The 50,520-nt window shown below is 67.1% G+C and carries 49 protein-coding genes; 26 read left to right on the forward strand and 23 right to left on the reverse strand.

The features are described 5' to 3' along the window. Nucleotides 1-129: 129 nt before the first annotated feature. The 4 genes from AWC08_RS08850 to AWC08_RS08865 all read right to left on the reverse strand — a co-directional run bounded on the left by AWC08_RS08850 (nt 130) and on the right by AWC08_RS08865 (nt 5,170). Nucleotides 130-903 (reverse strand): universal stress protein, encoded by a 774-nt coding sequence (locus tag AWC08_RS08850; RefSeq protein ID WP_065133941.1) that lies wholly within the window; start codon nt 901-903, stop codon nt 130-132. Nucleotides 904-944: 41 nt separating this feature from the next. Beyond that, nucleotides 945-1,970 carry a 1-phosphofructokinase family hexose kinase gene (locus tag AWC08_RS08855; RefSeq protein ID WP_142283482.1) on the reverse strand — a complete coding sequence of 342 codons (1,026 nt, stop codon included), beginning with the start codon at nt 1,968-1,970 and terminating at the stop codon, nt 945-947. Between the two features lie 35 nt (nt 1,971-2,005). Continuing rightward, nucleotides 2,006-4,036, reverse strand: coding sequence for an erythromycin esterase family protein (locus tag AWC08_RS08860; RefSeq protein ID WP_082986332.1), 2,031 nt, complete (start codon nt 4,034-4,036; stop codon nt 2,006-2,008). Between the two features lie 156 nt (nt 4,037-4,192). After that, nucleotides 4,193-5,170, reverse strand: a complete 978-nt coding sequence (locus AWC08_RS08865; protein WP_065133942.1) for an Acg family FMN-binding oxidoreductase — start codon at nt 5,168-5,170, stop codon at nt 4,193-4,195. Between the two features lie 195 nt (nt 5,171-5,365). On the opposite strand from AWC08_RS08865, the gene acsA reads away from it, so the two are divergent. From acsA to AWC08_RS08890, 5 genes are read left to right on the forward strand one after another with little or no spacing between them, the layout of a single operon-like run. Continuing rightward, the gene (acsA, locus tag AWC08_RS08870; protein WP_065133943.1) at nt 5,366-7,159 is read left to right on the forward strand and encodes an acetate--CoA ligase; all 1,794 of its coding nucleotides are present in this window, start codon (nt 5,366-5,368) and stop codon (nt 7,157-7,159) included. Further along, nucleotides 7,156-8,130 carry a pyruvate dehydrogenase (acetyl-transferring) E1 component subunit alpha gene (gene pdhA / locus AWC08_RS08875; RefSeq protein WP_082986333.1) on the forward strand — a complete coding sequence of 325 codons (975 nt, stop codon included), beginning with the start codon at nt 7,156-7,158 and terminating at the stop codon, nt 8,128-8,130. The genes acsA and pdhA overlap by 4 nt, the downstream gene beginning before the upstream one ends. Next, on the forward strand, nt 8,127-9,101 hold the full coding sequence (locus AWC08_RS08880; RefSeq protein ID WP_065133944.1) for an alpha-ketoacid dehydrogenase subunit beta: 975 nt from the start codon (nt 8,127-8,129) through the stop codon (nt 9,099-9,101). Before pdhA ends, AWC08_RS08880 begins: the two co-directional genes overlap by 4 nt. Continuing rightward, nucleotides 9,101-10,357 carry a dihydrolipoamide acetyltransferase family protein gene (locus AWC08_RS08885; RefSeq protein ID WP_065133945.1) on the forward strand — a complete coding sequence of 419 codons (1,257 nt, stop codon included), beginning with the start codon at nt 9,101-9,103 and terminating at the stop codon, nt 10,355-10,357. Before AWC08_RS08880 ends, AWC08_RS08885 begins: the two co-directional genes overlap by 1 nt. Nucleotides 10,358-10,361: 4 nt before the next feature. Next, the gene (locus AWC08_RS08890; protein WP_065133946.1) at nt 10,362-10,622 is read left to right on the forward strand and encodes a phosphopantetheine-binding protein; all 261 of its coding nucleotides are present in this window, start codon (nt 10,362-10,364) and stop codon (nt 10,620-10,622) included. On the opposite strand, the gene AWC08_RS08895 is transcribed toward AWC08_RS08890, so the two are convergent. Next, nucleotides 10,598-12,028 carry a bifunctional lysylphosphatidylglycerol flippase/synthetase MprF gene (locus tag AWC08_RS08895; protein WP_069434699.1) on the reverse strand — a complete coding sequence of 477 codons (1,431 nt, stop codon included), beginning with the start codon at nt 12,026-12,028 and terminating at the stop codon, nt 10,598-10,600. The two genes, AWC08_RS08890 and AWC08_RS08895, sit on opposite strands and share 25 nt — an antisense overlap. 189 nt (nt 12,029-12,217) lie before the next feature. Here AWC08_RS08895 and AWC08_RS08900 point away from each other — a divergent pair, with 189 nt between their 5' ends. Next, nucleotides 12,218-12,682: a hypothetical protein gene (locus AWC08_RS08900; protein ID WP_065134379.1), complete on the forward strand. Its 465-nt coding sequence runs from the start codon at nt 12,218-12,220 to the stop codon at nt 12,680-12,682. A 4-nt stretch (nt 12,683-12,686) separates the two neighbouring features. On the opposite strand, the gene AWC08_RS08905 is transcribed toward AWC08_RS08900, so the two are convergent. Beyond that, nucleotides 12,687-15,032: a heavy metal translocating P-type ATPase gene (locus AWC08_RS08905; RefSeq protein ID WP_065134378.1), complete on the reverse strand. Its 2,346-nt coding sequence runs from the start codon at nt 15,030-15,032 to the stop codon at nt 12,687-12,689. Nucleotides 15,033-15,129: 97 nt separating this feature from the next. Between AWC08_RS08905 and AWC08_RS08910 the strand changes: the two genes are divergently transcribed. Continuing rightward, a complete protein-coding gene (locus AWC08_RS08910; protein ID WP_065134377.1) occupies nt 15,130-15,996 on the forward strand; it encodes an alpha/beta fold hydrolase in 867 nt (288 codons plus the stop codon). Here the strand turns inward: AWC08_RS08910 and AWC08_RS08915 are convergent. From AWC08_RS08915 to AWC08_RS08925, 3 genes are read right to left on the reverse strand one after another with little or no spacing between them, the layout of a single operon-like run. Next, nucleotides 15,993-16,457 carry a nuclear transport factor 2 family protein gene (locus AWC08_RS08915; RefSeq protein ID WP_069434698.1) on the reverse strand — a complete coding sequence of 155 codons (465 nt, stop codon included), beginning with the start codon at nt 16,455-16,457 and terminating at the stop codon, nt 15,993-15,995. The two genes, AWC08_RS08910 and AWC08_RS08915, sit on opposite strands and share 4 nt — an antisense overlap. 5 nt (nt 16,458-16,462) lie before the next feature. Beyond that, a complete protein-coding gene (locus tag AWC08_RS08920) occupies nt 16,463-17,254 on the reverse strand; it encodes an SDR family NAD(P)-dependent oxidoreductase (RefSeq protein WP_069434697.1) in 792 nt (263 codons plus the stop codon). Next, a complete protein-coding gene (locus tag AWC08_RS08925; RefSeq protein ID WP_069434696.1) occupies nt 17,251-18,867 on the reverse strand; it encodes a flavin-containing monooxygenase in 1,617 nt (538 codons plus the stop codon). Before AWC08_RS08925 ends, AWC08_RS08920 begins: the two co-directional genes overlap by 4 nt. A 128-nt stretch (nt 18,868-18,995) precedes the next feature. Between AWC08_RS08925 and AWC08_RS08930 the strand changes: the two genes are divergently transcribed. The 6 genes from AWC08_RS08930 to AWC08_RS08955 all read left to right on the forward strand — a co-directional run bounded on the left by AWC08_RS08930 (nt 18,996) and on the right by AWC08_RS08955 (nt 23,930). After that, on the forward strand, nt 18,996-20,180 hold the full coding sequence (locus AWC08_RS08930) for an acyl-CoA dehydrogenase family protein (protein ID WP_085087698.1): 1,185 nt from the start codon (nt 18,996-18,998) through the stop codon (nt 20,178-20,180). Nucleotides 20,181-20,189: 9 nt separating this feature from the next. Then, nucleotides 20,190-21,092: a VOC family protein gene (locus AWC08_RS08935; RefSeq protein ID WP_065134858.1), complete on the forward strand. Its 903-nt coding sequence runs from the start codon at nt 20,190-20,192 to the stop codon at nt 21,090-21,092. 155 nt (nt 21,093-21,247) lie between these two features. Continuing rightward, nucleotides 21,248-22,039: an IclR family transcriptional regulator gene (locus AWC08_RS08940; protein WP_065134857.1), complete on the forward strand. Its 792-nt coding sequence runs from the start codon at nt 21,248-21,250 to the stop codon at nt 22,037-22,039. Then, on the forward strand, nt 22,036-22,956 hold the full coding sequence (locus tag AWC08_RS08945) for an alpha/beta hydrolase (RefSeq protein WP_065134856.1): 921 nt from the start codon (nt 22,036-22,038) through the stop codon (nt 22,954-22,956). Before AWC08_RS08940 ends, AWC08_RS08945 begins: the two co-directional genes overlap by 4 nt. Beyond that, nucleotides 22,949-23,296 (forward strand): hypothetical protein, encoded by a 348-nt coding sequence (locus AWC08_RS08950; RefSeq protein WP_065134855.1) that lies wholly within the window; start codon nt 22,949-22,951, stop codon nt 23,294-23,296. Before AWC08_RS08945 ends, AWC08_RS08950 begins: the two co-directional genes overlap by 8 nt. Then, nucleotides 23,289-23,930 carry a Dabb family protein gene (locus tag AWC08_RS08955; RefSeq protein WP_069434983.1) on the forward strand — a complete coding sequence of 214 codons (642 nt, stop codon included), beginning with the start codon at nt 23,289-23,291 and terminating at the stop codon, nt 23,928-23,930. Before AWC08_RS08950 ends, AWC08_RS08955 begins: the two co-directional genes overlap by 8 nt. A 20-nt stretch (nt 23,931-23,950) precedes the next feature. Here AWC08_RS08955 and AWC08_RS08960 read toward each other — a convergent pair whose 3' ends face one another. Then, on the reverse strand, nt 23,951-24,838 hold the full coding sequence (locus tag AWC08_RS08960; protein WP_069434984.1) for an SDR family NAD(P)-dependent oxidoreductase: 888 nt from the start codon (nt 24,836-24,838) through the stop codon (nt 23,951-23,953). Then, nucleotides 24,835-26,727: a flavin-containing monooxygenase gene (locus tag AWC08_RS08965; protein ID WP_069434985.1), complete on the reverse strand. Its 1,893-nt coding sequence runs from the start codon at nt 26,725-26,727 to the stop codon at nt 24,835-24,837. Before AWC08_RS08965 ends, AWC08_RS08960 begins: the two co-directional genes overlap by 4 nt. 127 nt (nt 26,728-26,854) lie before the next feature. Here AWC08_RS08965 and AWC08_RS08970 point away from each other — a divergent pair, with 127 nt between their 5' ends. From AWC08_RS08970 to AWC08_RS09000, 7 genes are all read left to right on the forward strand, one after another. After that, complete coding sequence (locus tag AWC08_RS08970) at nt 26,855-27,640, forward strand: crotonase/enoyl-CoA hydratase family protein (protein WP_069434986.1); 786 nt, start codon at nt 26,855-26,857, stop codon at nt 27,638-27,640. Further along, on the forward strand, nt 27,640-28,779 hold the full coding sequence (locus AWC08_RS08975) for an acyl-CoA dehydrogenase family protein (RefSeq protein WP_069434990.1): 1,140 nt from the start codon (nt 27,640-27,642) through the stop codon (nt 28,777-28,779). Before AWC08_RS08970 ends, AWC08_RS08975 begins: the two co-directional genes overlap by 1 nt. Beyond that, nucleotides 28,776-29,783 (forward strand): acyl-CoA dehydrogenase family protein, encoded by a 1,008-nt coding sequence (locus AWC08_RS08980; RefSeq protein ID WP_065134850.1) that lies wholly within the window; start codon nt 28,776-28,778, stop codon nt 29,781-29,783. Before AWC08_RS08975 ends, AWC08_RS08980 begins: the two co-directional genes overlap by 4 nt. A gap of 66 nt (nt 29,784-29,849) precedes the next feature. Then, nucleotides 29,850-30,329 carry a nuclear transport factor 2 family protein gene (locus tag AWC08_RS08985; protein WP_069434987.1) on the forward strand — a complete coding sequence of 160 codons (480 nt, stop codon included), beginning with the start codon at nt 29,850-29,852 and terminating at the stop codon, nt 30,327-30,329. Then, nucleotides 30,326-31,147, forward strand: coding sequence for an SDR family NAD(P)-dependent oxidoreductase (locus tag AWC08_RS08990; RefSeq protein ID WP_069434988.1), 822 nt, complete (start codon nt 30,326-30,328; stop codon nt 31,145-31,147). The genes AWC08_RS08985 and AWC08_RS08990 overlap by 4 nt, the downstream gene beginning before the upstream one ends. Then, on the forward strand, nt 31,144-32,058 hold the full coding sequence (locus tag AWC08_RS08995; protein ID WP_142283483.1) for an alpha/beta hydrolase: 915 nt from the start codon (nt 31,144-31,146) through the stop codon (nt 32,056-32,058). The genes AWC08_RS08990 and AWC08_RS08995 overlap by 4 nt, the downstream gene beginning before the upstream one ends. 85 nt (nt 32,059-32,143) lie before the next feature. Then, a complete protein-coding gene (locus tag AWC08_RS09000) occupies nt 32,144-33,217 on the forward strand; it encodes a hypothetical protein (RefSeq protein WP_069434991.1) in 1,074 nt (357 codons plus the stop codon). A gap of 11 nt (nt 33,218-33,228) precedes the next feature. Here the strand turns inward: AWC08_RS09000 and AWC08_RS09005 are convergent, their stop codons facing one another. The 4 genes from AWC08_RS09005 to AWC08_RS09020 are packed head-to-tail and all read right to left on the reverse strand — an operon-like array spanning nt 33,229 to nt 36,437. Beyond that, entirely contained in the window at nt 33,229-34,026 is a 798-nt protein-coding gene (locus AWC08_RS09005; RefSeq protein WP_069434989.1) for an SDR family NAD(P)-dependent oxidoreductase, read from the reverse strand. A 4-nt stretch (nt 34,027-34,030) separates the two neighbouring features. After that, on the reverse strand, nt 34,031-35,014 hold the full coding sequence (locus AWC08_RS09010; protein WP_085087704.1) for an NAD-dependent epimerase/dehydratase family protein: 984 nt from the start codon (nt 35,012-35,014) through the stop codon (nt 34,031-34,033). 11 nt (nt 35,015-35,025) lie between these two features. After that, nucleotides 35,026-35,304: a ferredoxin gene (locus AWC08_RS09015; RefSeq protein ID WP_065134846.1), complete on the reverse strand. Its 279-nt coding sequence runs from the start codon at nt 35,302-35,304 to the stop codon at nt 35,026-35,028. Further along, the gene (locus tag AWC08_RS09020) at nt 35,301-36,437 is read right to left on the reverse strand and encodes a 3-ketosteroid-9-alpha-monooxygenase, oxygenase component (RefSeq protein ID WP_069435271.1); all 1,137 of its coding nucleotides are present in this window, start codon (nt 36,435-36,437) and stop codon (nt 35,301-35,303) included. Before AWC08_RS09020 ends, AWC08_RS09015 begins: the two co-directional genes overlap by 4 nt. On the opposite strand from AWC08_RS09020, the gene AWC08_RS38995 reads away from it, so the two are divergent. Continuing rightward, nucleotides 36,354-37,097, forward strand: coding sequence for an FAD-binding protein (locus AWC08_RS38995; protein WP_264074153.1), 744 nt, complete (start codon nt 36,354-36,356; stop codon nt 37,095-37,097). The genes AWC08_RS09020 and AWC08_RS38995 overlap by 84 nt on opposite strands. On the opposite strand, the gene AWC08_RS09030 is transcribed toward AWC08_RS38995, so the two are convergent. Then, a complete protein-coding gene (locus tag AWC08_RS09030) occupies nt 37,094-37,705 on the reverse strand; it encodes a PadR family transcriptional regulator (protein WP_082986451.1) in 612 nt (203 codons plus the stop codon). The genes AWC08_RS38995 and AWC08_RS09030 overlap by 4 nt on opposite strands. Nucleotides 37,706-37,854: 149 nt before the next feature. On the opposite strand from AWC08_RS09030, the gene AWC08_RS09035 reads away from it, so the two are divergent. Further along, the gene (locus AWC08_RS09035) at nt 37,855-38,463 is read left to right on the forward strand and encodes a PaaI family thioesterase (protein WP_065134842.1); all 609 of its coding nucleotides are present in this window, start codon (nt 37,855-37,857) and stop codon (nt 38,461-38,463) included. Between the two features lie 151 nt (nt 38,464-38,614). On the opposite strand, the gene AWC08_RS38045 is transcribed toward AWC08_RS09035, so the two are convergent. Continuing rightward, entirely contained in the window at nt 38,615-38,764 is a 150-nt protein-coding gene (locus AWC08_RS38045; RefSeq protein ID WP_232008125.1) for a hypothetical protein, read from the reverse strand. Between AWC08_RS38045 and AWC08_RS09040 the strand changes: the two genes are divergently transcribed. Then, on the forward strand, nt 38,763-39,176 hold the full coding sequence (locus AWC08_RS09040; protein ID WP_232008124.1) for a hypothetical protein: 414 nt from the start codon (nt 38,763-38,765) through the stop codon (nt 39,174-39,176). The genes AWC08_RS38045 and AWC08_RS09040 overlap by 2 nt on opposite strands. On the opposite strand, the gene AWC08_RS09045 is transcribed toward AWC08_RS09040, so the two are convergent. Beyond that, a complete protein-coding gene (locus tag AWC08_RS09045) occupies nt 39,173-39,946 on the reverse strand; it encodes an SDR family oxidoreductase (RefSeq protein ID WP_065134840.1) in 774 nt (257 codons plus the stop codon). The two genes, AWC08_RS09040 and AWC08_RS09045, sit on opposite strands and share 4 nt — an antisense overlap. A gap of 231 nt (nt 39,947-40,177) precedes the next feature. Between AWC08_RS09045 and AWC08_RS09050 the strand changes: the two genes are divergently transcribed. Beyond that, nucleotides 40,178-40,486, forward strand: a complete 309-nt coding sequence (locus AWC08_RS09050; RefSeq protein ID WP_372511577.1) for a hypothetical protein — start codon at nt 40,178-40,180, stop codon at nt 40,484-40,486. 1 nt (nt 40,487) lies between these two features. Here the strand turns inward: AWC08_RS09050 and AWC08_RS09055 are convergent, their stop codons facing one another. From AWC08_RS09055 to AWC08_RS39850, 3 genes are read right to left on the reverse strand one after another with little or no spacing between them, the layout of a single operon-like run. Further along, the gene (locus AWC08_RS09055) at nt 40,488-41,270 is read right to left on the reverse strand and encodes an MBL fold metallo-hydrolase (protein ID WP_069435268.1); all 783 of its coding nucleotides are present in this window, start codon (nt 41,268-41,270) and stop codon (nt 40,488-40,490) included. Between the two features lie 47 nt (nt 41,271-41,317). Then, nucleotides 41,318-44,278 carry a PE family protein gene (locus AWC08_RS09060; protein WP_069435267.1) on the reverse strand — a complete coding sequence of 987 codons (2,961 nt, stop codon included), beginning with the start codon at nt 44,276-44,278 and terminating at the stop codon, nt 41,318-41,320. A gap of 50 nt (nt 44,279-44,328) precedes the next feature. Continuing rightward, complete coding sequence (locus AWC08_RS39850) at nt 44,329-45,990, reverse strand: PE family protein (protein ID WP_085087701.1); 1,662 nt, start codon at nt 45,988-45,990, stop codon at nt 44,329-44,331. A gap of 514 nt (nt 45,991-46,504) precedes the next feature. On the opposite strand from AWC08_RS39850, the gene AWC08_RS09070 reads away from it, so the two are divergent. Further along, entirely contained in the window at nt 46,505-47,473 is a 969-nt protein-coding gene (locus AWC08_RS09070) for an aldo/keto reductase (RefSeq protein WP_065134835.1), read from the forward strand. Here the strand turns inward: AWC08_RS09070 and AWC08_RS38050 are convergent. Next, on the reverse strand, nt 47,439-47,690 hold the full coding sequence (locus AWC08_RS38050; RefSeq protein ID WP_082986448.1) for a hypothetical protein: 252 nt from the start codon (nt 47,688-47,690) through the stop codon (nt 47,439-47,441). The genes AWC08_RS09070 and AWC08_RS38050 overlap by 35 nt on opposite strands. A 138-nt stretch (nt 47,691-47,828) precedes the next feature. Beyond that, a complete protein-coding gene (htpG, locus tag AWC08_RS09080; protein WP_069432647.1) occupies nt 47,829-49,754 on the reverse strand; it encodes a molecular chaperone HtpG in 1,926 nt (641 codons plus the stop codon). Nucleotides 49,755-49,956: 202 nt separating this feature from the next. Between htpG and AWC08_RS09085 the strand changes: the two genes are divergently transcribed. After that, on the forward strand, nt 49,957-50,520 hold a 564-nt coding region (locus AWC08_RS09085), incomplete at its 3' end, for a PE family protein (RefSeq protein WP_142283484.1).

Raw genomic sequence — 50,520 nt, forward strand, 5'->3', positions numbered from 1 at the left:
GACACCCCCGCCCAACGCTTAGCAGCCCTGCTCGATCAAGCCGCCTAACCGCGTTGCACTAACCACTTGACATTGAGGGCCGAATTTTCGCCGTGAGTGCACGCTCGGCCCGGTATTTCGGGCGACCACTCAGTGCCGGACCAGCAGTACCGAACAGTCAGGGTAGCCGAGGATCGGATGACAATTCGGCGTCGCCAAGCCCGGCAGATCCGCGGCCTCCGACTCGCCCACCACGGCCAGATCGATTGCCCGACTGTGGTTCTCGTCGGCCCTCGCGCCGGTTCCGGACGCCACGACTTGGACCGGCACGTCGGGGTAACGGCGGACCCAGCTGTCCAGGCGGCGGTCGATCTGCCGCACGATCGCTTGCCGGCGCCGCCCTTCCTCCATGGCCAGACGGACCACTTCGTCGTTGTCGGGGTCGTCGTTGAGGACGACGGCGATCACCCCGACCTGGGTGGGCGAGCCGTCCGGGTTGGTGCGGATCACCGCGACCGGGCAGTGCGCGTGGGTCACGAGCGCGGCAGCCGTGGGGCCTAGCAGTCCGTCAGCGGCCCACCCGCGCCGGGAGGTGCCCACGCAGATCAGGGCCGCGTCCTGGGAGGTGTTTATCAGCGCCTGCGCCGGGTCGCCGGAGAGGATGGCGGTCTCGATCTCGACCGGCTTGCCCTGGGCCCGCGCCTCGCTGAGAACAGCGCTTTCGGCCTGCGACAACACCATTTCGGCGCGTTCGAGCTCCCAGTCCGAAGCATGCGCAGACTCACCGGAGCCGGTGATGACGTAGACGAGCCGAAGGGGCATCTGCCGGCTCAGCGCCTCGTCGATCGCCCACTTGGCCGCGTTGACCGCGGCCGGCGAACCGTTGACACCCACTACCACCGACTTTGCGTCCAGCTGGCTCATGTCGGCTCCTGACTTTCGCTCACCATCAATCTATTGCGCGGTCAGCTGCTTCCGCTGGGGTCGTTGGGCCTGAGTTTGCCATGTCCTTCGTCCCCGGCGTCGCCCACCTCGGCCGGCTCGCCGGTCAACTCGAAGAGCCTTTCCACATCGGCGCGCTCACACACCGCGGTGCCCGGCGTCAGCAGCATCGCCGCGCCCGCTGCGATTCCCAGCCGCACGGACTTCCCCAGCGGCCACCCGCGGGTCAGTCCGACGGCGATGGCGGCGACCATCGCGTCACCGGCACCCACCCCGCTGCCCCCCTCCATCGGAACCGCCGCGAAACGCTGGCAGGTGTGCTCGGTGGCCAGCAGCGCGCCGGCTGAACCTAAGGACACCACCACCACCCCGGCGCGACCGGTGTCCACGATTTCGCTTGCGGCGGCGATCTGTTCCTCCTCGGTGGCCAATTCACGACCCACGCATTCGCGCAACTCACGGACGCTTGCCTTGAGCAAGTAGATTCCCGACGAGACGCCCCGCAGGGCGCCGCCGGAGGTGTCGAGGATGAGGCGCGCACCCACCTCGCGCGCGACGTCGGCCACGCGTTGATAGAAGTCGGCGGGCACGCCCGGCGGGAGGCTGCCGCTGGCCACCACGAAGTCGGCGGAACGCGCGGCCATCCGCAGTTCCTGCAGGCACCTGTCCTGCTCTGCGGAGGTCAGCACCGGCCCTGGCAGGACGAACCGGTACTGCCGACCGGTGCTGACCTCGTTAACGGTGAAGCTTTCCCGCGTCGCGCCGGCGATGGGGATTTCCCCGAAGGGCACCCCTGCCTCGCTGAGCAACCTGGTCAGCAGGCCGCCGTGTGACCCGCCCGCCGGCAACACCGCGAAAACCGACCCACCGAGAACGTGGGCAATCCGCGCGACATTGACGCCTCCGCCACCCGGGTCGTAACGCGTTGCGCTGCAACGCAACTTACTTGTCGGCCGCACCACGTCCACGCTGGTGGTGATGTCGAGCGCGGGATTCATCGTCAACGTGACGATCCGCGGTAACCCCGGTGTGAAACCGGCGTGCATCATTGGACTCCGCTCGTCAGTGTGACTTTGGTCGGGGCCTAGAGACCGCTGGGATAGGTCTCCGGCGTTTCGCCGGCAATCCACACGCTCGTGGTCTCCAGGGGCTCCAGCGCACGGGTGGTGTCGATGTGGATCATCGCGTCGAACTGATCGGCAGGCCGGACATGGAAGTAATGGCTCTGGCGCTCGGTCGCCGGCTGATAAATCACGCCGATGGCCCGGCCCAGCCTAACGGCGGACAAGGGCTCGGCTGCCTTGTCGTCGACGCGCGCCGACACCAGGAAGGCGTCCCGGCCGCTCTGGTGGAACAGGTCCTCGACGCTGCCGGGAAGGGCCGGGCGGACCGCCTTGCGTTCGGCGATGCCGCCCCACTCGCTGGCTGCCGTGACCGTACCCGAATAGGTGCTCAGGCCGATCAGGCGCGCCTCGTGGCCGTAGCGCTGCCGGGCGAGCTGCCCGAGCGTGAGCTGGCCGTCGGCCCACACCTCCGTCGCGGTCGCATCCCCGACATGAGAGTTGTGTGCCCACACCACAATCCGCGCGGGAGGGCCATCGCTATGCCGGTCCAGGTGCTTCACCAGTGCTTCCAGGGTCTGCGCCATGTGCTTGTCCCGCAGATTCCACGACGAGACCCGGCCGCTGAACATCGAGCGGTAGTACACCTCGGCGTCGCGGACGGTCTGCGCGTTCTGCTGGGCGTAGAACAGTTCGTCTTCGGCGAGCAGGCCGTCGGCACGCAGGTAGTCCAGCGCGTTGCGCTGCAACTCGACCAACTGCTCGATCGCCTGGCGCTCACATTTGGGACCCGCGCCGAACGCGGCCTTGTACCCGTAGGCCTGCCCGTCGTCGCCCGCGGGGTGGTCGAAGCACGCATACCGGACGCGGGCCCGGGCCGCCGCCGCGGAATCCACCGTGTCGAGGTAGGTGATCACTTCGTGCATCGACCGGTGCAGGCTGTACAGGTCGAGCCCGTAGAACCCGGCCTGGCGCGGGCCGCGCTGATTGTGTTCGCGTAGCCATTCGGTGAAGTCGCGAACGACGGTGTTGCGCCACATCCACGCCGGGAAGCGTTCGAAACCGCTCAATGCCTGCTGCGCCGACGTGTCCTTGCCCAGGCCGCGCACGTAGCGGTTCACCCGGTAGGCGTCGGGCCAGTCCGCCTCCGCCGCAACGGCGCAGAAGCCCTTCTCCTGGATCAGCCACTTGGTGATTTCCGAGCGCGCCTCATAGAACTCGTGGGTGCCGTGCGAGCTCTCGCCGATCAGCACGATGCGCGCGTCACCGATGACCTCCTCGAGCACATCGCGTGACGGAATCCCTTGAGGCGCATCGACTGCCACGGCGGCGATCATCTCGGCCGCGGTCGGGACCGCGGGCTTGATCAGCGCGAGCCCCGTGGTGGGCTTGGCCAGCAGTTCACGCACCTCTTCGTCGCTGACTTGCCGGAAATCCCAGAACGACTCTCCCACAGCAAGAAACGGCGTCGGCATCGACGCGCAGACCACTTCATCGACCAAACCCTCGAATTCCCGGCAGGTGGATTCGGGCGCGGCGGGCACGGCGATCACGATGTGCGCCGGCTCGGCGTCACGCAATGCCTGAACGGCCGCGAACATGCTTGCGCCGGTGGCTAATCCGTCATCGACCAGGATCACGGTCCGGCCGGCCACCTCGACCGGTGGGCGACCACCGCGATAGGCGGCCTCGCGCCGGACCAGCTCGCGGCCTTCGCGCTCGACGATGTCGCGCAGCTGCGCCGAGGTGACCCGCAACCCGCGCAACACATCGTCGTTCACGACGACACGACCGCCGCTGGCCAGGGCGCCGACGGCGAACTCTTCGTGGCCCGGGGCGCCGAGCTTGCGCACGATGAACGCGTCCAGCGGGGCGCGCAGCGCGGCCGCCACCTCCCACGCCACCGGCAATCCCCCGCGCGCCAGACCCAGCACGATCACGTTCCGGTTATCGCGGTAAGCGCTCAACAGATTCGCCAACACCTGGCCGGCCTCCCGCCGGTCGCGGAACACCCGCCTCGGTGCGGGCCTGGCGGCCTCGGCTGCACTGCTCATTTCGCACTCCTCAATCTCCGATTGCCCCCATAGCAATGCTTAATTCGACCAATCCCCGGGCATCGTGGGTAGGGACCGAAGTCCCAGCATGGGGTGGACCTAGGCCATTAGCTAGGCCCATTAGCTAGGCCCATTAGCTAGGCCCATTTCCGCCGGTTAGCCGACAACCTCCAGCACCTCACCCAGCGGTCGCCGCGGGGTCGCCGCCGGGATCGGTCCCGAGGGTGAGATGCCGACCCGGATCAGCACCTGCGGAACGGCCGCTCGCCCGTCGGTGAGCTCGCGCAGGATGTCGCGACCTTGCGCCAGTTCCGTCGCATGCGTGATCGGGCAGGTCGCCAGCCCCGCGGCGGTGCATTCCAGCAGGACGCTGGAGAGCGCTTGCCCGCAGTTGAGCGCGTCGGCGCGGGTGTTCTCGGCCGTCGACAGCAACACGATCTTCGCCTGGTCATGTCGGCTCGCGTGCTCGGCTTCGGCGCCGCCGGGGAACTCGCGGTTCACCCCGACTCCCCGGGCTTCGGCGCCGGACACCAGCGCAGCCTGTGGGATACCGTCATGCTCTCTTGATGGCGCTGTCCACCAACTTAATTCGTGGTGGTAGCTGTCGTCGTAGCGACGCAACGCCTCGCTGAGCCGCGTCGCCTCCGCCAGCCGGGGCCGCGCGTCGTCGCTCAGTACCTCGAGCCCCACCAGGTCCGGTTCCACACAGTTGCGCAGCAGCGGCTGCAGCGACGGCCAGTCATTGGGGGCACGGAACGGGCGCCGGTCGGTGCGGCGAACCGTGATCGCCTCAGCACGGTCGCGCCGGGCCCGTCCGACGTACGCCATCGGCGTGAAGTCGGCCGACGCCAGGTGATCGAGGTTGTTCGGGTTGGGAAACGGGTCCACGTGGGTGTCCCAGCCGACGGCGGCCATCGCGACCACAAGGTGGTCGAGAGCGGCGCCACAGCTGAGGACAGCCTCCCGCCCCGAGCTGTCGGTCGAGCTCACGATGCGGGTCGGGTCGAGAAACAGGTCGACGGTCGAGCCGGTGACCACCCACCGCCACGGCTGGGTGTTGTGTAGTGACGGAGCATGGCACGCCAACTCCACCGCGTTCGTGATCACCGCGGTTTCGACCAGCGTTCGGGTCATCGCACTCACCTTTCTGTTTCAGTACGACCGTCCGCCACCCGGCACCCCGATGCCAGGGTCCTTGGTCACCTTCGTCGCGTCATAAGACACGGGCGTGCGACGTCCGGCCGGCTGATCGGTGACCTTGTTCCCTATTGCGCCCAGCGCCGGCGGAACACGCTTGAGGAGCCAGCACCCTGGGGATGAGGACTGCACATGGATGTGATTCACAAGACCTCGCGCGATTTTCGCGTCCAGCCCAATCTTGCCGATTACGAGCAAGCCCGGTCGCACTTCGACTGGTCGGAAGTGCCGAAACTGTGCGCCGGCATGGGCGAGGGCAAATGCAACATCGCCTACGCCGCCGTCGACCGCCACGCAAGCGGGCCCGAGAGCAGCCACACCGCGCTGCGCTTCCTCACCGAGGACGGGGCGCACGAGCTGACCTATGCCGAGCTGAGTGATCGGGTGACCCGATTCACCGGCGTGCTGCGCGCACTGGGAATCGGCAAGGGCGACCGCGTCTTCGCCATCATGGGCCGCATCCCCGAGCTGTACATCACGATGCTGGGCGCCCTGCGCAATGGCAGCGTGGTCTCACCGCTGTTTTCCGCCTTCGGGCCGGAACCGATCGCAACCCGGGTGGATATCGGGCAGGCCGATGTGCTGGTCACCACCAAGGCGATCTATCAGCGCAAGATCGCCAAGATCCACAGCGGCCTGGCGTCGGTGCAACACGTCATCGTGGTCGACGACGGCACGCACGGCGAGCCGCCGTCGGGAACGCTCGACTTCTGGCAGTGCATGAACATGGCCGACCAGGATGCACCGGTCGAACCCACCACGGCTGACGATCCGGCGCTGCTGCACTTCACCAGCGGGACCACCGGCACCCCGAAAGGCGCCATCCACGTCCATGGCGCCGTCGCCATGCACTACGTCACGGGTTTGTACGCACTCGACCTTCATCCTGACGACATTTACTGGTGCACAGCGGATCCCGGCTGGGTAACCGGCACCTCGTACGGGATCATCAGCCCGCTGCTGCACGGCGTGACATTGATCGTCGACCAGGCCGAATTCGACGCGGAACGGTGGTACCGGATCCTGCAGGACGAACAGGTGTCGGTCTGGTACACCGCGCCGACCGGCATCAGGATGCTGATCAAAGCCGGGCCGGAACTGCCTGCGCGCTTCACTTTTCCGCACCTGCGTTTCATCGCCAGCGTCGGCGAGCCGCTCAACCCCGAAGCCGTGTGGTGGGGCAAACGGACCCTGGGCTTGCCGATTCACGACAACTGGTGGCAGACCGAGACGGGCGGCATCATGATCGCCAACACACCCGCATTCGACATCAAGCCGGGCTCGATGGGACGACCGCTGCCCGGGGTCGACGCCTGCATCGTGCGCGACAACGACGACGGCAGCGTCACCGTCATCGACGAACCCGATGTCGAGGGCGAGCTTGCGCTCAAACCCGGTTGGCCGTCGATGTTCCGCGGCTACCTACACGCCGACGAGAGATACCGAAAGTGCTTCAGCGACGGGCTTTATCTCACCGGCGATTTGGCCACACGGGATGCCGACGGCTACTTCTGGTTCGTCGGACGCAAAGACGACGTGATTAAGTCGGCCGGGCACCTGATCGGCCCGTTCGAGGTGGAAAGCGCGCTGACCGACCATCCGGCGGTGGCCGAGGCGGCCGTCATCGGTAAGCCGGACCCCACCGTCGGTTCTGTCATCAAAGCCTTCGTCACCCTCAAGGACGGGTATGTGCCCAGCGAGGAACTCCGGTTGCAGCTGCTCGGGCATGCGCGCAAGCGACTCGGACCGGCCGTGGCGCCCAAGGAGATTGAGTTCGCCGACTCGTTGCCGCACACGAGCAGCGGCAAGATCATGCGCCGCCTGCTCAAGGCCCGTGAACTCGGACTGCCCGAGGGGGATACCTCCACGATCGAGCAACCGCACACCTCTCAATCCCAATCTCAACCCCAAGGAGCGTCGCTGTGACGGAAAAGGACCTGACGCACGCGCTGTTGTCAGACATGGTGCGGGTGCGCCGGATGGAAGAGAAATGCGCGGAACTCTACAGCGCGGCCAAAATTCGCGGCTTCCTGCACCTCTACGTCGGCGAGGAAGCCGTTGCCGCGGGATCGCTGCGCGCGTTGACCGACGACGACGCGGTGGTGGCGACATACCGCGAGCACGCGCATGCACTGCTGCGCGGCATCCCGATGACCCGGATCATGGCCGAAATGTTCGGCAAGCAGGAAGGCTGCTCCCGCGGTCGCGGCGGGTCCATGCACCTCTTTGACGCCTCCCGGCACTTCTACGGCGGCAACGCGATTGTCGCGGGCGGGCTGCCACTGGCGGTCGGCATCGCGCTCGCCGACTCCATGTTGAACCGAAACCGGGTGACCGCGTGTTACTTCGGCGACGGAGCGGTGGCCGAGGGCGCCTTCCACGAGTCGCTGAACATGGCCGTGTTGTGGAACCTGCCGGTGTTGTTCCTGTGCGAGAACAATCTCTACGCCATGGGCACCGCGCTGGATCGGGCGCAGTCGCAAACCGACCTGACCGCCAAGGCGGCCGCATACCGGGTGGACGCGCTTGCCGTCGACGGGATGGACGTCGAAGCGTGTTACGAGGCCACCCGCAAAGGCGTCGAGCACGTACGCAGCTCCGGTGGCCCGTTCTTCATCGAGTTCCGCACCTATCGGTTCCGCCCCCATTCGATGTTCGACCCCGACTTATACCGGACCAAGGCCGAAGTCGAACAATGGCGCGAGCGAGACCCGATCGACTTGTTCGTCCGGCGGCGGCAGGCCGACGGCCTGCTCACCGACCAAGACGTCCGCGACATCGAAGACGCGGCCGCCGCCGAGATCGCCGACGCGGTCGCTTACGCCGACGCGGGAACCCGGGAAGACGTGGCCGATCTGGCCCGGGACGTGCTGACCCCGCTGGAGGCGGCGCGATGAAAACGACCTACCGCACCGCCGTTCACGACGCGATCCGCGACGCGCTGCGCGACGACTCACGGGTGGTCCTGATGGGCGAGGACGTAGGGCGCTACGGCGGCACCTACGCGGCGTCCAAGGGGCTGCTGGAGGAGTTCGGCGAGCAGCGCGTCCGGGACACCCCGTTGTCTGAACTCGGCTTCGTCGGAATCGGTATTGGCGCCGCGCTCAACGGATTACGCCCGATCGTCGAAGTCATGACCGTGAACTTCAGCCTGCTGGCGCTCGACCAGATCGTCAATACCGCTGCGGCACTGCGTCATATGTCCGGGGGGCAGTTCTCGGTGCCGATCGTCGTGCGGATGGCCACCGGGGCCGGGCGGCAACTCGCCGCCCAACATTCGCACAGCCTCGAACCCTGGTATGCCCACATCCCCGGCATCAAGGTCTTGGCGCCGGCGACGGTCGAGGACGCCTACGGCATGCTCGGCCCGGCACTGGCCGATCCGGACCCGGTGATCATCTTCGAACACGTGCAGCTCTACAACACCTCGACCGATATCGATACCTTGGAGCCGACCGACATCAGCAAGGCGGCGGTGCGTCGGGAAGGCAGCGATGTCACGCTGATCGCCTACGGCGGTTGTGTTGGCAAAGCGCTGGACGCCGCGAACGAGCTGTCCCTGGCCGGGATCGACTGCGAGGTGGTGGATCTGCGGGTGCTGAGACCTCTGGACACCGAGACCATTCTGGACTCGGTGCGCAAGACTCACCGCGCCGTCGCCATCGACGAGGCCTGGCGCAGCGGCAGTCTGGCGGCCGAGATCTCCGCGGTGATCATGGAAGGGGCTTTCTACGACCTGGACGCGCCGGTGGGCCGGGTCTGCAGTGAAGAGGTCCCCATCCCATACGCGAAACACCTTGAGGAGGCCGCCCTTCCGCAACCGCACAAGATCGTCGCGGCCGTACACGAACTGTTCGGGGACCGGTGATGATCGAGTTCAAGATGCCCGCTCTGGGCTCCGACATGGACGAAGGCACACTCAACGAGTGGCTGGTCAAGCCCGGCGACAAGGTGAGCCGCGGCCAGGTCGTCGCCGTCATAGAAACCACCAAGGCCGCGGTGGAGATCGAGTGCTGGCAGGAAGGCACCATCGACGAGCTGGTGGTCCCGGTCGGCGAAACCGTGGAAGTGGGAACGGTATTGGCCACCCTGCGGGAGGCGGGTGAAACCGTGGCGGCGACCGCACCCGTGACCGCCGAGCAACCGCAGAAGAAGGCAGCCCGCAAACGCGCCCCGAAAGCGCCGGGCAAAGCCCCCCAGGCTGCTCCCCAGCCGGCCACCGCCGCGCCCGCTCCGGCGCGGCCGACCGGGCCACAACATCGCCGTTGGGTCTCCCCCGCCGCGCGCCGGCTGGCGGCCAACCTCAGCGTCGACCTGGACGGGGTCAGCGGCACCGGGCCCGGCGGTGCGGTGACTATCGTCGACGTCGAGCACGCCGCAGCCACGCGGCAGCCGGTCAAGAAGCCCGCACTCGCGCCCAAGCCTGCCGGCGAACGCATGTCCATGGCCGAGCGAGGCGCCGCGATGCGGCAGTCGATTGCGGCCGCCATGAGCCGGTCCAAGCGCGAGATCCCGCACTACTACCTGGCCGACGAGATATTGATGGACACCGCGCTGACCTGGCTCACCGCCCGAAATGCGCAGCGGCCCATCACCGAACGCGTACTGCCGGCCGTGCTGCAACTCAAAGCGGTGGCCCTGGCCGCGCAGCGCTTCAAAGAGTTCAGCGGCTTTTGGCGGGAAGACGGCTATCAGCCCGCGCCCGCCGTGCACGTCGGCGTCGCCATCTCGTTGCGCGGCGGCGGTCTGGTGGCACCCGCCATTCACGACGTGGCAGAGAAGAAACTCGACGAGCTGATGAACGACCTCACTGACCTGGTGGCACGGGCGCGCGCCGGTTCACTGCGCAGCTCGGAGATGTCCGATCCGACCATCACCGTCACCAACCTGGGCGACCAGGGTGTGGACACCGTGTTCGGGGTGATCTATCCGCCGCAGGTCGCGCTGGTCGGCTTCGGCAAGACGACCCAGCGGGTGTGCGTCATCGACGGCGGAATTCGCGTCGTCAACGCCGTGCAGGGCACCCTGGCCGCCGACCACCGGGCCAGTGACGGACACCGCGGCGCGCTGTTTCTGGCCGCGATCAACGAACTGCTGCAACAACCCGACGTCCTGGAGAAGTGAAACTATGACAATCAACGAAGACACTCGTGATGTGGTCCTGTCGGTCCTGACGACCATCGCCCCGGAAGTGGACGCCGACGACATCACCGATGACGACTTGCTGCGCGACCAGGTCGACCTGGATTCGATGGACTGGCTGAACTTCCTGCTCGGCATCCACAAGCGATTCAATGTCGACATCCCGGAGTCCGACTACGCGTCGCTGCGCACGCTGTCAGACGTGGTCGGCTACGTCGAGACTCACGCCCCGGCCGCAACCCGGTGATGAGCCGGCCTTAGCCGGCGGCGCCGGGGTAGGAACTCCAGCGACAGCAACACCACCAGTGCGCTCGGTATGTGGTGCGTGCACAACACCACATACCGCCGCTCGCCCAGCGCGTGGAACTTCCGCAGGTAACGGTAGAGCGATTCCAGCCGGATCAACGGATCCAGCAGATGGATCAATCGATAGGCCACGCGCTGCAACAAACCCGGCTCGGTGGCGTCGAAGACTTCCGGGAACGCCGCGAACGCCAGCGAAAGGCGTTGTGCATGATGGTTTTTCGCTTCGGCGATCATGTCGACACTGAGCCGCTCGTCGATCCCGTTCGGAGCGTCGGGCCGACGATAGGGCGCATCCAGGGTGATCTCCGACCCGCCGCCGGCGCTCGCGTAGCGGTGGAAAGCCACTGCCCGCCCGTCGCTGTCGCGCGCAATGGCCAGCTTGACGCCGGGGCAACGGCCTTGCAGCGCACCGTCGAGGTTCATGCAGAACCCGCGCTCGGTGCGCACTCCGCCGTGGGAGGCGTAGAGCACCTCACTGAGCTCGGTGACCAGGCCGGCGTCCAGATCGCGTTCGTCGACGATGCCGGTGGTGACACCGCGGTTGCGGGTGCGCTGTACGGCCTGACGTACGTTGCGGTAGCGGCGACCGGCCAGGCTGAAGCGCGGGACATCGACCACCACGTCGCGCCCGATCGGCACCGCGAGCATCGCCTGCCCGATCAACTCTCTGGTCCACAATCCCAGATTCCGTTGCGCGGCCGCCAGCACCACGATGCGCCAACCGCGCGACCGGCACATCACAGCGAACTGGGTTGCCAGTTGCTCGAATTGCGCGCTGTCACCGATCGGGTCGCCACTGACGACGGCGAACCCCAGCCGGGTCCGGTAGGCGATCGCGGCCGTGCCGGCGGCATTGAAGAAGTAGCTCTTGAGCGAGTGCATGGCGAAGGGGGCCAACGGATCTGCCGGTGTGGCGTCGACCAGCGCCCACACCCGCTGCAGCAACTCCGGTTGCGGCTCAGCCGAAGTTGGCCACATCAGTGCCAGGCCGCTGCCCGCCACCAGAACATTGCCCCAGGCCCCGAAGTCCAGGAAGTGAGCGAAGAGGCCGGCCGCCAGCAGCGCCGCGGAGCCGACGGCGTGCCGCGGGGTGACCGGCCGGCCCAGGAACACCCCGCGCGCGATGAGCACCACAGCCGCCAGTAGGGCGACCGACCATCCGAACCGGCCTGCCGCATACCAATTCGCGGCCGGGCGTTCGTGCACGGTCAACACCGTCAACCAGGTCAGCACGCCGATCAGCAGCAGTGAACTGGCCAGCCTGGCCGCGCGGCGGTCGGTCCGCAGGATGATGCGCTCAGACGCGAGCGCGGCGGTGGCACGACGACCGCGCTGACTGACTTTCATGCCGCACTCCCTTACCTGTCTGGAAACGCTATCCGCCCGGGCGGTCCCGGTCGTGAGGCTTTAGTCCCCAAAGCCCTGGACCGGCGACGAATGTCCCGTTCGGTTGGGGACTTCGGTCCCTCCCGTCGACCCGAGGACGGTGCTCAGATGGTGGTATGGAGACGACGATCTCCAATCGGAGGTATGGCAATGAGCACGTCACAATTGCAGCCACGCACGCGCGAGTTCGCCCGCGTGCTCGGCCCCTACTTCGCCATCATCGGCATCACGACGGTGGCGCGCGGATCCGAGATGCGCACGCTGCTCACCGGTTTCGAGTCCAGCCCGGTGTGGTTCTGGGTGACGGGCGCCCTGGTACTCCTCATCGGCTTGGTCATCGTCGGACTGCACCCGTACTGGCGGGGTGCGGCGGCAATCACCGTATCGGTGATGGGCTGGGCGATCACCCTGCGCGGGGTGATGCTGCTCGCGTTTCCGAAGGCCTTCATGGCGGCGGCCAATGCCACCATCGGCATGGACGGCATGTGGATCACGGCGAGCGCTCTGCTCGCGGTGGCCGGCCTGTACCTGACCTACGTGGGCTGGCGCCCTGCACCGGCGTCGCCCACAGCGAAAGCACAAGGCGCGCAACAGGACCTGCCGCGCGCGGCCTAGCCGTTCATTCCTCAGGCACGTTGTCGTCCTCGGCAAGGGTGAAGTAGTTCTCCTCCTCCTGGACGAAATGCAGCCGCAGTAGGGCATACAGGCCGTAGAGACACGCCAGCAGGTCATCGACCTGATCGGGCTGGATTGCCCCCGCTGCCTGCGCCTCGGCCAGGTGCGTGCCGATGCGATCGGCGAGCCGCCTGATCTCGGCGTGGGTCCGGCTCATCGTGGCGGTCGCCTCACTACTGCCCAGCGGGCGGGCCAGCGCCGGATACAGCAAGGTTTCCTCGGCCTCTTCGTGGGGCAAAATCCGGTCGACCAACAATGTGTGCACGGCGGCCAACGACTCCAGTGGCAGCGCGTCGGTTCCGGTCGCCAGGCGATTGGCGCACTCGCGCAACCGCCCGATGGTGTCGCGCAACGCGTCGTGTTCGGCGGCGAAGCGCAGCAACATGCGTTCGGTGTTCGCGTCCACCTGCACGTCGTTGCCCGGATTGCCGCGCAGCGCCCGCAGCGCATTGAGGATGACCGCGACGTCGATGCCCTCCTGCAGCAGCGCGCCCGCCGCGGGCGGCAGCCAGCCCAGCGCGGCAACCACCATGGCGACCAGCGACAGGCCCATGCCGACCGCTGCGCTCTGCACGGCGATCCGCCGCGACCAGCGGGCGATGTCCATCGCGTCGGCGAGCCGGTCCAGGCGGTCCGTGGTGAGCACGATGTCGGCAGCCTCGGACGACGCGGTGGCGCCCCGTGCGCCCATCGCGACTCCAACGGTCGCCGCGGCCAGCGCGGGAGCGTCGTTGATACCGTCACCGACCATCACCGTCACCGCGCGTTCGCTCTCCGCGCGCACGGCTTCGAACTTGTCCTCGGGAGTCTGATCGGCTCGGACCTCGTCCAGCCCCAGGATGCTGGCGACTTCGCGGGTGGGTTCGGCGCGGTCGCCGGTGAGCATGAGCAGCCGCTGGAGGCCGGCTTCGCGTAACCGTCGCACCGTGCGTGGTGCGTGGCGTCGCAACGGGTCGCGCAGCAGTATCGCTCCCGCGGGGGCGTCGTCGACGCTGACCCACGCGATCCCCGCCCCGTCCAGCCGGGCGCGACTGACCACCGCTGTGCTCCAGGCGCCCGTCAGTTCGCCGGCGGGCACCTTGCCGACCATGACCCGATGCCCGTCGACGGTCGCGGTCACGCCACTGCCGGGCAGTTCGACCACATCCGTCGGCAAGGAGAGCTCGAGCTTGCGGCTGAGCGCCTCGGTGACGATGGCTTCGGCAAGTACGTGCGGAGAGAACTGATCGACCGAGGCACCCAGCCGCAACACGTCGACGGCCTCACGACCCGGCGCGGCCACCACGTCGACCACGGTCGGCCTGCCCATTGTGAGGGTGCCGGTCTTGTCCATTACCAGCGTTCGCGCGTGACCCAGGTTTTCCAGCGCTCCCCCGCCGCGAATCACCACCCCGGTCCGCGATGCACGCGACAAACCGGAGACGATCGCCACCGGAGCGGCCAGCAGCAACGGGCACGGCGTGGCCACCACCAGCACCGCGACGGCGCGCACCGCCGATCCGCTGGCGAGCCACGCGGCACCGGCGACCAGCAAGGTCAGCGGCAGGAACCAGACCGCGAAACGGTCGGCCAGCCGGACGATCGGGGCGTTGAGCGCACCCGCCTGCTGCGCCAGCCGGACTATGCCGGCATAGGTGCTGTCGGCGGCGGTGGCGTGGGCCTTGAACTCAAAAGCGTTGCCCGCGTTGACCACACCGCTGCGTACCGTGTCACCGGTGACACGTTCGACGAGCAGCGGCTCCCCGGTGAGGGCGGACTCGTCGAGTACGGCGATGTCGTCGGTGACCCGCCCGTCCACCGGCACCACCTCGCCGGGTCCGACCACCAGGGTGTCGCCGGCCGCCACCTCGGACAGGTCGATCATGCTGATCTGTGTTCCGACCCGTCGCCGCGCGAAGCGGGGCGCGCGGTCCAGCAATGCCCTCAAGTCGCGCGATGCGCGACGCTCGGCCGCGGAGTCCAGCGCCCTGCCCCCGGCGAACATCACCGCGATCAGCGCACCTGCCAGATATTCGCCTACCAGGAGCGTGCCGACCAGTGACAGCACCGCGATGACGTCCACGCCGACCCGCCCCCGGCGCAACGCCAACAACACCCACACCAATGCCGGCCCAGTCGCGCTGACGGTACCGGCGATCCAGCACGCGTCGGCGACGGCACGCCAGCCCGCCAGCCAGGCGGCGCCGCCGACAACCAACGCGCCGACGGCGAACACCGTCAGGACCGGTCCGATCAGCTGACGCAGCCGCGCGAGCAGACGGTCACGCGACGATCCTGTTGCGCCTGGCACTGAAATGCTTCCTGTCGGGGTGTCGGTTTCGAAGGTTAGTCGTCGTCTACCCACGATGCGCGCTGCGCTCGTCGCGACATCGTGGCATGGTAGACACGTGTCTGACAGTGCTGAACGCCCCGGGCTTGACCTGCGTGAAATCGATACTCCGGTGGGCACTTTGCGGTACTACGAGCACGGCGAGGACGGGCCAGTGGTGCTGTTCCTGCACGGGTCCGGCCCCGGGGTCAGCGGCTGGCGCAACTTTCGCGGGTTGCTGCCCACGTTCGGCAGGCACTTTCGGTGCCTTGTCCTGGAATTCCCCGGCTTCGGGGTCACCGACGACTTCGGCGGGCACCCGATGATCACCGCTCAGGGTGTGGTGGCCCCGTTCCTGGACGCACTCGACGTACACCGCGCGCATATCGTCGGCAACTCGATGGGCGGCGGCGTCGGCATCAATTTCGCCATCCGGTACCCCGACCGCATCGACCGGTTAGTGACCATCGGAGGAATCGGCACCAATACGTTCAGCCCGGGCCCGAGCGAGGGCATCCGGCTTCTGCAGGAGTTCACCGAGGATCCCACCCGGCAGCGACTGGTGGACTGGCTCAAATCGATGGTCTACGACCAGTCGCTGATCACCGACGAACTCATCGAGGAGCGCTGGCAGTTGGCCAGCGACCCGGACACGTTGGCTTCCGCTCGCCGGATGTACGGCAAGGCGGCATACGCCGCGATGATGGCCGCGATGGGCGCCACCGACCGGCCGATGCCGTGGGCGGTCATGCACAAGGTGGCCGCCCCCACCCTGTTGACCTGGGGACGCGACGACCGGGTGAGCCCGCTGGACATGGCGATCATCCCGATGCGCACCATCCCCAACGCGGAACTGCACGTGTTTCCCAACTGTGGGCACTGGGCGATGATCGAGGCCAAGGCGGCGTTCGAGAGCGTCGTGCTGGCGTTTCTTTCGCGCCTTTAGAGGTCCCGGATCAGCACGGCTCGGGCCTCGGGGCTGCCGTCCAGCACCCGACTGGTCCGCACGCTGATCTGCCACCGTCCGTCGATGCGCCGCAACGCGAAATGGTTTGCGGTGGCGCGCCATACACGGTAGCCGTCGCCGTCGCGCACCAGCACCAGGGATTCGCACACTGCCACCGCGGCATCGCCGTCCACCGTCACGACTGCCGGTCCGAGGAAGTGGCTGCATCCGTTCTTCACCATTTTCTGGTGTGCTGTGGAGTCGACCATCGCGCGGACTTCCTCGCGGCCCTCCATGCGCATCAGGTCGATGTCATAGACACCGTCCTGCGCCCACAGGCGAGCGGTGGCGTCGGGGTCACCGGCGTCGACGGCCGGGCCGTAAGAGGCGATCAACCGGGCAATGTCGCGCTCGTCCTCCAGTCGTTGCAACCGGGCGAGCACATTCTCGATGTCGGTCATGGTTCCTATTTCTGTCCCAGCAGGGCCTGGACTCGGTCATGTGCGCCGAGGACGATCGCGGCCCGGTCGGGACCACTGCCCCACCGGGCCGCCGCGGCGTTGTCGCCCGCGACGAGCACCGGGCCGTTCGGCAGATTCTGTAATCCCTCCCGGGCCACGTCGGCGGGCTCGGAGACCACCAAGCCGGGCACCGTGAAGTTCAAGCCGGCGCGCTCCATGGCCGGCGTGCGGGTCACGCCCAGGATCAGCTCCAGCACGTCGACGCCGTAGTCGCGAAGTTCCAGCCACAGGCTCTCGGCGAACACCCGGCCGAACGCTTTTACTCCGGCATAGGCCGACTGCTGCATCGAGCCGTACGTGCCCGCCAGTGAGCCGACCAGGATGATGCCGCCGCGGCGGCGTTCGCGCATCGGCCGGCCGAAATGCTGGACCAGTTCCAGCATCCGGGTCACGTTGAGGTCGATCACCTTCTGGATCGCTGCGAGGTCGGCGTCCAGGAACTGCTCGCGGCAGGTGTTGGCGCCGGCATTGTAGATCAACAAGCCTGCCTCGAGGTCGGCGGTCTCGGCGACGATGTGCGTAATCGCTTGTGTGTCAAGCAGATCCGCGGCGATCGTGCGGATCTGTGCCCCCATGTCGCGGCAGCGTCGCGCAGTCTCGTTCAGCGGGGCCGGCTTGCGGGCGATCAGCACCAGATTGAACCCGTCGCTGGCTAGCTGCGCGGCGAACTCCGCCCCGACGCCTTCCGAGCCGCCGGCGATCACGGCCCACGGCCCGTAGCGGCCCGGATCGGTCATGTCGTGCCCGGCTTCTTGACGAGCTCGAACCCCTTATAGCCGGCGTCGGCAACCTCGGCACAGATCTGGTTGTAGGTGGCGAAGCCGCCGATGAACAACATGAACCCCCTTGGCTTTCCCGGCACATTGGCACCCATGTACCACGAGTTGGCCTTGGTGAACAGCGTCGCTTCGGCTAGCCGTGCGCATTCGGCACCCCAGTCGTCTACCGCGTCGGCGGCGGCCTCGATTGCGGCATAACCGTGGCTGTCCAGGTATTCGATGGTATCGGCGATCCAGTTCACCTGCGCTTCAGCGTGCAACACCATGTTGGCCAGGACAGCCGGCGCCCCGGGCCCGGAGATCACGAACAGATTGGGAAATCCGTCGATACCCAACCCGAGGTAGCTGCGTGGCCCGTGAGCCCACTGGTCGCGCAGCGTTGTGCCGTCGCGCCCGACGATGTCGATCTTGGCCAGCGCCCCGGTAAGCGCGTCGAAACCTGTTGCCAGGACGATCATGTCGAGGTCGTAGCGCTGCTCGGTGGTGTTGATACCGCCGCTGTCCACCGATTCGATCGGGGTGTTTCGCACACTGACCAAAGTCACATTGGGTCTGTTGAAGGTCTGAAAGTAGTTGCTGTCGGTGCAGATCCGCTTGGTCCCGATCGGGTGATCGTTCGGGATCAGCAGGTCGGCGACCGCTGGGTCGTTGATCACCGCGCGGACCATTTCCTCGTAGAACTCGCGGGCCGCTTGGTTGGCGGCCGGGTCGGTCGTCTGGTCGGGAAACGTCTTGGAGTACAGCACTCCGCCCAACTGCCAACGCTTTTGGAAAGCGGCGCGCCGTTCTTCAGCGCTATGTTCCATGGCCGGTCTGGCCGCGGTGAGGTGCGGCGATCCCCCACCGCTGCGCCACGACAGCCGGCGCCGTTCGGCGTAATTGCTCTTGATCTCGTCGAGTTCCTGTGCTGACAACGGTTTGTTGCCGGCGGGGACGCTGAAATTGGGGGTTCTTTGAAACACGGTGAGGTGCGCCGCCTGCTCGGCGATGATCGGAATCGACTGGATGCCTGAGGATCCGGTGCCTATGACGGCCACCCGCTTACCGGTGAAGTCGACGGGGTCGTGCGGCCAGTGGGCGGTGTGGTAGATCTCGCCCGCGAAGGTGTCCAGTCCGGGGAACTCGGGTCTCAGCGCATCCGACAGCGGGCCGGTCGCCATCACCACGAACCGCGCTGTCAAGGGCCGGCCGGTGTCGGTGGTGATCGTCCAGATCAGCTCGTGCTCGTCGAACACCGCCGACACGACGCGGGTGTTGAACGCGATATCGCGGCGCAGATCGAGTTTGTCGGCGACCCAGTTGAGGTAGCGCAGAATTTCGGCCTGGGTCGCGTACTTCTCGGTCCAGTCCCACTCCTGCTGCAACTCTTCGGAGAACGAATAGCAGTAGTCGACGCTTTCGACGTCACAGCGCGCGCCGGGGTACCGGTTGTAGTACCAGGTGCCGCCGATCTCCGGGGCGGCCTCGGCCACCCGCACTCTTAGGCCCTGGGCGCGGAGCTTGTGCAGGGCGTACAAGCCGGCGAACCCAGCTCCCACCACCAACGCGTCTAAAGGCTGCTCACCGTTCACAAGGACCCACGGTAGGGCGTCTGGCGCGTCGTCGATAGCGGGTTCCCGGTCATCGGGCCGTGGGGGCGATTTTGAGCCGCGGCTGCGGTAGACCAGAAGACAGCCCCACACAACGTTAGGACGACAGCATGAGCGAGCGGGTACTGGACCGAGTCGTGGAGATGGCGGACCAACTGCGCGAGCAGGCGCCGGAGGCCGAGCGCATCGGCCGGCTCACCGACGACACGGTCAAGATGATGAAGGCGGCCGGGTTGATCCGGTTGCTGCAGACCAAGCAGTACCAGGGGTTCGAGGTGCACCCCCGGGAGTTCGCCGAGACGACGATGGCGACGGCGGCGCTGGATCCGGCCGCCGGCTGGATCGTCGGCGTGGTGGGCGTGCACCCCTACCAGCTCGCATATGCGGACCCGAAGGTCGCCGCCGAGATCTGGGCCGAGGACGTCGACACCTGGATGGCCTCGCCCTACGCACCCCAGGGCGTTGCACGACCAGTGGACGGCGGCTACGTGTTCAACGGACGCTGGCAGTTCAGCTCGGGGACGGACCATTGCGACTGGATCATCCTGGGCGCCATGCTCGCTGACCCGCAGGGCGTGCCGTTGATGCCGCCCCGGATGCTGCACATGATCCTGCCGCGCAAGGACTACGAGATCGTCGAGGATTCGTGGAATGTGGTAGGCCTGCGCGGCACCGGCTCCAAGGACGTCATCGTCAAGGACGCGTTCGTGCCGGCCTACCGGACCATGGATGCGACCAAGGTGATGGACGGCACCGCCCAGCGCGAGGCCGGCATGACCGAGCCGCTGTACCTGATGCCCTGGTCGACGATGTTCCCGTTGGGCATCTCGGCGGCGACCATCGGCATCGCCGAGGGCGCGCTCGCCGCGCACTTGGACTACCAACGTGAGCGCGTCGGGGCCACCGGAACGGCGATCAAGGACGACCCCTACGTCATGTACGCGATCGGGGAAGCCGCCGCCGACATCAACGCCGCCCGCCAGGAACTACTGGCCAACGCCGACCGCATCTACGACATGGTCGCCGCCGGCCAGGAAGTGTCGTTCGCCGACCGTGCGGCCGGACGTCGCACCCAGGTCCGCGCGGTATGGCGCGCGGTGTCGGCCGTCGACGAGATCTTCGCCCGCTCCGGCGGCAACGCCGCGCGGATGGACAAGCCATTGCAGCGTTACTGGCGCGATGTCCATGTCGGACAGATGCACGCGATCCATGTGCCGGGCTCCACCTACCACGCCGCCGCGCTGAGCTCGTTCGGCGTGGAACCACCGATGGGTCCACTGCGGGCACTGATCTAGGAGGGACCGGTGTTCAAAAGCCTTGGCTACTTGACAATTTCGACTCATGACATCGAGCGCTGGCGACATTTCGCGTTCGGTGTGCTGGGCTTTGCCGAGGGCTCCGGCCCGGATCCCTCCGCACTCTATCTGCGCATGGACGAACGCGCGGCCCGCATCGTCCTGGTACCGGGCGAGAGCGAACGGGTGCTCAGCGTCGGCTGGGAAGTCCGCGACGGCGCGGCGTTGCGGCGGTTGAAGGCAGTCCTGGACGGTGCCGGTATCGCGTTCAAGGAACTGTCGGGACGCGAGGCCGACGCACGCCGTGTCGAAGAGGTGATCACCTTCGAAGATCCCGCCGGTGTCACCCTCGAGGTGTTCCATGGCGCGGTGCTCGACCACAGTCCGGTGATCACGCCCTTCGGCGCGCGGTTCGTGACCGGCGATCAGGGACTGGGTCACGTCGTGCTGCCGGCCACCGACCCGGGCGGGCTGTTCGACTTCTACACCGAGATCTTGGGTTTCCGGTCTCGCGGGGCATTTCGGATTCCGGCGCCGCCGGAGTTCGGCCCGATTCGGGTGCGCTTCCTCGGCATCAACGCACGCCACCACAGCCTGGCCATCGCCCCGGCCATGCATCAGCGCGATCCGGGTGTCGTGCACGTCATGGTGGAGGTCGACACCCTCGACGCCGTCGGGCAGGCGCTGGACCGGGTGAATGCCGAGGGCATTCAGGTGTCGTCCACCCTCGGCCGCCACACCAACGACAAGATGGTGTCGTTTTATGTCCGTACGCCCGGCGACTGGGACATCGAATTCGGCACCGACGGCGTGCGAGTCGACGAAACCTATTACACCGCAGAGGAGATCACTGCCGACAGCTACTGGGGACACCAGTGGGTGAGCGATCTCCCCGCCGCCATGCGGCCCTGAGCTCCCTGGCGCGAGCAGACGCAAAGTCCCCTTGGAACGCGCGTTCCAAGGGGACTTTGCGTCTGCTCGGCATTGGAGGTGAGTGACACGGCTCACCTGGTGTGATACAAGTAGGCATATTCCTATTAGGAATATGCCTACTGTCGGGAGGACCCATGCCAGCCAGCGTTGACACCGCCACCCCCAGCGCCGTCATCGACCGCATCTCCCTTGTCCTCGACGCGTTCGACGGGCCGGGACGGCTCACTCTCGCGCAGGTCGTGCGACGCACCGGCCTGCCTCGCTCCTCGGCACACCGGATGCTGGAGCGGCTGGTGCAGGTGCGCTGGCTGCGTCGCAGCGGTCACGATTACGAACTCGGCATGCGGCTGGTCGAACTGGGATCCCTCGCGGTCCACCAGGACCGCCTGGTGCGCGCAGCCAAGCCGCTGCTGGGCGAATTGCATGGCGCCACTGGTCTTGTCGTGCATCTCGCCGTACTGGACGGCTCCGACGTCGTCTATTTGGACAAAATCGGCGACCGTGTGTGCGGCGGGCTTCCCACTCGCGTCGGCGGTCGCCAGCCCGCACACTGCACTGCCGTCGGCAAGGCGATACTGGCCTATTGCGACGCCGGCGCCGAGATCGATTTCCGCGCTCGCAAGACCAGATACTCGCTCTCCTCGGGTTCGCAATTGGCCGCCGAACTGGCCAAGGTGCGAGCACATGGCGTCGCCTTCGAGCGCGAAGAGTCGCTGCTCGGATTCGGTTGCGTCGCAGCACCTATCGGTGCGATCGGCGAGGCCGTCGCCGCGGTGTCGGTATGCGGCGCGATGAATCGCATGAGATTCGACCAGCGGCTGACCGCGCCGGTGCGAAAGGCAGCGATGGGCATCTGGCGCAACGTCGACGGCAACCAGGTGGCGCCTACGCTGCAGCCGCCGCGAGCGCTGCTCCGCTACGCGTGAAGCTCGATCCCCAGATCGCCGGGATCATCGCGGAGCTGGACAGCGGTTTTCCACCGGTGCACACCATGACCGGCGCGCAAGCCAGGGCCACGATCCGCGACCGATTCGTGCCGCCTGACATGCCCGAACCTGTACGCGAGGTCCGCGACGCGCTTGTCGCGGGTCCGGGGTGGGACATCCCGGTGCGCGTGTACCGGCCCGACGGAGACGACCTGCCGGTGCTGGTGTACGCCCACGGCGGTGGGTTCGTGTTCTGTGATCTCGACAGTCACGACGGTCTGTGCCGCAGCCTCGCCAATCATATTCCCGCCGTGGTGGTTTCGGTTGCTTACCGGTTAGCGCCGGAGCACCGATGGCCCGCGGCGGCAGACGACGTCTACGCCGTCACCGAGGCGGCCGCAGCCGGGGCGTTCGGCGGCGACGGTCGCCTTGCCGTCGGCGGTGACAGTGCCGGCGGGAATCTAGCCACCGTGGCTACATTGATGGCCCGTGACCGGGGCGGCCCGGCGCTCGCGGCGCAGTTGCTGATCTACCCGGTGATCGCGGCGGATTTCAGCACCGAGTCGTATCGCCTGTTCGGCCACGGCTACTACAACCCGAAGCCTGCGATGCAGTGGTATTGGGATCAATACGTTCCCTCCCTGGAAGACCGCACCCACCCGTACGCCGGACCACTGCATGCCGACCTGCAGGGGCTACCACCCGCTGTTTTGGTTGTCGCGGGCCACGACCCGCTGCGCGACGAGGCCCTCGCTTACGCCTCCGGCCTGCGGTCAGCCGGGGTTCCCGTGACACTGCTGCAATTTGACGGCGGTGTCCACGGGTTCATGAGCATGCCCATGCTGGACCTCGCCCGGGAAGCACGGCAGCGGGCGGGTGTGATGCTCGGCGCGGCCCTCGGGCCAGCCGATGGCTGACGGGCAGGTCTTCGTCGTCGATCGCGTGGTGACCCGGCCGGGCTGCGCGCGACAGTTCGTCGAGACCTATCTCGCCGAGTATGCCCCGGGTGCGCGAGAGCGCGGGATGACACTGCGCGACGTCCTGGTGAGTCCGCCGATCTGGTTCGACGACAGGGTCAACACCATCTCGATCACCTGGACGCTGCCCAGCGTGCAGGCCTGGTGGGAAATGACGTGGCAGGGCCGGAGGGATCCCGGTTTGGCCGAATGGTGGTCGCGGATCGGCGAGTTGGTGGTGGAACGGTCGCGCTCGTTCGCGGCGGAAGCACACGACGTCGACGGTCTCTGCGATGTATAGCGTGACCAGGTTGCTCGACGTACCGGAACCGGAGCGCGAGCGCATCATCGCCAACCTGCGTGCCATCGCGGTCCGCGCGCCTCACTCAATCGTGCAACCGACCATGCCCGGCTCGCGCAACGGCGGCGACATCCTGGTTCACCTGCGGTTCGCATCCGAACGCCAATGGCGTTGTTCGGAAACGGAATTCGCCGCTGTGGCCGCCGACGACGCGGTGACACGGATCAATGGCGCCAACTACTCGGGTACCCCGATCCGCACCCACCCGACCGGCGGCACGGTCTACCGAACCCTGCTCCTGCGTGTTTCTCCCGACACCGCTACCGAGACCACAGCGCGCTTCGAAGACGAGCTCCGCTCGATGCGGCGCTACGTGAAGACGATCACCGGCTGGCAGCTGAGTCGGGTCGAGGAGGCGGTGGGGGCATCGGCGTGGACGCATGTCTTCGAGCAGACGTTCACCGGCGTCGACGGACTGATGGGCCCTTATCTGATGCACCCCATTCATTGGGCTGTCGTGGATCGCTGGTTCGACCCCGAATGCCCCGACGTGATCGTCCGCGACGGGATCTGCCACAGTTTCTGCGCGCTGCCCCGCACCGCGAACTGGGGTGATCTCTTGTCGGCTCAGTAGTCGGCCCCCTAGTAGGAAGCTCAGACACCCGCGGGCCGGATGTTGGGGTTCGCCGTCTCCGGCGGCGCCAGCGGCCGCATCGTCGAGGTGCCGTCCAAGCTGCGCACCGGCAGGCCTTGCGTCAAGGGATAGTGCAGGCTGAACGCCACCAACCCGGTGCAATCGGCCGCGGGCCGATGACACATGGCCAGCACGGTCTCGGCCAGATACTCGACCGGCTCGGTCGGAAACGAATCGGGAATCAGTTGCGCGGCGCCGGGCGTACGGACAGCGGTCGACGGGCCGACGCAGTTGACCGCGATGTTGTCGTCCACGAGTTCGGCGGCCGCCCCCTGGGTGAAGCGGTGCAGCGCGGCCTTGCAGGATGCGTAGACAACGTCGCCGGCCGTCTTGTTGTAATCCCGATAGGGCCGCACCGGCGCCAACCCGGTGACGGAGCCGATGTTCACGATCCACCCGCCTCCCTGTTTACGCATATGCGGGACAACGGCTTTCGTCAGTGCGAACGGTATCCGCAGGTAGTGGTCGATCGTCCGGTCGAAGGTCTCCTCGGACATGTGCTCGACCATGGCGTAGTCGGCGAACCCGGCATTGTTGACCAGGATGTCCAGTTGCCCCGTGCGGCCGAGGACTTCGGTGATCAAATGCTCGCGCTGTGCAGCATCTTCCAGGTCTGCCGCCACAGCGATCGCCCGTCCCCCGGCGGCCTCGATGAGAGTGACGGTTTCACCGATGGTGCCCGGCAACGCCGCGGCTAAGCCGCCCCGTACCGACGTTGACGGCTGATTCGAACGCGCCGTCACAATGACGGTGGCACCCTCGGCGGCGAGCCGTTGCGCGACTGCGCGCCCGATACCTCGGCTGCTACCGGTCACCAAGGCCGTTCTGCCGCAGAGCAATCCGGTCATCGCAGCTCGAAGTGCTCTTCGATGGGCGCCCGGTGTTCGTGCCAGAGATCGACGAGCCGGTAGGGGGTGGCCACCACCACCCGGCCGGAACTGGAGCGATAGTAGGTGTGCGCGTTGGGCGTGTGGCACCACACCGTGCCGGCCATTGCCCGGTCGATGCCGGCCACGTACTCGTGGTAGGCCCGCCGCGTCACTTCCATGGTGGTGGCACCGCGCAGCGCCATCAGTTGCAGACATTCGATGATGTAGTGCGCCATCACCTCCATGGAGAAGTTGGCCCCCGCGCCGTGCCCGGGACTGTAATTGGGTGCCGAGTTGATGAACAGGTTCGGGAATCCGGGAACGGTGCCGCCCCGGTAGGCGGCGGGGTTGTCGCCCCACTCGTCGCTGAGTTTCCGTCCGTCGCGTCCCCGGATGTCGATCGTCGAGAGGAAATCCAGGTGATAACCGGTGGCGTAGACGATGACGTCGAGGTCGATCTGCCTGCCCGCCTGTGTGACAATGCCGTTCGCGTTGACCTCCCGCGGCTCGGCGGCCTCAACGTCGACGTGGTCGCGCGTCAGCGCCGCATAGTAACCGCCGGGGTCGCGAATGATCCGCTTGCCGTAGGGCGCGAAGTCGGGGGTCACCTTCTTCGCCAAAGCTGTTCCCGCGCCGAAGGTTCTGTCGATGTAGTCCAGGCACATCTGCAACAACACGTCGTTGGCGGGCGAGATGGACAGATGGGTCGCCGCCCAGTCCGGGTCCCGCAGGATGACGGGGTAATTGTTGTCGGCCGTGCCCCAGAATGACTTGAGCCGGTTCCAGTTCGCGTAATACGGCAGGTGGCGGCCCAGGTATCGGCGGTAGTCGGGCACGTCGTCGGTCAACCGCTTGCGCGGCGCCACCCAGTGTGGTTGCCGCTGAAACACCGTTAGGTGTTCGACCTCGTCGACGCAGGCGTCCACGATCTGTACCGCGGTACAGCCGGCACCGATCACCGCGACCCGCCGGCCGGCCAGGTCCACCGATGGATCCCATTGGGCGGAGTGAATACTGGTGCCCGCGAATAGTTCCCGGCCCGGTAGCTCCGGCCAGCGGGGCCGGTTGAGATAGCCGGCGGCGGTGATGACCACGCGCGCAACGCTGATGTCACGGTTGCCGACGCGGTCCACGGAGTGGATCTGCCACTGCGCGCGATCCTCGTCCCACCACAGCGCCTCGACCTCGGTGCCGAACCGGGTGTGCGCACGCAGCCCGTACTTGTCGGCCAGCTTCACCAGGTAGGCCTGGTACTCGGCGCCTTGCGGATAGTAGCTCGTCCATTCCGGATTCACCTCGCGCGACAACGAGTAGTAGGCCGACGGCGTGTCCACGCCGATACCCGGGTACGTCGTGGTCAGCCAGGTACCACCGACCTCGTCGTTGCGGTCGAATATCTGGTAGGCCACTCCGGCGTCGGCGGCCGCCAGCGCGGCGATGAGGCCGGCGATGCCCGCCCCAATGATGGCCACTGTCGTCGTTTCGGGAATCGGCACCGAACGCGGCAATGTCGGCTGGGAGAGCTGAAACCCGCCCTGCTCGAGCAGCAGCGGGACGAATTCGTCGTCGACCGGGGAGCCGAGCGCCAGCGGCAGCAACCGCCTGAACAGATCCGGGTTATCGGCTGCCCCGGCCCTGGCTGCCCCGGCGCTACCCAGGGCTTGGATCACCGCGTCCACCAACGCCTCGGCGGTGGCCGGATCGGTGAACCCCGCACGTTCCGGCGGGTCCGGAACGTGCGAAATCCGCGGTCCGAAGGTGTCGACGACCGCGGGATCGCCGGTCAGTTGGGCCAGTACCGCGACCAGCACACCCGGGTCCGCCCGACGCAGGTTGTCCCGCAACTCATCGGGATCCGGCGGGGTCATGCCTGTCAGTATCGAAGCCGCCAGGGACGGGGGCGACCGCCCTTTCCTCTGAGCGGGACAGCATTCCGAACACAGCTCCTTGCCCCGCGCGTCCAGCAGCTGAAACCGGGTCCTTACAGTTGCCAGCATGAGCAATCCCCCGCAGCCACTCGTCGTCGCCACTGATGGGCCGATCCGGACTTGGACCATCAACCTACCGGCCGTCGGAAACGCCATCACCGGGCGCGACGTCATCTCCGGGTTCGAGCGGGCGGTCGACGACGCCAACGCCGACACCGAGGTTCGCGCCGTCATCCTCACCGGCGAGGGCAAGATCTTCTCCGCGGGCGGCAACGTCAAGGAGATGGCCGACCAGTCGGGCATGTTCGGCCTGAGCGCCCTTGACCAGCGGTACGCCTATATCGACGGTATCCAGCGGATCCCGCGGGCTCTGTCACGCCTGGAAGTCCCGTTGATCGCCGCCGTCAACGGCGCCGCGATCGGCGCCGGCTGTGACCTTGCCATGATGTGTGACATCCGAATCGCTTCTGAGCGTGCGTCTTTCGCTGAAAGCTTCGTGCAGCTGGGCCTGATCCCCGGCGATGGGGGCACCTGGTTCCTGCAACGCATCGTCGGCTACGAGCGGGCCGCCGAGATGACCCTCACCGGCGACCGGGTCGACGCCGCGACAGCGCTGGAGTGGGGTTTGGTCAGCAAAGTGGTGCCGCACGACGAGCTGCTCACAGCGGCCCGGGAACTCGCCGAGCGCATCGCCAAGAATCCGTCGCACGCACTGAGGATGGCCAAACGGCTGCTGCAGGAGTCGCGCACCGGTTCACTCGAGTCGACGCTGGGCATGGCCGCGGCCATGCAACCGCTGGCCCACCGCGACCCCGAGCACGAGCAGCGCATCGCCAAATGGCGGACAAGCTGATGGTTGCGCCCAGGCTGATGCCGCCCGCCGGCATCGAGGACGAAGCAACCCAGGCGCTGCGCTCCGAAGTGCGCATGTTCATTGCCGAGCAGCTGGGCGCGCGAAACTTCACCCCATCCGTCGACGCGTGGTTGTCGCGATGGGACGAGAAGTTCACCGCCGCGCTGGCGGCAAAAGGGTGGCTGGGCATGACGGTGCCGGTCGAGTACGGCGGGCACGGACGCACATTCCTGGAGCGCTTCGTCGTCACCGAGGAACTGTTGGCCGCCGGTGCGCCGGTCGCCGCGCACTGGATCGCCGACCGCCAGATTGTGCCGTCCTTGCTGAAGTACGGCACCGAAGCACAGAAACAGCAGTTCCTGCCGCGCATCGTGCGCGGAGAGTGCTTCTTCGCCATCGGCATGAGCGAGCCTGACTCCGGATCTGACCTGGCCAGCGTGCGCACCCGGGCCGAGCGCGTCGACGGCGGCTGGTCGCTGTCAGGCACCAAGGTCTGGACCTCCGGGGCGCACCTGGCGCATGCGTTCATCGCGCTGGCGCGCACGGCGCCGGTGGATCCACAGCACCGGCACGCGGGTCTCAGCCAATTCCTCGTCGACCTGCGCGGACCGGGCATCGACATCCGGCCGATCATCTCGATGAACGGCGCGCACCACTTCAACGAGGTCATCTTCGACGAGGCGTTCGTGCCCGACGACATGGTGTTCGGCGAGATCGGCAACGGCTGGCGTCAGGTGACATCGGAACTCGCCTTCGAACGCAGCGGTCCCGAACGTTTCCTGTCCACCTTCATGTTGCTGGCTGCCTGCGCCGACCGGATGGCGGCGAACGCCATCCCCCGCGACGCGGAGCTGGGCCGGCTGGTTGCCCGCGTGGCCGGCCTGCACCACATGTCCACCGCGGTGGCCGGCGCGCTGGAACGGCATGAACCAGCTGACGTCCCGGCAGCGGTGGTGAAAGTCCTCGGCACCACCACCGAGGGTGATATCGCCGAGTTCGCCGACCTGCAGGACTCCCCCGATCCGGTCTTCGCCGAATTGGTTCGGGCGGCCGTCGACCAGCGACCGGGGTTCACCCTGCGCGGCGGCACCAATGAAGTGCTGCGCGGGGTCATCGCACGTGGACTGGGCATGCGATGAGCGTCGACCCCGAACTCGTCGACATGATGGACGGCGTCTTCGCGGATTACCGCGACAAACATCCGGTCGCTACGGGAGCCGACCGGAACCTCTGGCAGCGACTCGACGAACTCGGCTTGGTACGGCTCACCGGGGCTGAGGAGAAGGGCGGCAGCGGGGCGGGGTGGTTCGAGGCCGCCGAACTGCTGTCTGCCGCAGTGCGTCACGGGGTCCGTATCCCGTTGGCGGAGCACGATTTATTGGCCGGTTGGTTGCTGGATGTCAGTGGGCTTCCGGCCGACAGCGAGTTACGCACGGTGTGCCTGCTCGACAAAAATGGACACGCAACCGACGTGCCCTGGGCTGCCACGGCCGACCGGGTGGCGCTGGTGTGGCGAGCGGATGGCCAATACCGTGTGGCCGATGTCGCGGCCGGACAGCTGGGAATCACGCCGGGCACCAACCTGATCGGTGAACCGCGGGACACGGTGACGGCCGACGTCACCGGTTTGGATGCGGCGCCCGCTGCGCTGGCGGTGGTCAACGAGTTGCGGCTGAAGTCCGGGCTGGTGCGCGCCATCCAGGTGTGTGCCGCACTGGACCGAATTCTGCAGCTGTGCATCGAGCACGTGTCCTCGCGCGTGCAGTTCGGCCGTCCTCTCTCGAAGTTCCAGGCCGTGCAGAACCTGGTTTCCGACATCGCGGCGGAAGCCGCACTCGCCCGGGCGGCAACGGAGGCCGCGCTCACCGCGGGGGTCGCCCATCAATGGTCCGCGGACAACTTGGCATTCCTTGTCGCCGTTGCCCGTTCCTGCGCAGGCCACGCCGCCTCGGTGGTGGTCCGAAACGCCCATCAGGTGCACGGAGCGATCGGTACCACCCGCGAGCACCGGTTGCACGAGTTCACCCGGGCCGCGCTGGCGTGGCGTTCGGAGTTCGGTTCCATGCGGTACTGGGACGACCAGGTCACCGATGCGGCGATGTACGCGAGCGCCGGCGGCCTGTGGGGTCTGATCGGCGGGTAGCGCGGGCGTTCCACTGACCGGGCACCAGGGTGCCGTCACGAGCGTGACCGCGGTTGACTCACTGCCATGAGCAACGAGATCACGCTGCCGGAACTGCAGGAGTTCATCGCCGGCTTTTGGTACCACTACGACGAGGCGCACTACGACGAATTGGCGGCACGCTACGCCGAGGACGTCCGCTACGTCAGCCGAAGCGACGACGGCGCAAGCCCTTTCGAGGAACTCATGTCACCGAAAATGCACGGGCGGGATACGGTACTGCGATGGCTGACTGAGCACCGGGAACAGAGCCCCTACCCACTGCGTCACCATGCCACCAACCTGCATCGAATCGGCGCATCCGGTGACGTCACCCGTGCGCGGTTCTACCTCTTGGTCAATCAGGTCGCCAACTTCGTGCCATTCGCGGTCTCCAGCGGCGTCGTCGAGGTGGGGGTGCGCCGGGGTCGGGAAGCGTTGGAGTTCACCGAGATGGACGTCGTTCTCGATACCACCAACTCGGTGTTGCTCTCCGAGCGGCACGCCGGCAGCACCGCGGGATCGTGAGCGCTCGCGACGTTTTCGGCGGAGGCGTCGCCGTCATCACCGGTGCGGGTGCCGGGATCGGCGCGGGGCTCGCACGTGTCGCAGACTGGCTCGGCATGACGGTGGTACTGGCGGACGTCGACGCCGAGGCTATCGCCGGGCTACGCGAAGAGCTCACCGCGGCAACGGATTTCGTCTGTGATGTGCGCGACGCCGAGGCTGTGCGGGAACTGGCAGACCGGACCTACCGGGATATCGGCCCCGTTCGGCTCCTGGTGAACAATGCGGGCGTCGAACAGTTCGGCTATCTGTGGGATACGCCGCTGGCCAACTGGCAGCGGGTCGTCGACGTCAACATCAGTGGTGTGTTTCACGGCATCAAGGCGTTCCTGCCGAAGATGATGGCCACCTCCCACGATGCCTGGGTGTGGAACCTGTCGTCGGTCGGCGGGGTGGCGGCGATGCCGCTGCAGACGCCCTACATCATGAGCAAGCACGCCGTGCTGGCGATGACCGAGTGTCTGCGCCTCGAGGTGGAAGCGGCCGGGCACGGCAACCACATCCATGTGCAGGCCGTGCTGCCCGGCGCGGTGGTCTCCAACATCTTCGAGTCAGCGGGCGGGGCCGAATCAGGCGGTGACACCGCAAGCGCGGAGGCGCAGCGGATCGCCATGCTCGATGTGAAAGCCAGGGCCATGGATCCGCTGGTGGCCGCCGAGACGCTGTTCGAGCAGTCCGCCGAAGGCCGGTTCTATCTGGTCACCCAATCGTCGGTCGTGTCGGCGATGAAGCGACGCGCCGATGTCCTTGCCGAGCAACGTCCCCCCGCACTGCGATGACCCTGGATCCGGACGCCGCCGCGCGGGTCGCCTCGTTCGGTCCCGTCCCGCCGATGCGGACACGCGGGCTGGCCGCGGTGCGTGCGGCTATCGAGGCGGCGCCGTTGCCCGACGACATGCCGGAGATGGCCGCCACCGAAGATGTGCTCATGCCGCGTGACATTCCGGCCCGAATCTACTACCCCACAACGGATTCCGGTCAACCCGTGCTGGTGTACCTTCACGGTGGCGGCCTGGTGATGGGCAGCAATCACTCGTTCGAGCCCTTGGCGCGGGCGCTGGCATCAGCGTCCGGCGCGGCCGTCGTCGCCGTCGACTACCGGCTGGCACCCGAGCACCCGCCGCCGGCGCAGTTCGACGACGCCTACGCGGCCACCGACTGGGTCGCCCGCCATGCGGTCGAACTCGGGGTCGATGCCGACCGGCTCGCGGTGGTCGGCGACAGCGCCGGAGGGTCGCTGGCCGCCGGGGTCGCACTGGCCGCCCGCGATCGCAGAGGCCCTGCCATCTGTGCGCAGGTCCTGCTGTATCCCGGTTTGGACCGCGACATGACCGCGCCCTCAATCACTTTGCTTGCCGACGCGCCGATGCTCAGCCGCGACGACATCGACTTCCTGCATGCGCTGGTTGAGCTCGGGAGCGAGCGCTACCTCGTTCCGGCGTCCGCCACCGACCTGGCGGCGCTGCCGCAAGCCCTTGTGGTGACGGCCGGCTGCGACCCGATTCGGGATTGGGGCGAACGGTACGCCGCGCGCCTGCGGGACGCCGGGGTGCAGACCACCCTGACCCGGTATCCGGGCATGTACCACGGATTCCTGATGCGATCCGAGGCAACCGCACGGGGCCGCTTGGCGATCGCCGAGATCGGCGGGTTGCTGCGCGCCAAGTTCACTCATCCCCTTGGCTTTTAGCGTCCCGGTCACCGGACATCCCGCATCCGCGCCGCGCCGGGATTGCGCAGAATCTCATGGTCGGCACCTGCAGAAGGAGACAATGATGCTTACCGACCAGCGGCGGATGGAGCTGTCGGATGTGTTGCGGCCGGCCGCACCACCTCGCGAGGTCGACAACGTCTACACCGACGACCAACTTGAGCGGTTGCTCGATGTGGTCCGTACCGAAGGCCCCTGGCGGCTGATCATCGCCCAGCACTTCGCGTCGGCCGACGAATTGATCGCCACCATGAGCGGGCTATTCCCCGAAGGCTATACACCGTCACTGGACCTCTTTCTCACCCCGACCTTCCGCGGCTACCTCGCCAACTACGGTGCGGTGCTTTACCCGCAACTGCACGACTGCTTCTACAACGAGCGCTTCCTGCAGATGGCGAAGAACTATTGGGCCGCCGACTACGCCAAACCTGAACTGATGCTGTTCAACATCAACGGGCCCTGCGCCAACCGCGATCCGGGACACCTGGATTCACCCAGCTTCCGCGGGGTGCGGCACGAGAACGCGCCGACCTGGTTGACCAGCGTCATGGGCAAGTCGGGCCTGTTTCGGGACTACTTGATCAAGATGGCACAGGTGATCACGTGGTTCTCGCTGGACGGTGGTAGCGGCTTCACCTACTGGCCCGAAGGGCCGCTCGGTGCGCCCAAGCGCGTCCTGCCTCCCATCTACAACCGCGGCGTGGTGGTGCAGAACGAGATGATGGTGCACCGCGGGGAAGCCAACGGACCACTGGCGCAGCAGATTCCACCCGGCCTGACGTTCGACACCGTATTCACCGGTGACCGTCACGATCGTGACCTATGGCTGCTGAAGAACGTCGACGAGGTGATCGCCCGCCACCGCACCGACGAACTGCGTTTTCTGGTGCACTGGTCGGCTGATGTGTTCACCGATTACGACGAACTGAAGAAGAACATGGAAGGCTCCGACGATCTGACCATCGAGAAGGCCATCGACATCATGGTCGACGACATCAACTCGCGGGGCAACAAGCTCGACATCCCCAGCGAGCCGTTGCACGATCCGGCCTTCATCGCGGCCCTCAATGGCGCCTACGACATCGGCGGACCTGCCGCCTATCCCGAAGAAGCGCCGATCAGCGCCTTTCAGCTGTGACCAGCTCCCCGCTATCTGATGACGACGGTGCTGGGCTCGCGCGGCGCACCGAGATGCCGGTGTGACGGCGGCCGCCGGCCGCCCTCGTCGGTGATCCCGTAGCGCTCGGCCAGCTCGGCGCCGACGAACGTCCGTCCACTCAGGTCGGCCAGCTCTGGATCGTTGTACAGCGCATCGATCAAATACCCGGTGAATTCCGGTGTTTCGGCATGCTCGGCGGTCTTGGCCAGCGCCTCCGGGTTTCCGGCGAACGCGCCACGCAGCCTCTCGGTGAGCAGAATGCCCATCCAGATCGATGCCGTCGCCACGCCGGTGCCGCGGAAGTCCACCGCCATGTCGGCCACCATCTTGTCGACTCCGGCCTTCTGCGCCCCGTAGGCCGGACCGTGCATGTAGCACACCGAACCTGGGGAGGAGGTGAACGCGATCAAGCCTCGGCCGCGGCTGACGAGCAGTGGCGCGGCGTACCAGGACGCCACGTAAGAGGAACGCAGTCCGACGTCCAGTACATCCGACAGCGCAAGTGACTTCTCCCAGAACGGCTTTGGGCTGACCAGCTCGTCGGAGATGACGGCGGCGTTGTTGACCAGCAGATCCAGCCGGCCCTCCTCGGACCGGACCCGCTCGAAGAGTTCACCCACGGCGTCGTCGTCGGCGTGATCGACGCGGACCGCGACGCCGCCGGGTGGAGAATCGGTGATGGTGCGACCGGTCGCATAGACCCGCCAGCCCCGGTCAGCCAGCGCGGCGGCGATGCCCCGCCCGGCACCGCGGCTCGCCCCGGTCACGACTGCGACTCGACCGTCCATGCGGTCAGATTAGTGGTTGCGCGAACGTCGCCACGATCGCCTCGCTCGCCGACCGCCAGTTCAGCCCCAGATCGCGCAGCGTCTCGGAGTCGTCCGTCGGTATCGCGGCGGTAATCAATTGCGCCGCTTCGTAACTGAACCCGCTACCCAACGGCAGTACAGACGCGGCGAGATCGGAAACCCGTCCCATCAGACGAAATGCGCCGGGGCTGAGCGGGATGCGTCGGACCCGCTGTCCGCTACCGCGCTCGATCGCCGCGATCATGTCGTCGAACGTCAGCAACTGCCCGCCACACAGATAGCGCTTCGGACCGCGCCCGGGCCGCATCAACCGCTCGTGCACGTCGGCGACGTCGCGGACGTCGATCATCATCATCCCCGCATGCGCAACCTTCGGAGCCACCCCGAACCGGACGATGGTCGCCCAGCCCTGCTCGGTGATGCCCGGCGCGGTGTACATGGCCGGCCCGACAACACTGGACGGGTAGGTGACCACCACCGGGGCACCGTGACACTGCAGCCGGCGCGCCACCCGGTCGGCGTAGGACTTGGTCCGCGCATAGGCCGATTTGCCCTGCGCGGTCGGCGAATCCGGGCCGATCACCGCTCCCGGCGGTGGAAACAATGCGCTGTAACTCGAGAGCAGCACCACCGGGTCCAGTCCGAGCGCGACGCCGCGCAGCATGATCCGTTCGCTGGCATAGGCGTTGATGTCCCACATCAGCTTCTCGTGGCTATCGTCGGTGCCCACCACCCCGGCGCCGTGGATGACCGCGTCGCACCCGTCCAGCAGGCCCTCGGGAATGTCCGGCGAACGCAGATCCCCGTGCACCACCGACACCTCACCCACCGACTGCAACCGCCGCAACAGCAGGTCGTTGGACCAGCCCGGCTCAGCCAGCAGGCGCACGCCGTGGCCGGCGCCCAGCAACGCATTGACGATATGGGCGCCGACATAGCCGGTGCCGCCTGTGACCGCGATTCGCATCGCCAGCAACCCTAACCGGTGTCGACGACGGCCAGGTCTCCGGCCGCGACGGCGGCCTCGATGGAATCACGCAACGCCGAACAGGCCAGGAACAATCCCGGCTGACCGCCGGCCGGCGGCACGGCGTTGCGCCGCTCGAAGCACAACGCGGAGGCCTCGGCGTCCCACTGCACGCTGGTCTGGTTCCAGCTGCTCTTGCGAACCAGAACATTCGCCCCGCAACGAAGGCAGGCGACCGGCATCATCGGCATGTCGTCGAGACGGTTGTCCGTCCGTGGCGACCGGCTCATGACACCGCGCCGGCCTTGGCCGCCAGGTTCGCTTCGATCTGTTTTATCCAGACTTCGTAGGGCCTGCTGGTGTCCAGTTCAAACTCGAAGCGGTCCACCATGTCCGGCCGCACCTCGGCAACGTCGACGTAGAACTGGTCGTACCATCGCCTCAATTGGTAGACGGGCCCGTCCTCCTCGACGAGCAGCGGATTGTCGATACGGGCCTTGTGCCGCCAGATTTCGACGTCCTGCTCGAAGCCCAACTTTACGTAATCACCGAGCCGAGTGGCGGACTTCACGGCTTCTTCGGCGGGCAGGTCCTGGGACTTCTTGACGATGATGCCGTACTGCAGCACAAAGGAATTGGCGTCGATTGGGTAGTGGCAGTTGATCAGGACCGTCTGCTGGTCCCCGGCTGCGTAGTGGTAGGTCAGGTCGTCGATCATGAACGACGGGCCGAAGTACGACGCAACCGAGGTGGTGCCGAGCATCTTCGCGCCCTCGCTGCCCATGTCGGGCCGTCCTTCGCCGTTCATGTACTGCGTGGCGACATGCCCTTCGAAGATGTTCTTGAAGTAGGTGGGCAGCGACCCGTGGATGTAGAAGAAGTGCGCCATGTCCACCACGTTGTCGATGATCTCGCGGCAGTTGCTCCCGACAACGGTGGTGTACCAGTGCCAGTCGGTCCACTCGTCGCTGGTGGCACCTTCGATGCGCGGGATGGTGATCTCCGGGGGCGGCGGATTGTGCTCGGGGTCGTTCCAGACGAACAACATGCCGTCCTGCACCAGCGTGGTCCACGCCGCGGTACGGGCCAGTCGCGGCGTGCGCTTGGCGTAGGGCACCTGCTTGCAACGGCCGTCGCCACCCCAGCGCCAGTCGTGGAACGGGCAGGCGATCGCGTCGCCCTTCACCTCACCCTTCGACAGGTCTCCACCCATATGGCGGCAATGACCGTCGAGCACGTTGATTTTCCCGCCCTCACTGCGAAAGACGACGAGCTTCTGGCCAAAAGCGTTGACAGCGTGTGGTTTCCCGTCGCCGAAATCGCGGATCAGGCCCAGGCAATGCCAGCCGCGCGCAAATCGGGTGGGCGCCGCCTGCGCCTCAATGAACCGAATCTCCTCCTCGGCATCGGATTGCAGCCTCATGGGTCCCATTCAACGCTTCTCCGGCGCGCTGCGCGCTCAGCTGTTCCACTGACCAGGAGAAGTATTCCGCCACGGCGCCGCAGCGGCTTAGCGTTACCAGGCGTGAGCCCGCACAGCACGACGATTCCGGCCGGCCTGCCCGTCTCCGATACGTGCGTCGACCTGCTGGTGGTCGGCTCGGGCACCGGGATGGCGGCGGCACTGGCCGCCCGGGAGCTGGGGCTGTCGGTGCTGCTCATGGAGAAGTGGTCGTACATCGGCGGGTCCACGGCGCGCTCGGGCGGCGCGCTGTGGTTGACGATGACGCGTTTTAACCAAAATGCCGCTGCCGGAATAGATCCCGATTTCGGGCGGGGCGCCAGCGCCTATGACCGCTACTACGGCGACCCCACGGTCAAGCCCAATCCCAATCTGCGCCCGTTGGTCAACGGGCCTTTCTACGCGGTGAAGATGGTGCTCAGCGACCTGGGCACCTGTGGCGGGCTCCGGGCTGACGAGTGGGCCCGGGTGCTACGCGAGGACGGCAGCGTCATCGCTGGGCTCTACGCCGTGGGAAACGCCGCCGCCAACGCCTACGGCACGACGTACTCCGGCGCGGGGGCGACGATCGCGCAGGGCCTGGTGTACGGCTTCATTGCGGCTCGGGACGCGGCGTGCTAGTCCACCGCGCGCTTGGCCTGGACCTGCTTCTCAACCTCGCGCCAATAGCCCGGTGTGGGGCGCGGCTTACCGAAGCCGCCCTTGCCGGCTTTCTCGATGGTGGCGGCGGCCTCGTCGATGTCCTTCATCAGCTCCAGCGCGAATTCGCGTTCGGCGGCGTAGTACTTGGCCGCCCAGCGCAGGGCCATCACCGAGTAGGCCCAAGCGGGTTCCGCCTCGGCTCCCTCTGCGTCCTCGATCGCTTTGCGGTACCTGGCTTCGGCGTACGCGACGTGTTCGGCGAGAAGTTCTTTGAGCCGGGCAGGCGTGCTGAGGTGCCCGAACGTCACCCGCAGCAGCATGCTGTGCTTGAGTACCGGCGGATCAAGAGGGGCGTTGTTCGTCCAGTCGGTGATGGCGGCCATCCCGGCAGGAGTGATCTTGTAAAGCCGGCGGCTGCGGGTGCCTTCGTCGCGTTCGACGCGCGAGGTCACGAGGCTGAGGCCCTCCAGCTTCTTGAGCTCGGTGTAGATCTGGCTGTACGAGGGGCTCCAGTAGTAGAGGTCGACGCTCCAGTCGATCCACTTCTTGAGGTCGTAGCCGGAGACTTCCTCTTCGTAGGACATCATGCCGAGCAACGCCCAGCTGGTGGCGGCAAGTGCCGACTTCACCTTGTCGCTGGGCGTTTCCACGCCAAAAGGTTAACAATCAGCAGCGCAGTTTTGCGTGACCACGGACCGCTGACCGGGACATCGGTCGCTGCTCTAGGGTGACGGACATGGTGGATTCGTTTGAGTCGATGACTGATTCGTTGCCGGTGTACGAGTCGCTTGCGGCATCGGTGCGACGGTTGATCGACGCGACGATTCGCACCGAGGTGGACCACGACGTCATCGCGGCCGCGACCGCCAAGATTGACAGCGTCACAGCCGAACTCAGCGCCGAGCTGATGCCAGGAACGTTCGGTGAGCGCGGAAGCGACGACGGGCAGGGCATCGCATCGGGCAATGTCGTTGTGGGCGTTCGCAATCCGTCCGCTCCCCCACTGGTGGTGCACCATGAGGACAACGGATCGGTGTGGACGGAATTCACCCTCGGCGCCGCATTCGAAGGTCCCATCGCGCATGTGCACGGCGGTGTCTCGGCCATGATCCTCGACCACATCCTCGGAGCCACCGCACACCGCCCCGGCCGCCCGGCTTATACCGGGACGCTGACGCTGCGCTATCACCAGCGAACCCCGCTGCGGCAACCGTTGCGGGCGGACGCATGGGTGGACCGGGTGGAGGGCGTCAAGACATTTGCGGTCGGACAGATCAGCGGCGCCGCGGGGGTCATGGTCTCTGCCGAAGGCATCTTCATTCACCCGCGGAATATGAGCACGTAACGTCCAAGCCCCGGCGCCTCATCGCTGTTGTCGCGCAAAGGCGGGCAACGCGGGAGCCGCCTGACGCCTGGGCGTCACTTGAATCACAGCTGCCACGTCTGTCTCCGACGATAACGAGTGGCGATGCGCCCGCCTACGAGCGACAACGGTCCTATGCTGCAGACACCCTGGCGAAAGGACCATTGATGTCGAGAATGATCTGGCTGCTGGCCGCGCTCACGACCTGCTCGTTGCCAGCTTGCGGGTCGTCGCCCCATGCGTCACCGCCCGCCTCGTCCAGCACCTCCGCGAAGCCGGCCATGCCGGCAGCATCGGCCACCAAACCGGCCGCGCCGGCGAGCAGCCTCACGCCGGCGCCGGCGACCACCACCAGCACCACCCCGGACTGCGTCGGGCTTTCGATTTGCCCGCCGCCACCGCCGGATGCCGATGGAAATCCGGCGTGCTTCTACTCCGACGGCTGGCAGGCCACCTCATCCGGCGCGGGTATCGAGGTCTGGTATTTCCATGAGCCGCAAAACATGTCGACGCCCGACAAGGTGACCGCGGTGGTTCGCAAGAAGGATGGCAGCACCGAATCGCAGGTCGCCGAGATCGAAGCCGGGCAGCAGGTCCACCGGTTCGAGTTCCCGACAACCGACAAGTCGACCATCGCCGAAGTGTTGTTCGACAGCAGCAGTGGCCGCTGCTTCGTGGTCGGACCAGGAAGCTAGGGCCGCTGCAGGACCGCTGCCGCGCCACCGGGCGCGCCTCTGGCAACCACGACCGGCATGGACGTCGACGCATTGGTGCCCAGGATGGTGTGGACCACCTCGACAAGGTCCTCGACCGGCATCAGCTTTCCGGGCATGCAGCCGCGAGACACCCAGAGCGGATACGCCTGCATCGCCAGTTCGCGGTCCCACCCGGCATTCATCCCGGTCTGGGCGTCACCCTCACCCCCCGCGCACTCACCGACGACGAGATTCGTGAAGCCGATATCGGGATGTTCGGCCCGCCATGCTTCGACCAGCCGTTCCAGCGCCGCCTTGCTGACCCCGTACGCTCCCAGTCCCGGCCAGGGCGGCCCGAACGTCCCCGCGTCCGACGACAGGTAGATCACTTTGCCGGCGGATGCCGACAGATGCGGCACCGCCGCCGCCGTCACCAGCGACGCACCGATCACGTTGGTGTCGAAGATGCGCCGCCAGGTCTGGACATCGGTCTCCGCCAGCGGCACCAGTGGACTGATCGCGGGCGAATACACCAGGTTGTCGATGCCGCCGAGCGCTGCGGCGGCGGCATCGATACCGGAACGCGCCGAGGACTGGTCGGTGACGTCGCATTCGACGGCGAACGCGCCCGGACCCGCCTCGTCAGCGGCCGCCTCGATCCGCTCGCGGCGCCGTGCGAGCAGCGCGACTTGGTCCCCGCGCCGCGCTAATCCGACACCGATACACCGCCCCAGCCCACTCGAGGCTCCCACCACTACTGTTTTTGCCATAGTGACCTCCGCCGCAGAGCATGACACATGCCCGGGACCCGATGAGAACGGGGTTACCGTTTAAGGAGCATGTCATTGTCCACTGGCCGGGTCCTGCTGCGCTGTTTAAGGAACCCATTCCCGGGTAGGCAATTTCCCAAGAGGAAACACCGGCCAACGAGGGCCGCACCGCCGCCGACAGTCGCAACGCCAAACAAACAGGCGCAGATGATTTCTCACGAGGAGCACACAGTGGACCCCACGACGGACCCGGTCGATCACGATCGGACCACCCGCCAGCACGCCGGCGAGGCCATGAAGAACGGCGCCAACTCAGTCGGCATCGCCGCGGTCGGCGTCGGAGTCATGGCGTTGATCATCGGATTGTTCGCCTTCGCCACCGGCAACCCCGGCGTCGGCACGGCAGGCGTCGTCATTGCGGTGTTGCTCGCGGCCACCGGTTTGGTGTGGCTGCGTCGCACCCACAACCGGGTGCGCGCCGCGGAAGTGCAATGGCACGAGTCGCATTCCGACCGACCGCCGCCCCCACCGACCAGTTAAGTCAGAGGCACGCTTGTTCGAACAGCCCGGAATCGTGCGCACAGACGATGGTTAACCCCGGTTCCCGGCGTTCGTAGAGTTCTGCCAGCCGCGCCTGGTTGTCGAGCAGTTGTTGGCGGTTGAAGGCGAACATCTCCTCGTAGGCTCGCAGCATCAACGGCACGCGGGATCTATTCAGGGTGCCGGAATGGTAGAACGCGTCGCCGCAGTGCAGCACCCATTGCTCACCGGCTTGCTTACTGGCTTGGACGGCCACCGCCGCGTGCCCGCGGGTGTGACCCGGCATGGGCACCAGCACCACTCCTTCGCCGATGGCATCGAGGGGTTTGGCCGAGAAACCACGCCACGGCTCGCCCGCCGCGTCATGCTCAACCAGCTTTGGCCCGTGTGCCCACTGCACGCTGCGGTACCGCAGCCGTTCGCGCAGCGAAGGGGCGTGGACGGCGCCGCGCGCCTCGGCCGCAGTCACGTGCACCTGCGCGTCGGGAAAGTCGGCGAGCCCGCCGATGTGGTCAAAATCAAAGTGCGTCAACACGATGTGACGCACATCGGACGACCGGAATCCCAGTTGCGAGATCTGATGTAGTGCCGTCTCACTCTGCTCGAACACCGGCCGAATGACGTGACGGAAGGGCCCGACACGGCCGGGGTCCCGGCAGTCCTGCGAGCCGAAGCCGGTGTCTACCAAGACAAGTGCGTTGTCCGTCTCAAGTAGTAGGACGTGACACACCATCCGGGCACCCGGAGTATGCATGGTGCCGCAGTTGAGATGGTGGACTTTCACAAGCTTCCCCTTCGGGGTCGACACCAAGGTGTCGAGAATGTACCTCGCTAACCCGGCCCGGTGCTGCCGTCCGCGCCGGGTAAACCGGGGCCGTCGGGGCCGAGCCCGGGCACACCGCCGATGCCGCCAATAGCCACACCGTCTGAGTACGCGTCGCCGCCCTTTCCGCCGTCGCCGCCAGTGAAGCCTGCCCCGAAGCTGTCACCGCCCGACCCACCGTGACCACCGGTGGCCTTTGCGCTCTGGAAGCTGTGCGCGATGCCGCCTTGGCCGCCGGTGCCGCCTAGGGCGCCAGTGCCCCCGAACCCGGCCGTGCCACCATACGTTTCGCCGACTCCGTGGTGCGTTGCATCACCGCCGGCGCCGCCGGTACCCCCGATGCCGGTGGCGCCGGTGGCCGTGCCGCCCATTCCGCCGGTGCCACCGACGGCCGCGGCCGTTGCGGTAGTGCCGTTGATATAGACATCCCCCCCGTGCCCGCCGCGCGCTGAGCCGAAGTTATTGACACCCTTACCGCCGTCGCCGCCGCTGCCGCCGATGACGTCATGCGTGTACGCCGGGTTATCCGCAGTCACGCTGCCGCCGTAGCCGCCTGACCCGCCGATGCCGAGACTCCCGTTGCCCCCGTCACCTCCGCGTCCCGGAGCAACCTCGCCTATCCCCGCGGTGTAGGTGAAACCCGCGTTGCCGCCGCCACCCCCAAGGGCCCCGTCGCCGCCGTCGCCGCCGTCGCCGGAGGTCGCTGTCGCGGTCGAGTCGACGTTGAAGATGGTCGCGTCACCGCCGTCACCACCGACCCCACCGGCGCCCGTGGCGCCGCCGTTGCCACCGTGACCACCGATTCCGCCGGTGACGCTTCCCGTTCCGCCGCTCATCGCTTGGCCCCCACGGCCACCGAATCCACCGACTGTCGTTCCTACTCCGCCGTCACCGGCCGCGCCGCCATGGGCCGTGCCGAGACCGTTATTGAATGCGGGTCCACCGGCTCCGCCGAGACCGCCGATGCCGCCGAGTGCGGCGCCACCTTTACCGCCAGAACCGCCGATCGCCGTCGCGTGGGAATTGGGATCATCGATAGCGGCCGTGCCACCGGTTCCACCGCGACCGGATCCCGAGCCGCCGTTGTCGGTCCCCTGCCCGCCGTCTCCACCGGTGCCGCCGATAACCGTGACCGTGGACGCGCTGTTGTTCACGTCTGCCACCCCGCCGTTGCCCCCGTCGCCGCCGCCGGTTGTGTAGCCGATGCCACCCCTGCCGCCGTCGCCGGGATGGAGGTTGCCGGTTCCGCTGGTATAGGTCACACCACCGTCGCCGCCGCGCCCGCCGTGGGCTCCATCACCACCGGCCCCGCCATCACCGCCGACAGCCGTGGCCGCAGAATCGTTGTTAGTGATATACGCGTCGCCGCCGAACCCACCGTCCCCGCCGTTGCCGGTGGCACCGCCAGCGCCTCCCGCACCACCGGAACCGCCAGCGACGCTTGCCGTTCCGATGTTCTGAGCGTCGCCTCCCCAGCCGCCGGCACCGCCGTCGCCACTGCCGGCGCCGGCTCCGCCGTCGCCCCCTTTACCGCCATTACCCGCCATGACGCCGGCGTCGCCGCCGTTGCCGCCACGCCCGCCGTTCCCGCCACCGGCCCCGGCATTGCCGCCGGCTCCGCCGGCGCCACCGCTGCCGTACTGACCCCCCTTGCCACCGAATCCGCCGTCACCGCCGTTGCCGAGACCGGTTGCTGTCCAACCGGTTCCGCCCGCTCCGCCGGTGCCGCCGTCATTCGGGACGAGGACGCCGTCGGCGCCGGTGGCTCCCTCAGTGAGCCCCGCACCGCCGACGCCACCGGCGCCCACCGCACCCGGGTTACCGCCGGTGCCGCCCGTGCCGCCGTTGGGATCGGTGGCATCGCCGTTGCCGCCGGCACCGCCGTTGCCCGGTGCCCCCGCATTGCCGCCGGCACCTCCGTCCCCACCACTGCCGGTGAGCCCGGCGGCGCCGAAGAGTGCCGAACCGCGTCCGCCCACGCCACCGATGCCACCATTGCCACCGTGACCGGCCGAGCCGCTGTCGCCGCCGGTACCGCCGTTCACCCCGCCGCCGGCGCCGCTCGCATCCCAGCCGGCACCACCAGTACCCCCGGCCCCGCCGGCCCCACCGTGACCCCCTTGTCCACCCGCCCCGCCGGTACCGAACAGCGCACCACCGTTACCGCCCGCGCCACCGTTTCCGCCAACACCGCCATTGCCGCCCAGACCACCGGTGCCGCCCGCGGATGTCGCGGTGCCCGGGGCACCCGTGGATCCGACCTCGCCGGCCGCGCCACCGCCGCCGACGCCACCGGCGCCGCCGTTGCCGAAAAGCAATGCGCTGCCACCGGTTCCGCCGGTTCCGCCGGTCGCGCCGATGCCACCGCTGCCGCCGGTGCCGCCATCGCCCCATAACCAGCCGCCGGCACCACCAGTGCCGCCGGCGCCACCGCCAAACCCGCCGATGCCGCCCGTTCCGCCGCTGCCGAGCAACCCGGCGTTACCGCCGGGCCCTCCCGCCTGACCGGGCGCACCCGACCCGCCGGCGCCGCCGTTGCCCCATAGAATTCCGCCCGCCCCACCGGCTTGCCCGGTCCCCGGCGCACCGTTGGTGCCGTCGCCGATCAAAGGGCGGCCCAGCACCACATTGGTAGGCGTGTTGATCACCGCCAACACTTGATCTATCAACGCCTGCAATGGATTTGCGCCAGCGGCCTCGGCCGCCGAATACGCCGCGCCGGCACCGCTCAATGCCTGCACGAACTCGGCGTGAAAGGCCGCAGCCTGCACACTGAACGCGTGATATTGCCGGGCATGTTCTGAAAACAGTGCGGCGACGGCTGCCGATACCTCATCGCCGGCGGCCGCCAATACTGTTGTGGTCGGCCCGAACGCCGCTTGATTGGCAGCGCCGATCGACGAGCCGATGCCCGTAGCCTCGGCCGCTGCCGCCAGCAGGCAGTCGGGTGTTGCGATGACGTATGACATTAGGGGGCTCCAATCAGCTTGATTAGGAATGGTTTTGATAGGGATCGCCCTCAGCCGGAGAGTCCGTCATGGCCGTCGGCCGACTTTCCGGGCGTCAAGCCAGTGCTGCCCGGGTTGCCGTTGACGCTGCCGGTGCCCGCCTCGCCACCGGCGCCACCCACGCCGCTGAGCGCACCGTGCCCACCGATACCTCCGACACCGTGAATGCCGGCCTGGCCGAACAGGCCGCCCGCGCCACCCACGCCGCCGTTACCGCCGTTGCCGCCGACTCCGCCGGCACCGCCGGCGCCGCCGTCGCCCCCGTCTCCGCCGATGCCATCGACGCGAGTTGTTCCGTTAACCGCCACACCGCCATTGCCGGCAATACCGCCGGGGCCGCCGTCTGCGCCGACACCGCCGTCAGCCCCGACACCACCATGGCCACCGGCACCACCGGCTCCGAACAGCCAACCGCCGCGGCCACCGGCGCCACCGTCGCCGCCGGCACCGCCGGCACCGCCGGCTACCCCGACACCGCCGTCACCGCCGTCACCGCCATCTCCACCGAAGGCAGCGACAACAGCTCTCACTGCTCCGCCATTACCGCCGTGCCCGCCTACCGCGCCGGCACCGCCCACACCGCCGTCGCCTCCGTTGCCGCCATGAACTTCGGCGGCAGAATAGACGCCCCTGCCAAAACCACCATTGCCGCCAATACCGCCGGGTCCGCCGACACCTCCAGCGCCTCCGGTACCACCGTCGCCACCGTAAAACGCATCACCAAAACCGGCGGCTGCTCTGCCGCCGAGGCCGCCATTGCCACCAGCGGCGTTAGGGCCGCCGGCACCACCATCACCACCGCGGCCGCCGTTCTCGCCTTGACCGCCTCCGCCCCCGTCACCACCGCCCATCCCCTGCTCGGTTCCATTAGGCCCGGCCCCTCCCGCACCGCCATCGAGAAAACTGTCGATTCCGGCCTCGCCGGTCGGCAGCTTGCCGGTCTGGTTGAACAACGGATTGACACCAGCTGCCCCATTGGCGCCGGCCCCACCGGAGCCGCCGGCGCCGCCGACGCCGAACAGGCCGGCGTTGCCGCCGGCCCCGCCGAACCCACCAACACCGCTCGGCGTGGTGGCCGCGCCGCCATCCCCGCCGGCCCCGCCAACTCCGTACAGCCACCCACCAGCGCCGCCATTGCCGCCCGCGGAGTCGGCGCCGCCCCCGCCTCCGGCACCGCCATTGCCGATCAGACCGGCGGAGCCGCCCGCGGTGCCCGCCACGCCGGCGGTGGTGCTGGTGTAGCCGCGACCGCCGTTGCCGTAGAGCAGTCCTCCGGCACCGCCCGACTGGCCGGGCGCCGTGGCATCGGCGCCGTCGCCGATCAGTGGTCGTCCCAACAGCGCCTGCGACGGCGCGTTGAGTAGGTCGAGCAGCGGCTGCAGCGGGGAGACGTTCGCGTACTCAGCGGCGGCATAGGCAGCCCCGGCCGAGTCCAGCACCTGAACGAACTGGGCGTGAAACGCCGCTGCGCGGGCGCTTACCCACTGGTACTGCTGCGCGTGAGCCTGGAAGAGCTGCGCAATGGAGACCGATACCTCGTCGGCGCCGGCAGCAAGCAGCCCGGCCGTCGGTGACGCCGCGGCCCCGTTGGCGTAGCCGAGCTGCGCACCGATGGTCGCCAAGTCCGACGCCGCAGCCGTCACCATCTCCGGTGCCGCAAACACGAATGACATTTAGACCTCCACCACATCGGCCGTCCACGGCTGGCGCTCGGTCGGCGTTCTCAAGTCAGTAGAGGCGCAATTTATCCGGTTTGCCCGGGACGTGTTCGCCAATTTCAAAATTTTTATTTTTTATACCGAAGATCGAGGCTTCCGGGCTCCTCTCGCACCGAGGGCCGTAGCACTAGGATTTTCCGTGTTCTGCTGAATAGACTGTCTCAGCGGACAATACGGTGGCGCTTTGCGAGCGCGCAATCACTAACATTTCTTATCCACAGGGCGACTTAGAGAATGTTAGTAAGCCCTCATTCGCTATCTTGCTGTCAGCAACATCAGCTAATTGAGTTTGCCGCACGACGATTGCACCGCTTGGTAGTAAGTGTTCACTAACTAATTGATAACGATAATTCGGCGGGTTGGCGCATCGGGGACCGCAGCTTCGGATCAACAGGAAACATGTATCGCCATCCCCGTCCGCGGCACCGCAGGACCCAGACGGCAGGGGCCGGCCGTATACGTTGGTCCTATGAAATACGTTCAGGTCGAGGGGGTCGGACAGGTCAGTCGGATCGGGCTCGGCACGTGGCAGTTCGGCTCGCGCGAGTGGGGTTACGGCGACAAGTACGCATCTGGCGCCGCCCGCGACATCGTGCAGCGAGCCCGCGCCCTCGGGGTCACCTTGTTCGACACCGCTGAGGTGTACGGCCTGGGCAAGAGCGAACGGATCCTCGGCGAGGCGCTGGGCGACGAGCGCTCCGAGGTTGCGGTCGCCAGCAAAATCTTCCCGGTGGCGCCGTTTCCCGCGGTGATCAAGCAGCGCGAACGTGCCAGCGCTCGGCGTCTGCAGCTGGACCGCATTCCGCTGTACCAGATCCACCAGTCCAATCCGTTCGTCCCGGACTCGGTGATCATGCCCGGCATGCGCGAGTTGCTCGATGAGGGCAAGATCGGCGCCGTCGGCGTCTCCAATTACTCCCTCGCGCGTTGGCAGCAGGCCGACGCCGCGCTCGGGCGCCCGGTGGTCAGTAACCAGGTGCACTTCTCACTGGCTCATCCACGCGCCCTCGATCACATGGTTCCGTTTGCCGAGCGCGAGAATCGGATCGTGATCGCCTACAGCCCGCTGGCGCAGGGTCTATTGGGCGGCAAGTACGGCGTCGACAACCGCCCGGGTGGGGTGCGCGCGGTCAACGCGCTGTTCGGCACCGAGAACCTGCGGCGCATCGAGCCGTTGTTGCAGACCCTGCGAGACGTCGCCGCCGAGGCCGGCGCCAAGCCTGCGCAGGTCGCGCTGGCCTGGCTGATCAGCTTGCCGGGCGTGGTCGCTATTCCCGGCGCGTCCAGTGTGGAGCAACTGGAGTTCAACGTGGCGGCGGCCGAGGTAGAACTCCCCGCCGAGTCGCGCGACGCGCTCACGGCGGCGGCACGCGCCTTCAGCCCGGTGTCCACCGGGCGCTTCCTCACCGACCTGGTTCGGGAGAAACTGGGCCGTTAGCTCGGCTAGGGACGCGCCGGCGACTCAACGGGGCCGTGAAGCCGCCGGTGTCGTCGAAGCCTGCCCACTGCCCGTCGTCGCACACCTCCATGCGCCAACCCAGCTGGTACCGGCCGGCGACCGCCTCAGCAAACCACCGGTGGGCATCCTCCGCACTATTGAAATTCCTGGTCGCGACGATCACGCCACGCGGATCGATCGCCCGAAACACAGTCATGAGATGCGGATATCCGCTCGGGCCGACTTTCAACCGCCGATCCTGCACCTGATCCGCACAGCGACACTGAACATGCGCACCCGACACGCCGCGGAGGGCGTGCGTAGCTTCAGTTTCGCTTCTGGACGCGCCGGCGACCTACACCGTACGCGCGAGCCGGTCGGCCAAGAGTTCGGCAAACCGCGCCGGATCCTCCAGTGCCCCTCCCTCGGCAAGAAGTGCCGTGCCGTACAGCAATTCGGCCGTCTCGGCGACTGACGTGTCGTCGGGACGGTCGGCGTGGGCCTGCCGCAAGCCGTTGACCAGCGGATGGTGGGGATTGAGTTCCAGCGTCCGCTTGCCGATCGGGACGTCCTGCCCAGACGCCTGGTAGAGGCGCGCGAGGGCCGGCGTCATGCCGAAAGCGTCGGTGATCAGGCAGGCCGGCGAATCGGTCAGCCGGGTGGACAGCCGCACTTCCTTGACGTGCTCGCTCAGCGTCTCCTTCAGCCAGGTGAGTAGGTCGGCGAACTCTTTCTGCTGCTCTTCGCGCTCGGCTTCCGAAGTCTCCTCGTCGGAATCGAGGTCCACTTCGCCCTTGGCCACGGACTGCAGCTGCTTGCCGTCGAACTCGTTGACGACTCCCACCCAGACCTCGTCGACCGGGTCGGTGAGCAGCAGCACTTCGTAACCCTTGGCCTTGAACGCCTCCAGGTGCGGCGACTTTTCCAGCAGCTGACGCGACGCGCCGGTGGCATAGAAGATTTGCGTCTGCCCTTCCTTCATCCGCTCGACGTACTGGGCCAGCGTGGTGGGTTCTTCCTCGCTGTGCGTCGAGGCGAACGACGAGATGGACAGCAGGGCCTCCTGATTGTCGAAGTCCGACATCAGGCCCTCCTTGAGAACCTTGCCGAACTGGGTCCAGAAGGTGCGGTAGTCATCGGGCCGCTCGGACTGGATCTCCTTGATCGTCGACAACACCTTCTTGGTCAGCCGGCGACGGATCGCGTTGATCTGCCGATCCTTCTGCAAGATCTCGCGGGAAACGTTGAGCGACAAGTCTTGTGCGTCCACGACACCCTTGACGAAGCGCAGATAAACCGGCATCAGCTCTTCGCAGTCGGCCATGATGAAGACGCGCTTGACGTAGAGCTGCACCCCGATCTTGGCGTCCTGGTTGAACAGGTCGAACGGCGCCTGTGAGGGGAGGAACAGCAACGCCTGGTATTCGAAGGTGCCTTCGGCCTTCATCGCGATGACCTCGAGCGGGTCGTCCCAGGCGTGCGCGATGTGCTTGTAGAACTCCTTGTACTCCTCTTCGGAGACCTCGTCTTTGGACCGGGCCCACAGGGCCTTCATCGAGTTGAGTGTCTCGGTTTCGATGGTGACGGTCTCTTCGCCACCCTCCTCGGTGGGAGGGGTTCGCTTCTCGACCTCCATGCGGATCGGCCAGGCGATGAAGTCGGAGTACTGCTTGACCAGGCTCTTGAGCTTCCACTCCGAGGTGTAGTCGTGCAGCTCGTCCTCGGCGTCCTCCGGCTTGAGATGCAGGGTGACCGACGTGCCCTGCGGAGCGCCCTCGACGGATTCGATCGTGTAGGTGCCTTCGCCGCTGGATTCCCACTTGGTGGCTTCGCTCTCGCCGGCCTTGCGGGTGAGCAGTTCGACCTTGTCGGCCACCATGAACGACGAGTAGAAGCCGATGCCGAACTGGCCGATCAGCTCCTCGGACGCCTGCGCATCCTTGGCTTCCTTGAGTTGCTTCCGCAGCTCGGCGGTGCCCGACTTGGCCAGCGTGCCAATGAGGTCCACCACCTCGGCGCGGGTCATGCCGATGCCGTTGTCGCGAATCGTGAGGGTTCTGGCGCCTTTGTCCGTCTCGAGTTGGATGTGCAAGTCGGAGGTGTCCACCTCGAGCTCTTTGTTGCGCAGTGCCTCGATCCGGAGCTTGTCCAGCGCATCTGAGGCGTTGGAGATCAGCTCCCGCAGGAACGAGTCCTTGTTGGAGTAAACCGAATGGACCATCAAATCCAGCAGTTGCCGGGCCTCTGCCTGGAATTCCAGCTGCTCGACCTGCGCGTTCATGCAAACCTCCTGCGACGTACTCGGCCTGTGAAAGGGCGACCGGTCCTGAATTTAGCGAGACGGTAATTGCCGCCGCGGCGGGGGTCACAAGTGCGGAAAAGGGCTCCGCCGCCCTACTGACAGGGATACCATCGACGTCGCTGAGCGGCCGAAGACCCGCGGGGTGGCAGCAGGGATGTCCCGACCTGTCAGGAGGTGCGCCATGCCGTTTCTGATCACGGCCCCGCAGGCGCTGGCTGCGGCGGCAACAGATTTGGCGAACCTTGGCTCGACCATCACCGCGACCAACGCCGCCGTGGCCTACCCGACCACCGGTGTACTCGCCGCCGGCGCCGACGAGGTGTCATCGGCTCTGGCAGCGGTGTTCGGGGCACACGGGCAGGCATATCAGGCCGCCAGTGCGCAGGCCGCGACGTTCCACGAGCAGTTCGTGCAGGCGATGAACGCGGCCGGCACCTCGTACGCCGGCGCCGAGGTCGCCAATGCGCAACAGGCCGTGCTGAATGCGATCAATGCTCCCAGCCAGGCGATGCTCGGGCGCCCGCTGATCGGTGACGGCGCCAACGCGACGACACCGGGGGGCAGCGGCGGACCTGGCGGCCTGCTGTACGGCAACGGCGGCAACGGTGCCGCGGGCGGGGCCGGTCAGGCGGGCGGCAATGGTGGTGCGGCAGGCCTGATCGGCAGGGGCGGGAACGGCGGCCGGGGCGGTCCCGGCATGTCCGGCGGTTCAGGCGGCCATGGTGGTCTGCTCTGGGGTAACGGC

Source organism: Mycobacterium gordonae (genome assembly GCF_002101675.1).
GTDB lineage: Bacteria > Actinomycetota > Actinomycetes > Mycobacteriales > Mycobacteriaceae > Mycobacterium > Mycobacterium gordonae.

Excerpts from the sequence above, each read along its gene's own strand:
- AWC08_RS08980 (WP_065134850.1), top strand. The coding sequence starts at position 28,776 with ATGAGCGTCGACCCCGAACTCGTCGACATGATGGACGGCGTCTTCGCG.
- AWC08_RS09060 (WP_069435267.1), bottom strand. The coding sequence starts at position 44,278 with ATGTCATACGTCATCGCAACACCCGACTGCCTGCTGGCGGCAGCGGCC.
- AWC08_RS08920 (WP_069434697.1), bottom strand. The coding sequence starts at position 17,254 with ATGACCGATCCGGGCCGCTACGGGCCGTGGGCCGTGATCGCCGGCGGC.
- AWC08_RS08995 (WP_142283483.1), top strand. The coding sequence starts at position 31,144 with ATGACCCTGGATCCGGACGCCGCCGCGCGGGTCGCCTCGTTCGGTCCC.
- AWC08_RS39850 (WP_085087701.1), bottom strand. The coding sequence starts at position 45,990 with ATGTCATTCGTGTTTGCGGCACCGGAGATGGTGACGGCTGCGGCGTCG.
- AWC08_RS08955 (WP_069434983.1), top strand. The coding sequence starts at position 23,289 with ATGTATAGCGTGACCAGGTTGCTCGACGTACCGGAACCGGAGCGCGAG.
- AWC08_RS09015 (WP_065134846.1), bottom strand. The coding sequence starts at position 35,304 with ATGAGCCGGTCGCCACGGACGGACAACCGTCTCGACGACATGCCGATG.
- AWC08_RS09005 (WP_069434989.1), bottom strand. The coding sequence starts at position 34,026 with ATGGACGGTCGAGTCGCAGTCGTGACCGGGGCGAGCCGCGGTGCCGGG.
- AWC08_RS08915 (WP_069434698.1), bottom strand. The coding sequence starts at position 16,457 with ATGACCGACATCGAGAATGTGCTCGCCCGGTTGCAACGACTGGAGGAC.
- AWC08_RS09040 (WP_232008124.1), top strand. The coding sequence starts at position 38,763 with ATGCCGGCAGCATCGGCCACCAAACCGGCCGCGCCGGCGAGCAGCCTC.
- AWC08_RS09030 (WP_082986451.1), bottom strand. The coding sequence starts at position 37,705 with ATGATGTCCTACGAAGAGGAAGTCTCCGGCTACGACCTCAAGAAGTGG.
- AWC08_RS38995 (WP_264074153.1), top strand. The coding sequence starts at position 36,354 with ATGCCAGCCGCGCGCAAATCGGGTGGGCGCCGCCTGCGCCTCAATGAA.
- AWC08_RS08860 (WP_082986332.1), bottom strand. The coding sequence starts at position 4,036 with ATGAGCAGTGCAGCCGAGGCCGCCAGGCCCGCACCGAGGCGGGTGTTC.
- AWC08_RS08885 (WP_065133945.1), top strand. The coding sequence starts at position 9,101 with ATGATCGAGTTCAAGATGCCCGCTCTGGGCTCCGACATGGACGAAGGC.
- AWC08_RS08965 (WP_069434985.1), bottom strand. The coding sequence starts at position 26,727 with ATGACCCCGCCGGATCCCGATGAGTTGCGGGACAACCTGCGTCGGGCG.
- AWC08_RS08850 (WP_065133941.1), bottom strand. The coding sequence starts at position 903 with ATGAGCCAGCTGGACGCAAAGTCGGTGGTAGTGGGTGTCAACGGTTCG.
- AWC08_RS08930 (WP_085087698.1), top strand. The coding sequence starts at position 18,996 with ATGAGCGAGCGGGTACTGGACCGAGTCGTGGAGATGGCGGACCAACTG.
- AWC08_RS08985 (WP_069434987.1), top strand. The coding sequence starts at position 29,850 with ATGAGCAACGAGATCACGCTGCCGGAACTGCAGGAGTTCATCGCCGGC.
- AWC08_RS38050 (WP_082986448.1), bottom strand. The coding sequence starts at position 47,690 with ATGACTGTGTTTCGGGCGATCGATCCGCGTGGCGTGATCGTCGCGACC.
- AWC08_RS09035 (WP_065134842.1), top strand. The coding sequence starts at position 37,855 with ATGGTGGATTCGTTTGAGTCGATGACTGATTCGTTGCCGGTGTACGAG.
- AWC08_RS08900 (WP_065134379.1), top strand. The coding sequence starts at position 12,218 with ATGAGCACGTCACAATTGCAGCCACGCACGCGCGAGTTCGCCCGCGTG.
- AWC08_RS09020 (WP_069435271.1), bottom strand. The coding sequence starts at position 36,437 with ATGAGGCTGCAATCCGATGCCGAGGAGGAGATTCGGTTCATTGAGGCG.
- AWC08_RS08960 (WP_069434984.1), bottom strand. The coding sequence starts at position 24,838 with ATGACCGGATTGCTCTGCGGCAGAACGGCCTTGGTGACCGGTAGCAGC.
- AWC08_RS08895 (WP_069434699.1), bottom strand. The coding sequence starts at position 12,028 with ATGAAAGTCAGTCAGCGCGGTCGTCGTGCCACCGCCGCGCTCGCGTCT.
- htpG (WP_069432647.1), bottom strand. The coding sequence starts at position 49,754 with ATGAACGCGCAGGTCGAGCAGCTGGAATTCCAGGCAGAGGCCCGGCAA.
- AWC08_RS08855 (WP_142283482.1), bottom strand. The coding sequence starts at position 1,970 with ATGATGCACGCCGGTTTCACACCGGGGTTACCGCGGATCGTCACGTTG.
- AWC08_RS08970 (WP_069434986.1), top strand. The coding sequence starts at position 26,855 with ATGAGCAATCCCCCGCAGCCACTCGTCGTCGCCACTGATGGGCCGATC.
- AWC08_RS09045 (WP_065134840.1), bottom strand. The coding sequence starts at position 39,946 with ATGGCAAAAACAGTAGTGGTGGGAGCCTCGAGTGGGCTGGGGCGGTGT.
- AWC08_RS08975 (WP_069434990.1), top strand. The coding sequence starts at position 27,640 with ATGGTTGCGCCCAGGCTGATGCCGCCCGCCGGCATCGAGGACGAAGCA.
- AWC08_RS08880 (WP_065133944.1), top strand. The coding sequence starts at position 8,127 with ATGAAAACGACCTACCGCACCGCCGTTCACGACGCGATCCGCGACGCG.
- acsA (WP_065133943.1), top strand. The coding sequence starts at position 5,366 with ATGGATGTGATTCACAAGACCTCGCGCGATTTTCGCGTCCAGCCCAAT.
- AWC08_RS09070 (WP_065134835.1), top strand. The coding sequence starts at position 46,505 with ATGAAATACGTTCAGGTCGAGGGGGTCGGACAGGTCAGTCGGATCGGG.
- AWC08_RS38045 (WP_232008125.1), bottom strand. The coding sequence starts at position 38,764 with ATGGCCGGCTTCGCGGAGGTGCTGGACGAGGCGGGCGGTGACGCATGG.
- AWC08_RS08940 (WP_065134857.1), top strand. The coding sequence starts at position 21,248 with ATGCCAGCCAGCGTTGACACCGCCACCCCCAGCGCCGTCATCGACCGC.
- AWC08_RS09000 (WP_069434991.1), top strand. The coding sequence starts at position 32,144 with ATGCTTACCGACCAGCGGCGGATGGAGCTGTCGGATGTGTTGCGGCCG.
- AWC08_RS09010 (WP_085087704.1), bottom strand. The coding sequence starts at position 35,014 with ATGCGAATCGCGGTCACAGGCGGCACCGGCTATGTCGGCGCCCATATC.
- AWC08_RS08890 (WP_065133946.1), top strand. The coding sequence starts at position 10,362 with ATGACAATCAACGAAGACACTCGTGATGTGGTCCTGTCGGTCCTGACG.
- AWC08_RS08950 (WP_065134855.1), top strand. The coding sequence starts at position 22,949 with ATGGCTGACGGGCAGGTCTTCGTCGTCGATCGCGTGGTGACCCGGCCG.
- AWC08_RS08865 (WP_065133942.1), bottom strand. The coding sequence starts at position 5,170 with ATGACCCGAACGCTGGTCGAAACCGCGGTGATCACGAACGCGGTGGAG.